The organism is Pseudomonas sp. RIT-PI-a, from assembly GCF_001187875.1.
Lineage (GTDB): Bacteria > Pseudomonadota > Gammaproteobacteria > Pseudomonadales > Pseudomonadaceae > Aquipseudomonas > Aquipseudomonas coleopterorum.
This window is the reverse complement of sequence record NZ_LGIR01000011.1, coordinates 567503-625173: the sequence shown is the minus strand read 5'-3', so window position 1 is coordinate 625173 and position 57671 is coordinate 567503. Positions and strand designations below refer to the sequence as shown.

The window sequence follows — 57671 nt, the reverse complement described above, 5'->3', positions numbered from 1 at the left end:
TTCCTGTACCTGCTGGGCATCCTGATGCACCCGGACAACCAGGGGCTGCCGTTCCCGGTAATCCTCACCGGGCCCAGGAGCGCCGAGGCGTATCTGCAGCAACTGGATCATTTCGTCGTGGCGACGTTGGGCGAGGCGGCGCGGGATCACTACCAGATCATCATCGACAACCCGGCCGACGTGGCACGGGAGATGACCGAGTCGTTGAAGAAGGTCAAATCGTTCCGCCGCGAGCGTAACGACGCGTTCCACTTCAACTGGCTGCTGAAGATCGAGGAAAGCTTCCAGCGCCCCTTCGACCCGACCCACGCCAACATGGCCAACCTGGAACTGCGCCGCGCCCTGCCCCCGCATCAGCTGGCGGCCAACCTGCGCCGGGCGTTTTCCGGCATCGTGGCGGGCAACGTCAAGGACAAGGGCATTCGCCTGATCGAAGAACACGGGCCGTACCAGATCCGTGGCGATGCCGCAGTGATGGAGCCGCTGGACAAGTTGCTGCAGGCGTTCGTCGAGCAGCACCGCATGAAACTGCCGGGTGGCGCAGCCTATGTGCCCTGCTACCGCGTTGTGACCTGATCCTTCCCTCTCCATGATCCGCTCCCACACCCCTGCGTGGGAGCGGTCATCGGCCGCGAAACTCGCACCGCATAACACCTGACACACCGCACCGCCCTCTTCTCGGCACTGACCGCTGCCACCGTGTGCGCGTCGATCTGAGTGCGGTGGCCTCTGCTGTCGTGCGCGCTTTGCCAATAATCCACACAAACTTGTTGCGCATCCAGCGGGATAATTCTATCGTTATTCCACACCAACTATCGCATTGAGATAAATATGTCAGACATTGTGCTAGAAATAAAAGGCCCCGTCGCTGTCATCACCCTCAATCGTCCGGCGGTACTCAATGCCTGGACCACGCCGATGCGTAACGAAATCATCGTAGCCCTGAACGGATACAACACCGACCCTGCCATCAAAGCCGTGATCATGACCGGCGCTGGCGACCGGGCGTTTTCCGCGGGCCAGGACCTTTCCGAAGCCCATGATTTCGACGGCGATCGGGCCGTGGAATGGGTGGGTGAATGGGAGCGCTACTACGCCACGTTGCGCGGACTCTCCAAGCCTTTGATCATCGCGCTCAACGGCACGGCCGCAGGTTCGGCGTTCCAGGTCGCGCTACTGGGCGACATCCGCATCGGCCACCCCGGCGTGCGCATGGGCCAGCCAGAGATCAACTCGGGCATTCCCAGCACCACAGGTCCCTGGATCATGAACAGCATGCTGGGCATGTCGCGCACCATCGAGCTGACACTGACCGGCCGCTTGATGAATGCCGACGAGTGCAAGCAGATCGGCTTGATTCACCATCTGGTGCCGGCCGATCAGGTGATGAGCAAGGCGCTCGAAATCGCCGAAGAACTGGCCGCCAAGCCACCTATCGCCATGCGCCTGGACAAGCAGCGATTCCGCGAAATGAGTGAGCCGGGCTTCAAGGACTGCATCGAAGCCGGCCGACGCCTGCAAAAGGAAGCGTACGACTCCGGCGAGCCGGCACGCATGATGGAAGCCTTCTTCAAGGCGCGGGCCAAGTAAAACCTGGCCTACCTTCTGAAAGCAGATTAACAGTGGGAGCGCGCCAATTGTGGGAGCGGGCTCTGCCCGCGAAGGCGGCGATGCGGAGGCACTGATACACCGTGGAGGCCCGTTCGCGGGCAGAGACCCGCTCCCACAGGGTTCGCTCTCACACTGTGGGAGCGGGCTCTGCCCGCGAAGGCAGCGATGCCGGGGCACTGATACACCGTGGAGTCCCGTTCGCGGGCAGAGACCCGCTCCCACAAAGTTCGCTCTCACACTGTGGGAGCGGGCTCTGCCCGCGAAGGCGGCGATGCGGAGGAACTGATACACCGTGGAGTCCCGTTCGCGGGCAGAGACCCGCTCCCACAGGGTTCGCTCTCACACTGTGGGAGCGGGCTCTGCCCGCGAAGGCGGGGACGCGGAGGCACTGATACACCGTGGAGGCCCGTTCGCGGGCAGAGACCCGCTCCCACAGGGATCGCTCACACTGTGGGAGCGGGCTCTGCCCGCGAAGGCGGCGATGCGGAGGCACTGATACACCGTGGAGTCCCGTTCGCGGGCAGAGACCCGCTCCCACAGGGTCCTCTCCCACAGATCGCACTACGCACGGCGGCGGCCATGTACCTACCCCGGCTTTTTGCAACACCTTGACTGCCGACGTCCTGACTACCCAACGATCCATTCGTTTTTTGTAGGAGACTGTCATGCACACACCTTCCAACCCCGGACGCCGTCAGTTGCTCAAGGCCGGTGCCACCGTCGCTCTGGTCTGCGGTCTGCCCAGCGTAGTCCGCGCCGCCGACAAGCAGATCATCGTTTCCGATCCCGGTGGCCCCTACACCGAGGCCTACCGCAAGGCCTTCTACGACCCTTTCGAAAAAGCCACCGGCATCAAGGTCATCAGCGTCGCCCGCGAATCACAACCCGTGGCGCAGTTTTCGGCCATGGTGAAAACCCACAACTATGTCTGGGACGTCACCACCCTGACCATCTCAGCCGATATCCCCTACCTCGAAGCCCAGGGCTTTCTCGAACCCATCGGTCTGTCGGCCAGTGAATACCCCGACCTGTTGCCCGAAGCGATCACTCCCAACTTCCTGGGCGTCGATGTGTACTCCACCGTGCTGGCCTACCGCACGGACACCTTCAAGAATAACAAGGGCCCGCAGAGCTGGGCGGACTTCTGGAACGTCGAGCAGTTTCCCGGCCGTCGCTGCCTGCGCCGCAGCCCCTTGGACACGTTGGAACAGGCACTGCTGGCCGACGGCGTCGGCCTCGACGAGCTGTACCCGATGGACGTCGACCGCGCCTTCAAGAGCCTGGACAAGATCAAACCGCACATCGACCTGTGGTGGACCTCCGGTGCGCAGGCGATGCAGGCCATCCAGAGCGGCGAAGTCGACATGATCTCGGCCTGGAACGGCCGCGCCCAGGCGGCCATCGACAATGGCGCTCCGGTGCAGATCGTCTGGAACCAGGGGCTGTATTCCATCGAGGGCTGGGCGATTCCCAAGGGCACGCCACACGCTGACATGGCCAAGCAGTTCGTACGCTTCTGCGCCGATGCCAAGCGCCAGTCCGATTTCACCGACACGCTGGCCTACGGCCCCACCAACCGCAAGTCGTTCGAGTTCATCGCCCCCGAGCGCGCAGCGTTGTTGCCCACTGCGCCGCAGAACCTGGAACACATGCGCCTGCCCAGCCCGGCCTGGTGGGCGGAGCACCGCACCGCCGTGACCGAGCGGTTCAACGCCTGGATCTTGTCGTAAGGGAGTCGATGCATGAGCGTGAAACTTGAAACCCGTGGCCTGGGCAAGACCTATGGTCAGTTCGTCGCCCTGCAGCCCACCGCTGTGCAGGTGCGCGAGGGCGAGTTCCTGACCCTGCTCGGGCCTTCGGGCTCGGGCAAGACCACCTTGCTGCAGATGATTTCCGGATTGGTCCCGCCCGACAGCGGTCAGTTGCTGATCGATGGCCAGGACGCCACCCACATCGCCCCCGGCAAGCGTGGCATCGGACTGGTGTTCCAGAGCTACGCGCTGTTCCCGCACATGAGCGTGCGCGACAACGTGGCCTACGGCTTGCGCATGCGCAAGTACCCCAAGGCCGAGGTCAGCCAGGCAGTCGACGATGCCCTGTCCATGGTGCGCATGGAAGACTTCGCGCATCGCTACCCGAACGAATTGTCTGGTGGTCAGCAGCAACGCATCGCCCTGGCGCGCTGCTTCGCCTATCGACCCTCGATCATCCTGCTCGATGAGCCATTGGGCGCGCTGGACAAGAACCTGCGCGAGCACATGCAGCTGGAAATCCGCCGCATGCACAAGGAGCTGGGAGCCACGTTCATCTATGTCACCCACGATCAGGAAGAGGCGCTGACTCTGTCCGACCGCATCTGCCTGATGAACAGGGCGCGGATCGAGCAGTTGGCAACGCCAGCAGAACTGTACGATCGCCCAGCCACACGCTTTGCAGCCGAATTCATCGGCCATTCGAACCTGTTGCAGGGCCAGCGCGACGGTGCTGGCCACCTGCAGGTCGAAGGGCGACGGCTGGACCTGACCGGATGCGCCGGGCACCAGGCGCCCAGCGCAGGGACCGAGGCGTTTCTGCTAATCCGGCCCGAAGCCGCGCGCCTCACCGACCCCGCCGCTGGCCTGCTGCAAGGGATCGTGGATGAATGCGTGTTCCTGGGCAGTGACACCCGCGCCCTAGTACGCCTGCCCTCGGGCAACCGCTTCAGCGTGCGCTGTTCGCGCGACCTCAGCCCCCGCGTCGGAGACCCGGTGGGCATCGCCTGGGACCCGAGCCGGGCCACCCTCCTGCCCGCGCAGGCTGCGTCATGAGCTGGCGCAAGGGCCTGATTCCGGCCATCCCCGCCCTGCTGTTCCTGGCGCTGTTCTTTCTGTTGCCGGTTGCGGAAATGCTCATGGGCAGTTTTCAGAACGCCAGCGGCGAGCTGAGCCTGGGCAACTTCGAACGGATCGCCTCGACCCCGGTGTATGCACGCGTATTGGGCATCACCTTCTGGATCTCGGGACTGACGGCATTACTTTCGGTACTGCTGGCCTACCCCGTGGCTTACCTGCTCACGCGTCTCTCGCCCATGGGCCGCGAGCGCTGGTTGCTGTGGATCATGCTGCCGTTCTGGACCAGCTACCTGGTCAAGACCTACGCATGGATGCTGCTGCTGTCGCGCAAAGGACTACTGACCACCCTAGCCGCCGATGTGCTGGACAATCCATCCGGATTGGTCCCGGCACTTTCCGGGGTGCTGATCGGCATGGTGCATTCGATGCTGCCGCTGGCCGTGATCACCCTGCTGCCGATCATGCGCAGCATCGACCAACGCCTAGCGCCCGCCGCGCAGACCCTCGGCGCCAGCGGATCGATGAGTTTCTTCAGCATTTTCCTGCCGCTGTCGGCGCCGGGCATTGCCGCCGCTGGGCTGTTGGTATTCATCACCAGCCTGGGCTTCTTCATCGTGCCTGCGCTGCTGGGTTCGCCACGGGAAATGATGGTGGCGCAACTGGTGATTTCCTCGGTGCTCGACCTGTTCGACATGAACTTTGCCGGCGCCCTCTCGGTGGTGCTGCTGGCCTGCTCGCTGGTGGTGTTCGTGATCTACGATCGCATCGCCGGGCTGTCGTCGCTGGGCGGCGAGGCGCCCAGGGAGCGCCAGTCCGGGCGCGGCCTGCAGATGCTGATCTGGCTCGGGCATCTGTTTTCGGGCAAGGGCAACGCTCCCCGGCGCAGTGGCGACGGTGTGCTGCTCACGGGCTACAGCGTGTTGTTGGTCATGCTGTTGATCCTGCCAGTGCTGGTGGTCGTCCCGTTGGCCTTCACCAGCAGCCCGTTCATTGCCTTTCCACCCAAGCTGTTCAGCCTGAAGTGGTTCGAAGAATTCTTCACGTCCGCGGTATGGCAGGCGGCGCTGTTGCGTTCGCTGGGCGTCGGTGTGGCCACGGCCTTGTTGGCCCTGGTGCTGGGCTTTGGCGCGACCTTGGCACTGACACGGGTCAGCGCAGGTTGGCGCAAGGGCCTGTTCGCCCTGTTCATCGCACCGCTGATCGTGCCGCGCATCGTCATCGCCCTCGGCCTGCTCTACCTGTTTTCCCGACTGGGACTGGCGGGCAAGGACATCGGCCTGGTACTGGGCCATACCGTGCTGGCCCTGCCCTATGTGGTGGTGACCCTGTCCGCGGCCTTCAAGCAATACGACTGGCGTCTGGACGATGCTGCGCGGATCCTCGGTGCCGGCGCATTCACTCGCCTGCGCACGGTGACCCTGCCGCTGATGTCGGCGAGCCTGGTCTCGGCCTTCCTGCTGGCCTTCATCACTTCGTTCGACGAACTGACCATCGCCATCTTCGTCAGTGGCGGCATCAATACCACCTTGCCCAAGCAGATGTGGGACAGCATCCAACTGGCGCTGACGCCGACCCTGGCTGCGGTTTCCACCACCTTGCTGGTGTTCATCGTGCTGTTTGCCGTGATCGCCCAGTGGGTCTCGCGGCGCTCCAACTCCAAACGTCAAGGGCTCTGAACGATGCATCCATACACTCGATTCTTCCCGCATCGCATCAGTCAGGATCAACTGACCACCGCACCGCTTATCCATGCTGGCCTGATGATCGATGACGACGCTGTACGCGTCACTTTCGAAGGTCGTTCCCTGACTACACGGGAATTGCGCCAGCGGGTCGCCGCGCTGCAACAGGTACTGGCCGATCGTGGTCTGCATGCCGGGCACCGGGTTGCGGTCATGCTGGGCAACAGCGACGACCAGATCGTGTTGATCTATGCGTTAATCCTTAGCGGCCTGGTGTGGATCCCCATCAACACCAAGCTGCGCGGGCCGGGCCTGGACTACCCGTTCGAACATGCGCGTCCGGACCTTGTGGTTGGCGACGTCGAGTTTGCCGAGCGCCTGGCGGGCAGTGCCGCAGGCCACCTTGAATGTGTCGACATCAACACGCTGCACGAGCAGGCGCTGGCCTGCCCGGCCGCAACACTGCGCCTGGAAGACAGCGCGACCGACGCCACGCTCTGTGTGATCTACACCTCTGGCACCACCGGGGCGCCCAAGGGCGTGGTGTTCACTCATCGCATGTTGCGCATCGCCAGTGAAGCGGTATTGCAGGTCGCCGACGTCAAGGCCGGCGATCGTCTGCTGCTGTGGGAACCGCTGTGCCACATCGGCGGTGCACAGATGCTGTTGATGCCCTTTCTGGCCGAGGTCAGCCTGAACGTGGTGCAGCGGTTTTCCGCAAGCAAGTTCTGGGCGCAGTGCGTGCAAGTGCAGGCCACGCAATTGCACTACCTTGGCGGGATCATTGATATCCTCATGCAGCAACCCGAACAGCAGTGGCCTGCCCACCATGCTCTGCGCACCCTGTGGGGCGCGGGTGTCAGCCTGGCCAACTGGGCGGCGATCGAGCAACGTTTCGGCTGCAAGCTGCGCGAATGCTATGGCATGACCGAATGTTCCAGCTTCGCCACCTTGAACCGCACCGGCAAGCCCGGCTCAATCGGCCGCGCCTTGCCATGGCTGAGCCTGGAACTGCTGGACCCCCACGGCAAGCCCGTCGAAGTCGGGCAATTGGGCGAAATCGTACTCGCCAGCGAGGTCGACGGCGTCTTTCTGCCCGGCTACCTCGACAACCCGGAAGCAACGGCCAGCGCCTTGCGCGAAGGCCGCCTGTTCACCGGAGACATGGCTCGCATGGATGCCGAGGGCGACCTGTTCTTCGTCGGTCGTCGTACCGACAGCATGCGCGTGCGGGGCGAGAACGTGTCTGCCTGGGAGGTGGAGCGGGTGTTCAGTGGGCATCCAGCGGTGCAGGCCTGCGCCGCGATCGGGGTCGAGTCGACGGTCGGCGAGCAGGAAATCCTGCTGTACGTGCAACTGCAGACCGATACCCCCCCGGACTGGCCAGCCATGCTCGAATGGGCCGCTCGCCGGTGCGCCTCCTATCAATTGCCACGCTACTACCGGCAAGTGGAGGGGTTCGAGTTGACCCCCAGCGAACGCATCAAGAAACACCTGCTGCCCAAGGACGCCAGCCTGGCATGGGACAGCCGCAGTTGAATGCGGGACCAGGCCCGACTTGCACAGTAACGTTCTAGTGAATAGCGATAGAAAGTACCAGGCATCTGCCGGATAATCGGTTTTTTTCACCACTGTGTTGCGTTCATGGCCCGTACCCCGAAGACCCCACCTGCCGATCCCACGGCCTCCTCGCTCTACGTGCAGTCCGTCGACAAGGCCATGAAAGTGCTCATGGCCTTCGACGGCAGCCAGCGCCAGTTGTCGCTGTCCGACATCTCCGCACTGACCGGCATGGACCTCAGCGCTGCCCAGCGCTTCACCCACACCCTGGCGACCTTGGGCTATCTGAACAAGGACAGCAGCAAGAAGTACGAGCTGTCGCCGCGGCTGCTGGACTTCACCTATCACTACTTGACGTCCAGCGAACTGGTGACCCGCGCCGCACCCTATCTGCAACAGTTGAGCGCGGACACCGAAGAGGCGACCAACCTGACGGTGCTCGACGGCACCGACATCGTCTACGTGCAACGCATCGTCAGCCGGCACGTGTTCAACGCCAGCGTCATCATCGGCACTCGTCTACCGGCCTGGTGCACCGCGCCCGGTCAGGCGTTGCTGGCGACCTACAGTGACGATGAAGTGAACGATATCTTCGACCGCAGCCAGTTCGTCCAGCACACACCGGCCACCATCACCGATCGTGGGCAGATCTGGGCCAGCATCGAGCAGATCCGCCAGCGGCGCTATGCGCACACCGAAGACCAGTTCTTCTATGGCGATGTTTCCACCGCAGCGGCCATCGTCGATGGCAACGGCCGCGGGATCGGCGCGGTGAACCTGGCGGTCTCCCGCTCGCGCTGGGTCCCGGAGCGCGATACCAAGCGCTATGCCGATCTGGTGATCAGCGCGGCATCGTCGATATCGGTCAAGCGCAAGGTGTGATCCAGATGCTCCCGTAGGAGCGGTCATCGGCCGCAAACCACGCGCGCAGCAATAGCGGCCGTCATCGCTCTGCAACATGATTGACTTAATCTGCGAGGCTTCCCGACCCGGTAATTCGCCATGCACCGTCTGTTTTTCATGCTGTGCATCCTGAGCCTGTGCAGCGGCGCCCTCGCCGGCCCGGACACGTTGCGCATCCAGGGCTCCAATACCCTAGGTGCGGCGCTGCTCCCAGCCCTGGTGCGCGGCCTGCTCGAAGCCCGCGGCCTGCAGGATATCCAGACGTTCACCCCGGCTCCGGGCGAGCAACTCATTACCGCCCACGAGCCGAATGGCTCACCGCTGCGCTTTGCCATCGCCGCCCACGGCTCCAGCACCGGCTTCGACGGCCTGCTGAGCGGCCAGGCAGACCTGGCCGCTTCATCCAGACCGATCAGTGACCTGGAGCGTGCCCGACTGGCGCCTCTGGGTGACCTGACCAGTTTCGCCGCCGAACACGTGATCGCCATCGATGGCGTGGCGGTCATCGTTCATCCGGACAATCCCCTTCGACAACTGACAACGCAGCAGCTTGCCCAGGTGTTCAGTGGCGAGATCGACGACTGGCGCGTGCTCGGTGGCCGTGGGCCGATCCATGTACTGGCCCGGGACGATCGCTCGGGTACGTGGGAGACTTTCCGCGACCAGGTGTTGAGCCCTTATGGCAGTCGACTGAGCAGCCACGCGCTGAGGCTGGAATCCAGCGAGCAATTGTCGGATCGGGTCAGTGCCGATCGCCAAGCCATCGGTTTCATCGGCCTGGCCTCGGTGCGCAAGGCCCGAGCCCTGGCGATCGTCGACGGTGCCAGCCAGCCCATGGCGCCTACGGTCAGCTTGATCGCAACCCAGGACTATCCGCTGAGCCGACGGCTCTACCTGTACAGCGCGCCCACACGTCCCTCGCCCTGGGCCGACGCGCTGATCGCCTTCGCCCAGAGCGAAGCGGGCCAGGGCATCGTCGCCAGCCAGGGATTCGTGGCGCAAACGGTAAAGGCCATGAGCGTCCCGACTTCGCCCGACATGCCCCTGCTCTATCGGCAACTGGCCCGTGACGGCCTGCGCCTGTCGGTCAGCTTTCGCTTCGCCGAGGGCAGCGCCACGCTGGATAACAAAGCGTTGGCCGATGTGGTTCGGGTGCAGGACTACCTTGGCCGTCATGGTTTGCTGCAGAAAAAAACCACGCTGGTGGGTTTTGGCGATGCGAAGGACGATCCCGCCCGCGCCGTGTTGCTGTCTCGGCTCAGAGCCATGGCGGTGCGCCGGGAGCTGGTCAAGGCCGGCGTGGTGGTGCGCGACATCCAGGGCCTGGGTGCGCAGCTGCCGGTGGCGACCAATGCGGTCGATGAGGGGCGAATCAAGAATCGTCGGGTGGAAGTGTGGATCAACCCATAGCCGTCAGGGTGTCACCTGTGCGGCACCCGGACACAAAGTGTTACCGGTCCTGCCGATGGGGAACGCGAAGCGGGTAACATGGGAACAAATCTGCGTCACTCTGTCGCACCACGCTTACGCAGAAATCCTAAGCCATTGATTATAAAGATATTTAAAAAGTTGGCACGCACCCTGCTATAACTTACGTACAACAATAACAACAACGCGACAAACCAATAACAACAAGACGAAACGACTCTGACATAACAAGAACAAACGCGACAGAGACGTAGCTAACAGATTTTTTTGGAGAAGATGGGCTTTTCAGGGGCTTGCCCCGCAGCCAGGTAGAGAACAATAAAACTACGTTCAGTAGCTACCCACTGGTTGGATCGATGATGAAAGCAGATCAGCGCTCAAAAAAATACGTTTGCTCTTGATCCCGCATGGGGATCGCACAACATGCGGTACGGGTCACGACCGACAACTACACCAACAGGTCGCCCCTCAATAATAAAAACAGAGCATGCAGAAAAACCTTGAGGGGAGCCTAGGCTCCCCTCAGTGCTTTCTGGGATTTGCTTTCCAAGCGCCGATGCGAGGTCCGCATCGGCGCCAGCAACCGATCAGATCGGCGAAGCACTCACCACACGCAGGGCCAGGCCCTCATACGGGTCTAGAGTGATGGTGAATTCACCGTCTTCGGTCAGATCGCCCTCGACCCGCTCGTTGATGATGTCCACCACCGGACCTGCCGCGATGCCTGGCAGATGCAGGGTCTCCACGATCGGCTCGTTGCTGAAGTTCAACGCTGTGATCTGCGTGCCTTTGCCCGCTGGCAGTTCATGGACCATCAGCAACAGCCCGGGATGCTGCACGTCCGGGATCAGAATCTGCTTGCTGGCCGCAATGTCGTAGGCACGCCGCACCGCCAGAATCTTCTTCAGCTGCGAAGCGAAGCTGTCTGGACGCTGCAGTTGATCGACCAGGTTGCCGTACAGGGTCTTGGGACGCGGCATGTTCCCGGCGGAGAAGTCTGCGGTTGGATCAAGGCCTACCAAGTCGTACGCGCCACGGTGGATCCAGCGCGTGTCACCGTCTTCCATCAGATGCGCGACTTCTTCGGCTGGCAGAGTCAGTGCGCCGACCAGGTCCCAGCCCGACAGCGCGAACACGCCAGGCTGCATGGCGTTGTACATCACCAGCAGCAAGTGAATGTGCTGGATCTGCTTGATGTCCTGCTCGGTAATCGCTTCCAGGTCACGAATGCCCAGCGCCGCCGTGATGATGCTGGCGGTGGTGCAGGAAACCCCGTTGGTCACGAACTTGAGGTTATAGGGCGCGTGCTCACCGGCCAGGCGCTCGTACATCTCTTCGCGAATGTGCTCGCGCAGGATGTTGCCGGGGAAGGTCTGGCCTTGGTACAGGTAGGTATCGTGAGCGTGCAAGGTCCAGAAATGCACCAGCTCCAGGGTCAACTCGTCGTGATTCTGCAAGGCGTGAATCAGCGAAGCCGGGTCGATGCCGAACGCGTGCACTTGCCGCAGCATCAGCCGCAGGAACTCGGTGTTGCCCAGCAGCAGTGCGTGTTGATAGGCCGGACGAGTGATGAAGTCGTAGGACAGGTCTGCGCCGCCGTGGGACATGGAGGCGATATCGTCGATGGTCAGGTTCAGCTCCTGAAAGCTGAAACCCCCGGCCTTGCGAATGGCACCACCGAGCAATTGGTTGCCATTGACCGACAGCGGATGACTTTCGGACCAGGCCGGGCCTTCGGCACGCCGCTCGACCCCCAGGAAACCGTTGGCGTCCAGGCGCAGGATGCGCGCGCCCATCACGTCGATGGAATGCAGGGCATCGCCAATGATCATCTGCTGTGCGGCGAAAGTCGGGTCCAGCCAGTTGAGTGAGGGCTGACCTTCCTTGAAGTAGTGCAGGTACACCCAACGCCGCGGCTTGCCGTCCACGCCGACCACCACCGGTGTGGCGCTCCAGTCGGTTTCCTTGACACCCGGTTCAAAGAAGATCACCCGCTGCAACTGGCCAACGATGTAGTGCTTGTCTTTGAGGATGTCGCAGACTTCCGGGGTCAGGTTGACCGCATCGCGACCGGCCGGCACTTCAGGCAACAGCCCCCAGTCCTCCTCCTTGATCTCGACCATGTGATAGAGACCCGGATAGTCCGCATGGGCCATTTCGGCCAGACGAAAATCCGCGCCTTTACCCGTGTGCGAGGGGATCGCATCGTCGATGACCACGGCATTGTGCGCGGCGGCCATGCGGCTGAGCTGGATCATGTCGGCTTCGGTGCCCAGTTCAGGGTCGATGTCGAAGCTCATGCGGTCGAAGTTGCCGTCCACGCTGGGCGTGCGTTCACGTCCGCGCAGGCCACCGGACAGCTTCAACGGACCGTTGTGAATGCCCTGAATACCGATCTCGGACAGCGCATGCCACAAGGTTTCGTCACCCAGGGCCTGCAACACCGAGCCCTCTTCGCGGGTCACGATGGAAGCTGGGTAGGCAGTGAACCACACCGAAGCAATGGCAGAGGCGTCCCGAGGTCTGGCCTGGGCGTAGGGTCGCTGCCACAGCCGTGCCTGTCCGGCGTACAGCTTGGCGCGCTGTTTGGCCGTGTGCAGCATGGACTGGTCGACCAGCCATTGGATGTAGTCCTTGTCCGGCGTCGTCATCGTTACTTGCCCTCGAAAAGTGTCCTACATTGAGAGTACGACGGAAGGTTATCGTTGCATCCGTCGCGGATTTCCCTGAAGGCGCCCGCTGACCTGATCCGACATTCGGTATAAAGCATTGTGCCATCAGGCCGATATAGGATTGGCAGGGGATTCTCCCTGCGCGGGCGATCAACAGGAGAGACCCATGATTACCTTTCTGCTGGGCTGGTGCGCACTGTCCGTTCTCGCGGCTATCGTCTTTGTCGGACTGATACGCGCGGACAAGCGACGCGAAGTACAGGCCATGGAAAAAGCGCGTACAGAGTACGAGCGCGTTCCGTTCCAAACACGTCTGCTGGGGTGAATCCAGGATTGTGACCGCATCGATGCGGGTGGATAGAGAAGCCGTTGCCGCTCGAGCGAGCGGAGGCGGGATCAAGGGCAAGCCGGCCACCCACTGCCGGCTTGCCCTGAAGGCTCAGACCTTGACGATCCAACCCTCGGGTGCTTCCACGTCGCCGGCCTGAATGCCGGTCAATTCCTTGTACAGGCGCTGGGTGAACGGCCCCACTTCTTGCTGGCTGTAGAACACGTGCAGCTTGTCCTTGTATTCGATACCCCCGATCGGGGTGATCACCGCCGCGGTGCCGCAAGCACCGGCTTCCTTGAACTGGTCGAGCTGATCGATCAGGACATCACCTTCGATGACTTTCAGACCCAGACGCGATTGCGCCAGTTCGATCAGCGACAGACGGGTGATGCCGGGCAGTACCGACGGCGATTTCGGGGTCACGAACTCGTCGTTCTGGGTGATCGCGAAGAAGTTTGCCGAGCCCACCTCCTCGATCTTGGTATGGGTCTGTGGATCCAGGTAGATGCAGTCGGCGAAGTTGGCCTTCTTGGCGTTGGAGCCTGGCATCAGGCTGGCAGCGTAGTTGCCACCGACCTTGGCGGCACCAGTGCCATTGGGCGCAGCGCGGTCGTAGCCGGAGATGACGAAATTATGCGGCTTCATGCCGCCCTTGAAGTAAGGGCCGACCGGAATGCAGAAGATCGAGAAGATGAACTCGGGTGCGGTGCGCACGCCGATGTTGTCACCTACGCCGATCACGAAAGGACGCAGGTACAGGGCGCCGCCGGAACCATAGGGCGGAATGAAGCGCTCGTTGGCCGCGACCACTTTGCGGCAGGCTTCGATGAACACCTCGGTGGGGACTTGCGGCATCAACAGACGACCACAGCTGCGCTGCATGCGCAAAGCGTTCTGGTCGGGGCGGAACAGGTTGATCGAACCATCCTTGCAACGGTAGGCCTTGAGGCCCTCGAAGCACTGCTGCCCATAGTGAAGTGCGGTGGAGCCTTCGCTGATGTGCAACACATTGTCTTCGGTCAGGTTGCCCTGATCCCATTCACCGTCGCGCCAATGCGACAGGTAGCGCAGATCGGTCTTGATGTAGTCGAAACCCAGTTTGTCCCAGTTGATGCTTTCGTGACCCATGACACCCTCTACCCTTTGGCGATCGCCTGAACAGCACAGGCTTTTACGAATGGACACAACAATACTGCATTTGCCTGCCCCGCGCAGCCTGGCTAGCGGAAATCTCGGCTGCGGATATCCAGCCCGTGGAGCATGGCACTGACATCGGCCATGTGCCCGGCAATGACATGGCGCACGCCGTCCTTGTGCTCGAAGCGACCCTTGACCTGCATCATCTGCGACCCCACCAGCACGCGCCGCTGACGCTCGGCCAGGTCACGCCAGACCACCACGTTAATCATGCCGAACTCGTCTTCCAGGGTAACGAAGGTCACCCCGGTGGCGGTCGACGGTCGCTGGCGGCCCGTGACCAACCCCGCCACGGTGACCGGACGACCGTGGGCCAGGCTCTGCAGATCCTGGGAGCTGCGGCAACGCAACCCCTGCAGGCGCTCGCGGAGCATGGCCAGCGGGTGTGGCCCCAGGGTGGTGCCGAGGCTGGCGTAGTCGGCATACAGGTCCTCGCCGACACTGGGTACCGGCAAAGCCACGCTGGCCTCGCGAGCAGTCGGCACATCGGCAAACAGGGGCAACTGCTGCTCGACACTGGCCACGTCCCAGCGCGCCTGGTGGCGGTGACCCACCAGGCCAAGCAAGGCGTTGGCGTCGGCCAGCTGTTCCAGCGCGCGGTTGTCCAGCCCACAGCGACGGGCCAGATCGGTCACGTCCAGAAACGGCCCGGCCAGGCGAGCCTGCTGCACCGCACGCCCGGCCTCTTCGCGCAGCCCCTTGACCATGCGCAACCCCAGGCGCACAGCGGGTTGCCCGGTGGTGCGGGATTCCAGGCTGCAGTCCCAGTCGCTGTGGCAGACGTCCACGGCCAGGATCTGCAGATGATGACGACGTGCATCCTGCAGGATCTGGTCGGGACTGTAGAAGCCCATGGGCCAGCTGTTGATCAAGGCGCAGGCAAAGGCCGCAGGTTCATGGCATTTGAGCCAGCAACTGGCATAGGTCAACAGGGCGAAGCTGGCCGCATGGGATTCGGGAAAGCCGTAGCTGCCAAAGCCTTTGATCTGCTCGAAGATGCGTTCGGCGAACTCGCGGGTGTAACCGTTTTTCAGCATGCCTTCGGTGAGCCGGATCTGGTGGGGTTCCAACCCGCCATGGCGCTTCCAGGCGGCCATGGAGCGCCGCAGTTGGTCGGCCTCGCCGGGGGTGTAGCCCGCCGCGACGATGGCCAGTTCCATTACCTGTTCCTGGAACAGGGGCACGCCCAACGTCCGCTCGAAAACCTTTTTGAGGGCTTCAGATGGGTAGCTGACCTTCTCCTGACCATTGCGCCGGCGCAGGTACGGGTGAACCATGTCGCCGACGATGGGCCCCGGTCGGACGATGGCCACCTCAATGACCAGATCGTAGAACGTGCGCGGTTGCAGGCGCGGGAGCATCGCCATCTGGGCTCGGGATTCGATCTGGAAGACGCCGATGGTGTCGGCCCGGCTGATCATGGCGTAGGTCTGCGGGCACTCCTTGGGCAAGGTCGAAAGGGTCAGATCGCGGCCCCGGTAGCCGCGCACCAGATCGAAACAGCGGCGAATCGCGCTGAGCATGCCCAGTGCCAGAATGTCGACCTTCAACAGGCCCACGGCATCCAGGTCATCCTTGTCCCACTGGATCACCGTACGCTCGGCCATGGCGGCGTTCTCGACCGGCACCAGGGTGTGCAAAGGATGCTCGGAAATCACGAAGCCGCCGGGATGCTGGGACAGGTGACGAGGGAAACCGATCAGTTGCTCGGTCAGTGCCATGACGCGCTTGAGCACCGGGCTGTCGATGTCGAATCCGGCCTCGACCAACCGCTCGACCGGGGGCAGGTGGTCGCTCCAGCGGCCGAAGCAATCGGCCAGTGCGGTGATCTGGTCCGGTGGCAGGCCCAGCGCCCGGGCGACGTCGCGTACCGCGCCGGGGCCACGGTAACTGCTGGCGACGGCGGTCAGCGCGGCGCGGTCGCGACCGTAGCGACGAAAAACGTACTGCAGGACTTCCTCGCGCCGCTCGTGCTCGAAATCGACGTCGATGTCCGGCGGCTCGTTGCGTTCCTTGGAGATGAAGCGCTCGAACAGCATGTGCGTGTCGCGCGGGTCCAGCTCGGTGATGCCCAGGGCGAAACAGACCACCGAGTTGGCCGCCGAACCGCGCCCTTGGCAAAGGATGTGCTGCTCGCGAGCAAACCGCACGATGTCATGCACAGTCAGAAAGTAGCTTTCATAGCCCAGCTCGATGATCAGCTGCAGTTCCTTGTCGAGCAAGGTCTGAACCTCGGCGGTCACCCCCGATGGCCAGCGCCAGCGCGCACCCTCGGCGCTCAGATGGCGCAGCCAGGAGCCTGCGTCATGGCCCTGGGGCACCAACTCGTGGGGATACTGATACCGCAGCTGGCCCAGATCGAAATGGCAGCGCCGGGCTATGTGCAGGGTTTCCTCGAGGAGCGCGGCAGGATAGAGGTCGATCAGTTGCGGCAATCCGCGCAGATGCCGCTCGCCGTTGGCGAACAACACATGCCCGGCCTCGGCCACGGGTACGTGATGGCGGATCGCGGTCATCGTGTCCTGCAAGGCGCGCCGCCCACGGGCGTGCATGTGCACGTCGCCGCAGGCCACCGCTGGCAGGCCGAGCGTCGCTGCCAGATGGAGCAAGCCGCGCAGGCGTCGCTGATCATCCGCGCCGCAGTGCAATTGAACGGCCAGCCACAGGCGGCCGGCAAAACGCCCCTTGAGCCAATGACCGTGGGCCAGTTCATGAGGCTCATCGGCTATCCACAACGCCAGCAGTCCTTCGCGCTCGACCTCGTCGAGGTCCTCGCGCAGCAGACGATACCGGCCTTTGTCGGCACGTCGGCGGGCCAGGGTAATCAAGCGACACAGGGCTTGATAACCGCCCAGATCCTGCGCCAGCAACACCAGCTTGGGCCCGTTTTCGATGCGCATCTCACTGCCGACGATCAGCGTCATCCCGTGAGCCTGGGCTGCTTGCCAGGCACGCACGATACCGGCCAAGGTGCACTCGTCGGTAATCGCCAACGCTTCATAACCCAAGGCCGCCGCCTTGGCGAACAGCTCCTGGGCACTGGAAGCGCCGCGCTGGAAGCTGAAGTTGGAGAGGCAGTGCAACTCGGCGTAGCCCTGGCTCATGCGAACCAGCCTTGCAACAGCAGCGCCGTGTCATCGCCCACCGAGCGATAGGCCCAACCGCGCCGGCCTGTCGAGGTTTCGACCAGGTAGTAATCACGGCGCACATCGCCACCGTCCCACCAACCCGATTCGATGCGCTCAGGCCCGGCCAGCACGCGCAAGCCATGGGCGGGCAAGGGTTCGGCCTGCTCCAGCAACCATCCCGGTCGCTGTGCGGCGAGATCCAGGGTAGCCGGCATCCACGGGCCGTCGTTGCGCCAGGCCCGCTCCGGGCGATGATCGGCATGGGCGCGCAGATCCTGCAGGGCATCGTCGCCCAGGCGTGCGCGCAAGCGTTCGCGCAACTGCTCCCAAGGCTGGGTCTGTTGCGGCCGCTGATCGAACAGCTCCTTGCAGGCGGGCACGAAGCGCGGCAGGTCGAGCGCACTCAACCGTACGACCTGCACGGGCCGTGGCACCTGCAGATGCTCGAAGCGACCGCGGGCCAGCTCGAACAGCAGGGCCGCGTCCCGTTCAGCGGCGAGCAGGCCCACCTCGACCCGCGTGTCTTCGCCGTCCGCATGCTTGAGGTGCAGGGTAAAACGCTGCACCCCCACGTCCCGCCCCGCCAGGTAAACCGCCAGGTCGTTGATCAGGCGTCGCAGGGGAAACAGCAGGGCCTGGTTCGACTCCACATCGAAATTGAGCTCGATGCGTTGGTCGAATACGTCCGGAGGAATGAAGAATTCCAGCGCCAGGGGGCGATGCCCCAGGAGTGTGTCGAGATGGCTGAGCACCTGGGCTGGGAATCGCCTGGCCAGTTGTGCCCTGGGCAAGGACAAGACCTCACCCAGGTGACGCATGCCCATTCGCTTGAGCGCCGTGGCGTCGTCTGCAGCCAGCCCCACCCGTTCCACCGGCAGGCGCTGAAGGGCATCGACCAAGGCATCCGAGTCTTCGACGCCGAAACCGTCATAAGCATTGGCCAGCATCCGCGCCGCGGCCGGATTGGGCGCCAGGGTGATGCGATGGCGGAAACCCAGGGCGTTCAGTTCATCGCGCAAGCGCGCTTCGAATTGCGGCCATGGCCCGAACAGGCCCATGGTCGATTGCACTTCCAGTAGCAACACACGTGGATAGTGCACGCTGACTTGGGAGCTGAACCGATAGGCCCACGCCGCCAGAAAGCCTTGCCAGTGCTCGATCTGCGCCGGATCGTAGGGCGCGGTGGCAAAATCGCGGCTGAGCATGTAGGCGGCGGTGAGCGACTGCCCCGGTTTGAGACCCAGGGCCCGCGCCGCCGGGTTGACCGCCTGCAGCACTCGCCGCTGCACCGGGCCGGTGACCAGGACTAGCGGCTGCTGCGGATCGTCGCGCTGGCGCAGCACGGCATCGAGGGCCAGTTGCGGCAGCAGAATGCAGGCCCACAGCATGGCAATCTCAAGCGTAACTGACGAAGGTGACGGGCATCGCAGGGGGTATCCCGCCGCGACATTTGAGAATCTGCACTTGCCCGGCAGGCCCTTGCAGCGACAGCCGCAGGGCAGCAGGCGACGGGTTGTGCGCCGCCTGCTGCTCGCGCAAGGCAAAGGCCAGGGTTTCGCCGGTTTCGGCGGCTACCTGCAGGCGCCGCAAGGCCTTGTCGTCGGGGTTCTGCGGCCAGCAGAGCACGGCTGCGCAACTGCCGGAACGCAGACACTGCTCGGCAGCCCACAACGCATCCCGGCCTTGCGCTTGCAGCACGCTCAGGTGTTGCAGGCGCACACCGGCCGCCATCCAGGCATGGGGGTAGGGAATGAACGGGGGCGCTATCAAGACGATTCGTTCACCGGCCTGGCTCAAACGCGCCAAGGTCGGCCAGAGCAACTGCAATTCGCCACAGCCGTTGGCGGCCAGCAGGATTTCACTGAGCGCTGCCGGTGGCCAACCCCCGCTGGGCAGCACGGCGTCGAGGGCGGCATGCCCGGTCGGCTGCACGCCGCTGGGGCTGGACTCCTGGCGACCGCGCCAGACGCGACGCTGGTCGATCAGCCCTTCCAGGCTGACCACGGCGCCCATCACTGCCCTGCCCTCAGGGTCAGGCAGCGTGGGAAAAAAACTTCGGTGAGTGGGTGTGATCTGTTCATGGGTGCATTTTTACTACTGTATGCATGAACAGTAAAGCGTCTATTTTCACTTCATGCCATCGGGGGGGCGAACGGTCCCGATCACTCCGGCGTGGGCACCAGCAATTTGCGCAATGGAAATCGCGAAGCGCCGCTCCAGCCCAGGAATTCCTGTTCGACCATGGGCCGGGCGAAATAGAAGCCTTGGGCTTCATCGCAGCCCAAGGCACGGATCACCTGCATGCACTTGAAGGTTTCGACCCCCTCGGCAACCGTTCGGTAGCCCAGTTTGCGGGCCAGTTCCAGCACTGCCTGGACGATCAGTTGATGCCGAGGGCTGTGTTCCAGGCCGCTGATCATCGACTTGTCCAGCTTCACCACGTTGGCCGGGATCTCGTGCAAGTAGGAAAAATTGCTGTAGCCGGTACCGAAATCATCAATCGCCACATCCACCCCCAGGTCACGGATGGCCGACAGCTGGCTGAGTACCTGCGGATTGGTACGCAACCACTCACCTTCAGTGATCTCGACCTCCAGACGTTCCGGGTCGATGCCATGGGTACGACAGGCATTGCTGATGACCTGGGTGATGTCGTGGCCGTCGAAATCCAGCGCCGACAGGTTCACCGAAAGCCGGGTCAGAAGGGTAACCGGCCACTGGGCGAGCTTGGCCAATGCTGCGTCGATCACCCAGCGCGTCACGCTGTGAATCAGGGCGTTCCTTTCCAGCACGGGAATGAATTCGTCAGGCAAGACCAGGCCCAGCCGTGGATGCTCCCACCGCAGCAGGGCTTCGGCGCTGACCTGCTCACCCTCGTGCAGCGCGAAGCGTGGCTGGAACACCAGGCGCAACTGACCTTCACGCATCGCCTGGGTAACGTCGGAAGCCAATTTGAAAGACCGGCGATAAGCGTTGTCCCGTACCGGGTCGTACCACGCCCACGGCTGGCCTGCGAGCAGGGCCAGTTCAGCGGCGTACATGGCCTTGCGCAGGGCATCGCGGACCGCTTCGAAGTTGATCAAGAAGGGCGCGACGCCCGCGCGGACGCTGGGGCGAACCGGCATGCCTTCGATCTGGGTGGTGCAACGCAGGGCGTGCACGAGAATGTCGAGGTAGCCGCTGACGTCACTTTGCTGCGCGTCCAGCACAAAGGCAAAGCGCTTGCGGCCGATGTGATACACCCTCCCCTGGCCTGCCCGCAGACGCACCAGACGGCGTGCAATGCAGCACAGCAGGTTCTCGAACGGGACCATGCCCAAGGCCAAGGTCATGTCGTGGGCCCAGGCGGTGTCCATGGCATCGATCAGCACCAGGTAGCGCGACTCATCCGGGTGCTGGAGCAACAGATGCCCCAGGTCAGTCAGGAACTGCCGGCGATCAGGCAACAAGGTAAGCCGATCGCTCGAGACGAACGCCTGAGCAGCGGCATGGACACTATCCGACATCACACTTTCCCGCGAATGACAGGCTCGAGCTTCCTGCGAGAGACTGGCCAGTTGTTCAGAGGGTATTTACTGAGGGAGTAGCCATCAAAGAGCGGCTCTTTAGGTGGTGGCAAAATAACATCGCACTAAATAATTGCCAAGCCCCATCCGCCCAGTAACACGCGGTTAGCATCGGAATGCCGGACGACGCTGCTACACTGCGGCAAACCCTGGGATGGAATGGACGATTCATGCTTGAAGCCCTGCTGTTCGACCTCGATGGCACTCTGACCGAAACCGACGCCCTGCACCTGCTTGCCGTCCAGCAATTGCTGGCCGAGGAAGGCCGCGACTTCACCCACGAAGAATTCCAGTTGCACGCCAGTGGCCGGGCCAACGCCGACATGTGCCAGTACCTGTTCCCGGATCGCTCGGTGGCCGAGCATGAAGCCTTTGCCGATCGCAAGGAAGCACGCTTTCGCGACCTCGCCCCGCAACTGACGCCCATCGCCGGGCTGCTGCGCCTGCTCGACCATGCCGAGCGCGAAGGCCTGGGCATGGTCGTGGTGACCAACGCTCCGCGCGCCAATGCCGAACACATGCTCGACGCCCTGGGCCTGGCCGAGCGCCTGCCGCAGGTGGTGGTCGCCGAAGAGCTGGAGCGCGCCAAACCCGATCCACTGCCCTACCTGACCGGTTTGCAACGTTTGGGTGCCCGGGCCGAGGCTGGCATCGCTTTCGAGGACTCGGTGCCAGGGGTGACGGCCGCAGTCGCGGCCGGTCTGTTCACCGTCGCGCTGTCGACCAGCCAATCGCCGCAGACGTTGAGATCCGCTGGCGCCAACCTGGTGATCGAATCCTACGAGGATGAAAACCTCTGGATTCATATCGACAAAATGCGCCAAGGCCATTAACCAGCTGCGCCCCCCCTGTAGCAGCGGCGCAAGCCGCGTCGGCGGTCGATGCGGTATTCCTGATACAACCCGGTCTTGTCCATCTACCGCGCCGAACCATTCGCGGGTAGAACCCGCTCCCACAGGATCCCCTGTAGCAGCGGCGCGAGCCGCGTCGGCGGTCTATGCGGTATTCCTGATACAACCCGGCCTTGTCCATCTACCGCGCCGAACCATTCGCGGGTAGAACCCGCTCCCACAGGCATCATGAGTGCGTTCTGCGGTATTTCTGATACAACCCACTCCCACAGGGGTTGCTGCTACGCGGGATCGTGGAGCAGGAAATTGCCGGGGCGCTGGGGGGTGTCGTTGTCGATTTCAGGTACCAGCGCTTCATCCTTCAGATGTACACCCGACAGCTGCCGCTTGTGTGCTTCGCGCATCAGGTAGTGCAACTTGTGCGCGGCCGTGGCGTAGCTCAGGCCTTCGAGACGCACATTGGAAATGCAATTGCGCGCAGCATCGTTCAACCCCACCCGCGGTGCATAGGTGAAATACAGCCCCAGGCTGTCGGGCGAGCTCAGGCCCGGGCGCTCACCAATCAGCAACACCACCATGCGCGCGCGCAACGCCTGAGCCACTTCATCGGCCACCGCCACCCGGCCTTGCTGCACCAGGCAGATCGGCGCCAGGCTCCAGCCCTCGTCAGCGGCAATCCGCTCGATGCGCTCGAGCATGGGTAGCGCATGCCGATGCATAGCCAACGCGGAGAGGCCATCGGCGATCACCACCGCCAGGTCGAAACCGGTCGCATGCTCGTCGGCATAAGTACGCAAGGTGTGCAGCGACGCCTCATCCAGGCGCCGCCCCAGATCCGGACGCTGCAGATAGACATGTCGATCACCCGCCGCGCTGTGCAGGCTCAGGCTCTCGGGACGGGCCTGTACCAGCGCGGCCTGGTCGAACGGCAGGTGAACCGCATCGCGGGCTTGTGCGTGGGCGTACTGAAAGTCCAATTGTGCAGTGCTGGGCAGGCTGGTGCCAGCTCGCCCCAAGGCGATGCGCGCCGGTGTCAGTGCACGCAACGCATGCCAGGGATCACCTTGTGTCAGCGTCTTATCATTCATGAGCTACTTTTCACCTCATCACTATGACCAGAGGAAACGGGCGCTTCAACCCAGCCGCCCCAGTGCTTTGCCGAACAACGGCGGCACGCCGCTGCCCAGACGCAGCTGGCCATCCTTCTGTTGCAGAATGTCCATGCGCGCCAGCCATTCCTCGAATTCGGGCGCCGGGCGCAGGCCCAGCGTCTTGCGCGCGTACAAGGCGTCGTGAAAGGACGTGGTCTGGTAGTTGAGCATGACGTCATCGGAGCCCGGAATGCCCATGATGAAATTGATCCCCGCAACACCCAGCAGGGTCAGCAACATGTCCATGTCATCCTGATCGGCTTCGGCATGATTGGTGTAGCAGATGTCGCAGCCCATCGGCACACCCAGCAGCTTGCCGCAGAAATGATCCTCGAGACCGGCGCGGATGATCTGTTTGCCGTTGTACAGATATTCCGGCCCGATGAACCCCACCACCGTATTGACCAGAAAAGGGTCGAACCGGCGCGCCACGGCATAGGCCCGCGCTTCACAGGTCTGCTGGTCCACGCCATGGTGGGCATTGGCCGACAATGCACTGCCCTGGCCTGTCTCGAAGTACATCAGGTTGTTGCCGACCGTCCCGCGGCGCAAGCTGAGACCCGCTTCGTAGCCTTCCTGCAACACTGCCAGGCTGACGCCGAAACTGCTGTTCGCCGCCTGCGTACCGGCTATGGACTGGAACACCAGGTCCAGAGGTACGCCACGTTCGATTGCCGCGATCGAGGACGTGACATGGGTCAGTACGCACGACTGGGTCGGGATTCCGTAGTGCTCGATAACGCCATCGAGCATCTTCAACAGCTCGCTGATGGCGCTCAAGCTGTCGCTGGCCGGATTGATGCCGATCATGGCATCGCCGTTGCCGTACAGCAGGCCATCCAGCACGCTGGCGGCAATGCCGGCCGGATCGTCGGTGGGGTGGTTGGGTTGCAACCGTGTCGACATGCGCCCACGCAGCCCGACCGTGTTGCGAAAGCGCGTGACCACCCGGATCTTCTGCGCCACCAGGACCAGGTCCTGCACGCGCATGATTTTCGAGACGGCCGCGGCCATCTCCGGCGTGATGCCTGGCGCCAAGGCGCGCAGGCTGGTTTCACTGGCCGCGTCGCCAAGCAGCCAATCGCGGAAGCCGCCCACGGTCAAATGGCTGACCGCAGCGAAAGCCTGCGCGTCATGGGTGTCGACGATCAGCCGAGTGACTTCGTCCTCTTCATAGGGGATCAACGCCTCGTCCAGAAAGCGCTTGAGCGGCACCTCGGCCAGCGCCATCTGCGCGGCCGCCCGCTCGGCATCACTGCTGGCGGCGATCTCGGCCAGGTAATCGCCGGAGCGTGCCGGACTGGCCTTGGCCATCAACTGCCGGAGGCTGTCGAAACGCCAGGTTTGCCCGCCGATGCTGTGCACGAAACTCATGCTGCCCTCCTCACTCGCTGGCCAGTACGGGTTGGCGGTCGCCACGGCTGCGCACGAAGACGCAGAACAGCGAGCCGAGGGCCATCAGGCCGATGAAGATCCCGCAGATCATGGCATTGAACCACACCATCGCCACCAGACACACCAGCGCCAGCAGCAGGGCAATGGCCGGCACCAGCGGATAGCCGGGGGCGCGGAAGGACCGCTCCAGTTGTGGCTCGCTGCGACGCAGTTTGAACAGGCTGAGCATGCTCATGATGTACATGACGATGGCGCCGAACACGGCCATGGTAATCATCGCTGCGGTCAGCGTCAGGCCTTGGAGATTGACCAGGCCATCGCTGAAGATCGCCGCGATGCCCACTACGCCACCGGCGAGGATGGCGCGATGCGGCGTCTGGAAACGTGACAGCTTGGCTAGGCTCGGAGGCAAAAAGCCGGCCCGTGCCAGCGCGAAGAACTGCCGCGAATAGCCCAGGATGATGCCGTGAAAACTGGCGACCAGCCCGAACAGGCCGATCCACACCAGCATGTGCATCCAGTTGGAGTTCTCGCCTACTACCCCTTTCATGGCCTGCGGCAGCGGGTCGTTGATGTTGGCCAGGGCGCGCCAGTCACCCACGCCACCGGCGAAGATCATCACGCTGATGGCCAGGGTCACCAGGGTCAGGATGCCGGCGATGTAGGCCCGGGGAATGGTGCGCTTGGGATCCTTGGCTTCCTCGGCGGCCATGGCCGCGCCTTCGATGGCCAGGAAGAACCAGATGGCGAAGGGAATCGCCGCGAACATGCCGCTCAAGGCGCCCAGGCTGAACGTGTCCGACCCGGCCCACCCGCCCAGGGCGAAATTGCTAAAACTGAACGCTGGCGCCACCACCCCCATGAACACCAGCAGTTCCAACACGGCGAGTATGGTCACCACCAGTTCGAACGTGGCGGCGATGCTCACGCCTACGATGTTCAGGCTCATGAACACACAATAGGCCCCCACTGCCGCCCACTTGGGGTCGAGTCCTGGAAACTGCACATTGAGGTAGGCGCCGATGGCCATGGCGATGGCAGGTGGGGCAAACACGAATTCGATCAGCGTGGCCAGCCCGGCGATCATTCCACCGGTGGGCCCGAACGCACGCAGGCTATAGGCAAAGGGTCCGCCCGCGTTGGGGATGGCGGTGGTCAGTTCGGTGAAGCTGAAAATGAAGCAGGTGTACATCACGGCGACCATCAGCGTCGTGCAGAGGAAACCCAAGGTGCCAGCACTGCCCCAGCCATAGCTCCAGCCGAAATACTCACCGGAGATCACCAGGCCAACAGCGATGCCCCACAGGTGCAGTGTGCCCAGCGTGGGTTTGAGTTGCGAAACGGTCATGGGTGTGCCCTCGAAGGTGGAGATGAGCAAAGGAGCGTTCCTGAAAGTAACCATAGGCGCCCACTGGCGATCTGGCGCTGTGAATATGAAAGCTGCCTTGGCATCGACTTCGCCGATGGCGCGCCAAGTTGAAGCACGCCTTTTCGTACGATGCCCCAATCACGGGCACTCGATGGCAGCACTTTTTCACGGCATGTGGCTGACTACACAGAAACGCCGTTTCCTTGAACCCTGTGCTTGAACGATTCTCGGAAACAGTTCTTTGAAACATCTGCACACATCAAGCCAGCTCATGATAGAGGTGTGTTCAACCCTGCCCCGCATTGCGCGTGGGCGGCGAACCGATAGCCACGATGATGGTCGCAGACAGGGAGCGACGTGCTCGGCCGGTGAGTTGCAGAACCATGTTTCGCTTATTGCGCAGTTGTTTGACCGTAGCGTTCCTGGCCAGCGTGGTGGGCTGTTCGCTGTTGCCCCAGCGTGATCCGGTGTCGATCAGCGTGGTGGGTATCGAGCCTTTGCCGGCGCAGGAACTGGAACTGCGCTTCGCCATCAAGCTGCGACTGCAGAACCCCAACGAAACGCCGATCGAGTACGACGGCGTGGCAGTGAATCTGGACGTCAACGGCCGTCCGCTGGCCAGCGGCGTCAGCAGTCAGCACGGCCGTATAGAGCGGTATTCGGAGGACGTGCTGGTAGTGCCGGTCAGCGTCTCTGCACTGACCGCATTGCGCCAGGCGGTGGGCCTGAACCCGGCGCAGAGCTTGAACGGCTTGCCCTACCGCCTGCACGGCAAGCTTGCCGGGGGGCTGTTCGGGACGGTGCGCTTCAGCGACAGCGGTACCTTGAGTCTGCCGTCCGCAACAGGCTACTGAGTGCGTATGGGGTCGCGGACCGATCAACCCTGGGGCTGTGACGCACTGGGTGAATCAACGTGCCGCCGCCATCAGCTTGTTCACTTCAGCGCGGACCATGTTGGCGTATTCGGGCGGTGACATGCCATCCAACTCGCCCCGCACCCATTCTGCCCAGCGTCCCTTGCGCTTGGCCTTTTCGCCGATGAGACGCGCGGCTTCGGCTTTGGCCTTGCCCAGGTTGGCTTGCCACAGCTCGTAGAGACGGGCTTTTTCATCCTCGATCATGGCGCGCTCGGCCAGCGAGCGATTGGCGAGATTGAAGCTCATTGCAGGTACCTGTCAGCAGAAAAAACAGGCGACATCTTACACGCCTATACATGAAAATCTGTAGGAACAGACGCCGCGCCCAAGCCCTTCATGCAACTTTCCAGGGCGCTGGGACTCCATCTTGCACTGCCTTAATAAACACCAGGAGTTAGTGAAATGGCCCGTAAATCAGGTGCTCAATCGGCCGAGGATCAAATCAAGGATCAAGTCTTCAGCGAGCTGTTGGCGCTGATCGAAGAGTCGGAAAAAATGCTCAGGGACAGCGCCTCTCTGGGAAGCAACGAGGCCGACACCGTGCGCGCGCAGGTCAACTCCAAACTCGAACATGTGTCCTATTCCCTCGCCGGGCTGCGTGAACGCGCCAAGCCAGTGGTCGAAGCCACGCAGACCTACATCGGTGGCCATCCGTGGCAGACCGTGGCCGCATCGGCGACCTGTGGCTTGCTGCTCGGTCTGTTGCTGGGCCGTCGTAACTGATTCACCTCAGCTCCGGGCCGCCGATCGCTGCGGCCCTCTTGTGCCCTGCCTTCACTCCCCCGCCAACGCCCGCAGTTTTTCCACCTCCTGCACCGACATCGAAATACCCTGAGTGTGCGATAACACCCGCTGACGATAGCGTCTGTCACCCGACAACCGTGTCTGCCCTGCCTCGTGCATGCGCTCGACCAGCTCGCGGCTACGCACGGCAAAATCCCGACCGGCGCTCTTGCTGGGGTCGATGACGATGATCAGTTGCCCGGTCCAGGGCGTTTGCGCGCCGGGGTGTCGCTTCCAGTCGAACTCGAAGGAAAAATTCCCGCCAGTGAGCGCTGCCGCGAGCAGCTCGACCATCATCGACAAGGCCGAGCCCTTGTGTCCGCCAAAGGGCAGCAGCGCACCACCCTCGAGGATCGCCGCCGGATCGGTCGTAGCCTGCCCATGCTTGTCGACACCGGTACCCACGGGCACCGAATGGCCCGCCCGCGCGGCGATCTGCACGTCACCGTGGGCCAGCGCACTGGTGGCCATGTCGAAGACCAAGGGATCCTTGCCCGCGCAAGGCGCCGCGAACGCTATGGGATTGGTGCCGAACAACGGCTTGTTCCCCCCATGGGGGACGACGCAGGTCATGCTGTTGACCACGCTCAGAGCCACCAGGCCTTCGGTGGCGAAGGGTTCGACATCCGGCCAGAGCGCGGCGAAATGGTGGGAGTTGCGGATAGCGAGGACAGCGATGCCCGCTTCGCGCGCCTTGGTCACCAAAAGCCCTCGCGCAGCGGCCAACGCCGGCTGGGCAAAGCCTCCAGCGGCATCCACCGCGACGTAACCGCTCGCCACATCCTCGACCACGGGGCGCGCCTTGCCGTCCACCCAGCCGCTGGCCAAGGTAGAGAGGTAACCGGGTATGCGGAATGTGCCGTGACTGTGAGCGCCGTCGCGTTGGGCGGTGGCACAGTTGTGGGCGAGAATGTCGGCGACCTCGACCGAGGTGCCATGACGCAGGAAGATCTGACGCAGCAGCTGCGTCAGATCGGAGAAGGACAACGATTGCGAGGCGTCGCTGGCAGGCATCATGGGCTCCCTGGCGTGAATGGAACAGAGTCCTAGGCTCTGTGTGAAAAGCCTTGATACTCGGTGATGCTGCGTTGAAAACAGCCTCGGAATGCTCATTTGCAACCCGTAAACTCCGCTTCCTCGGCTGTTTTCGCCTTGCCTGACCTTCGTCTCAAGACTTTTCACACAGACCCTAGTACGCCATACCCACCTGCTTCAGGACAAGCCCGCTCGAATCAGTCCTTCTGGTCGCGCAGCACGTTGCCCGATACGCCGTCGATGCGGAACTCGTAAGTCACGCCATCAGCCTTGAGACCTTCGCCTTCCCAGTAGCCATCATTGTCGGCTTCGATCTTGGTGACCTGGGTATAGCCTTTGGACTTGGCGGTTTCGATGGCTTTCTCGATGGTGATCCAACCCGCACCCGGCTTGTCGGCCAGCGCCAGGCCGGCAGTCATCAGGGCGGAAGTTGCAACTACGGCAGTCAAAGTCTTCTTGAACATGGGGCACTCCATAACAGTGATTGGTGTGTGCTGCACTGTCTTGGAGCGTCGCGCTGAAAAATTAGTTCACGGCCGCTTGACCTTGCGCCGCATCACGCCGTTGATCACAACCACGAGCACGGCAATGCCCATGGCGATGTATTGAAAGAGTTTTTCAGTGATCACGCCTTGGGTCTGCAGGTAGGACAGGCCGAGCATTGCCAGTAGTACCAGCAAGGCGATCAGCAAGGAATATTTGATGCGTTGAGCTTGAGTCATCTGGGGATCCTGACGGGGGTATTGGCCGGCTTGAGTATCCGGGTTGTCACTGTTGCGTGGATTGCGCATGAAGGCAGGTCAGTGCGCGAAAAATCGTATTTTACAACGCCGAGGCGCAACAGGGGATGGTCTTGAACGACTGGATCATTGCTGAGGAGGATGCCGACTTTTGGTGAAAATTTCCGACGTACCTGTCGGAACCTGCCCACACCCAGAGACCCCTTGACTCCTAGAGCCCCAAAGGCGCCTGGACAAGAATGGCTGCCGGCCGGATGGGCCATTTGCTGCCACAAGGAAGTCACCATGAACACCCAACAGCTTCAGCAGATCGACGTCGAGCAACTCCCCCACTCATTACAGGTACTGATCGACTGCATCGGCGTCGAGCAAGCTTATCGACTGACGCAACTGTATGGCGGGCGCCCGCGCTACATTCCCAAGCACCCGCAACGCACCAGCCTGACCGAGCAGCTTGAAGCCGAAACGGTGGCCGCGCTGATCGAGCGCTTCGCCGGCATGGCCCTGGAAATCCCCAAGTCCGATCATTTTCTGCGGCAGTGGCGCAACCAGCAGATTCACCACGAAACGCTCAACGGCACCTCACGCAGTGTGCTGGCGCATAAATATGGACTGAGCCAGCGCCAGATCGGCAATATCCGCCGCACGCTTGGCTAGTCGAGCATTCCCCAGGCCCATTCACGGGCCCGGGTTCACCCCTCAGAAATCGCGCTTGTAGAACAGATCCAGTGAGCTGGCCACGCCACTGGCCACTTCCAGATACAGACGTTTGCTGAGCAGATAGCGCAAGGCAATGGTATTGGCCGGCTCGAATACCCCCACGCCATAACGCAAACTGAGTTTCTCCGACAGGTTTCCGCTGGCCACTACGCTGGTAGCATCGCCACTGCCCTGGGTGTCGAGCTGAAAATCCTCGATACCCAGGTCGGTCGCCAATTTGCTGGTCACCCCCGAACTGCCCATCAGCCCCAAACCGAGTGCCGCCTGAGCGAGCATGTTGTTGTCCTCGCCGCTGTTGCCTAGCGGGCGACCCAGCACCAGATACGACAGCGCCTGCTCCTGGCTCATGGTCGGCTCCGAAAACACCTCGCTGGTAGGCTGCTCGGCATTGCCGGTCAGGCGGATGCCGGCAATCACATCGCCGGTGGTACGGATCGCTTCGATGTCGAGGTATGGCTGGCTGATGGGCCCGGCAAACAACAGCCGCGCGCGACGTATGGTGAGGCGCTGGCCATAGGCGTTGTAGCGCCCGTCGTTGAGCGCCAGTTCACCCCGAGTGTCGAGGTTGTCGCCGATGTGCACGTGACCGGCCAGGTTGGCACTCAGGCCAAAGCCGTTGAAGGTGAGTTTTTCCTGGCCCACTTCCACATCGATATCGATCGCCATGGGCAAGGGTGTCTTGCCCTGCTCGGTCTGGTTGCCGACGATCACCACGTCATCGGAGAGTTTGACGGTGGACGGTGGCAGCTGGCGGACGACGATGGCCCCTTTGGGAATGAACACCTTGCCGGCCACGGCGAGCCTTTCGCCATTCATCTGGATACTCAGATCCGGTGCCGCTTCGAGCGTCGCATAGGGTTCGACGTTGATCGGCAGGCGCGTGCCCTTGAGCTGCACGTCCACGTCCAGAGCGTTGGCCCAGGCGACCGTGCCGCCCAACGTTCCCTGGCCCGTCTTGCCGCTTTTCCAACTGCCCTGCAGGCGCACGCTTTCACCTGCGATCAATGCCTGCAGTTGCAAGTCCTCGAGCGTGGTCGGCAGTTCCGGGCCGGCGATCTGACCGCCGCTGAGGGTGACATTGCCGTTCACTTGAGGCGCCACCAGGGAACCGGCGATCTGCCCGCTGCCATCGAGTTGGCCCTTGAGGGTTTCCACCATGGGCACGAATGGCCGGGCGATGGAAAGATCGAGGCCGGACAGGCGGAAGCTGCCGCTGATCGGCTTGTTCTGCGCAATGGGATCGATCTGGGTGATGACCTGCAATTGTCCCAGGCGATCGCCGCGGAAGTTGAGTTCGGTATCGATCCGTTTGGGGTTCAAGCGACTGGTCAGACGCAGTGTCTGATACGGGAAATCGATCCATTGGTCCTTGTTGCGCACGCGCAGGGTGCCGTTGCCCGCGTCGATCATGACCTCACCGGCCGGGCCGCTGGCAGGGACGTCGATTGCAACATCGGCGTTGAGCATGCCCTTCCAGGCGAAATCTTTCGGCAGCCATTGGGCCAGGCTGTCCAACGGAAACTGCTTGAGGTGGTAACGCAGTCGCGGCTGCGGCGCCAGGCGCTGGTCCTCGCCGCACAGGCTGGCAGATCCCGAGCGCCAGCAGTGGGCGCCGAAATTGACCTGGCCACCGGTCAGGTATTCAAGACGTGCCGGTGCCTGCAGACGCCAATCCTGCCCACCGGCCTGGACCGAACCGCTGGACAGCCGTCCGCGCCAACTGCTTTGCGCGGTGAAGCCCTTGTCCAGCGTGCCGTCCAGAGCGATGGCCAAAGCCAGTTGCGGCCCCTTGAGCGCCAATTGCAGCTGCTGCCGTTTGATATCGCCCGAGGCCTTACCGGTCAGGGTGCCCAGGTCGGTGTCACCGGCGCGAATACCGGCGGCGGTCAAATCAAGATTGCCACGCTGGGCCTTGTCGAGGGCGGCGTCCAGCGTCAGGTTCTGCAGACGGTTGCTGTCCAGTGCCAACTGACGCCCCTGCAGCGAGAGCTTGCCCTGGGGCGCCTGCAAGGTACCGGCTGCGTCGAGCTGGCCCTTGAGTTGCCCTTGCAGCCCGGGCCATAACTGGCCCAGACGAGCCAGATCGATGTTGAGTCGCGCCTGAATCTGCTGCTGCAGACTGCCTTGACCCTGGATACGGTTGTCGCCCAGGCGTACGTCGAGGTTGCCCAGCGTCCAGCGCTCGCCGGCGCCCTGTGCCTTGGCCTGGAGCAGCGCAGGCTGCCCGCGCAGGCGTCCCTTGAGGTCCAAGTCGGCATCCAGCTTGAGCTGTTCGTTCTTGAATTCACCGGTGCTGCGCAGCGGACCGGCGAGGCTGCCCGGCATCTGCGCAACCCAGTAGGCAGGATCGATGGCGCTCAGGTCCAGAGCCGTGTCCCAGGCTACGCCATCGGCGAACTTGACGTTCAGGTGCCCTGCTGCCTTGCCCTGCCCCGCGACCAGTTCCAGTTGCGGCAGGAACACTTGCTGCAGATCGCCGCTAAATGGCGTCACCAGGGTAAACGCACCGGCTGGGCCATCGAAGGCACCGTTCAGGTTGCCCAGGTACTTGCCGTCGCGATAGTCGACCTCGCCTTTGAAACGCCGAGCTTTCACGTCCGGCTCGGCAATGACGGGGTACAGGCGGTGCCACGGGAAGTCCTGCCAATCGATAGTGGCCTTCGCCGCCAGACCTTGTTGCCAATCCACGCTGCCAGCCAGCCGCACCTGCTCCTGCGTCGTGGAGGAAATGTCCAGGGTCTGCACCACTGCACCCTTGGCGTCGACCCGCGCGCTCAGCACCAACGTCATCGGCGATTGTTCGGCTGGCAGACTGGCGTGGCCATCGATGGCATAGCCAGCCTGCAGGTCGCCTTTGGCGAGCAGTTCCAGTTGATTGAATGCCAAGGTGTCGGGCAGCCCGGCGCTGGGTTTGAACGCCTCGCTGACAATGCGCAGCTGGGCCGGCAAGTGTTCGGCCAGCGGCTTCAGGGTGCCCGTTATGGCGGCCGGCAGGTAGCCGGAGCTTTGCCCATTCAGGGTCAGCGTGTCGAGCAGATCACCTGTGGCGTTCAGGGTGACTTGCCAAGGCTTGTCGTCAACCTTGGGCAACTGTACCTGGGCATTGAGGTTCAGCGGCCATTGGCCGCCGGGGCGCAGCGTGCCGTCCAGATCCAGCACCAGGTCATCGCGCTGCAGGTGCCCGCGATCGATCTTCAGGCCATCGGCGGTCCAGTGTGCCGCCAGCTCGAGACCACTGAGCTGCTGCACGCCATCCAGTTCCAGGCTGCCGATACGCACATCGCCCAGTTCTATGGCGACGGGCAACTGCAGGTCAGGCAGTGTGATCGGCCCGTCGCTGGCCGGTTCCTGACTGGCAGGCAGTTGCACAAGAATGGCGTCGGTGTGCAGGGTGTCGATGCACAGCGTCATACGCCACAGGCAACTGGGTGACCAGGCCAGCTCGGGCGCCCGCACTTCGACGCGGGTCGCGCCTTGCTGCCAGATCAGCGAGTCTGCCTGCCAGTGGCTACCCAATGTTCCCTTGAAGTTTTCCAGGGTCAGTCCGGGCACACGGGCCAGCGCCCAACGACTGCCGGCCTGGGTCCCCAGCACCAGCGAAAGGGTCACCAGAACGATCAGCAACAGGCCAACGACCGCAGCGAGGGTGATCAGCGCACCGCGCTTCACCGCCGGCCTCACAGTTCCGGCCCCATGGAAAAGTGCAGCCGCACGCCGCCATCGTCATCCATCGCGTGAGCCAGGTCGAGCCGAATGGGGCCCACCGGCGACACCCAGCGCACGCCGACGCCGATGCCCGTCTTGAGGTCGGCGAATTTAAGATCGTTGAACGAATTGCCTTTGTCGATGAAGGTTGCCACGCGCCACTTTTCGGCAATCGAATATTGGTACTCGACACTGCCGGCGACCATGTAGCGTCCGCCGATGCGATCGCCATCGGAGTTCTCCGGCGACAGGGTCTGGTAGTCGTAGCCACGCACGCTCTGGTCGCCACCGGCGAAGAAACGCAACGAAGGCGGAACGGATTTGTAACCGTTGGTGGCATTGCCGCCCAACTGCACCCGGCCAAGCAAGCGGTGATTCTGTGCCACAGTGGTCAAGCCCTTGAGCATTACGTTGCCATGTAACAGGTTGGTGTCCGACAGCACCCCTTCCTTGGCCACCTGAGCATCGAACTGCACGCGGTAACCGTTATGGGGGTCGACCTTGTTGTCGCTCTTGAGGTAGGTGTAGCTGATGCCGGGCATCAGCAAGGTACTCAGGCCGGTATCATCGCCGAGCCGGTATTCTTCGCGTTGCCACTTCAAAGAGATGACCCGCTGCCAACCGCTGGGGAGTTTGCTGTGCCATTCCGGGCCGAACGTGAGCAGTTTGCTCAGGCTGTCGGTGTCGGCCAGCTCTTCGTATTGGTACCCACCGGCCCAACGCAGCTTGTCGGTAAGAGGGGGATCCAGGGGGATGTCGTACCAAAGCCCGACATTCTGCCGAGGCGCCGAAAGTTCCAGTTCCGCACCATAACTGTGGCCTTGGGGATTGACCCAATGGCGGGTCCAGTTGGCTTTGCCGCGAGGGCCAACGTCGGTCGAATACCCCAGACCCAAGCCCATGGTCCGCGGCTTGCGGGTCGTCAGCTGGACATCGACGGGAATGACTCGCTCGCTGGCGGCAGTGGGCGCAGCATCGACCCGCACGCCTTCGAAGTAGCCGCTCGATTGCAACGCCTGGTTGAGTTCGGCGATCAGTTCGGAATCGTAGGCCGTGTCTTCTTTAAACGGCACCATACGTTGCAGGAGTTCTTCGTCGAACGGTGTGTCGCCCTGGAAACTGACCTTGCCCAGCTTGAAGCGCGGGCCGCTGTTGTAGACCAGCTCGACATCCGCCACGCCGGCCCGTGGATCGACCGCTAGACGCTGCTTGCTGAAGGTGCCGCTGAAGAATCCATAGCGCGAGGCCTGGTTCTGGATCAGCTGCTTGGCATTTTCGTACTGACCGTGGTTGAGCACGGCACCGGGCGCCAGCTCGCTGCTGCGCGGGACGCGAAAGGCCTTCAAGTCGGCCGCCGGGCCTTCGACGCGCACCGTGACGTTGCGCAGATGCACAGGCTCACCCGGTTCGATACGTAGCAGCAAACGCGGGGTTTCGCCTGGCTGCACTTCGCTGGTCACGCGTGCCTGATAATAGCCCAATGCCTGGGCCGCCTTTTGCGCCTGCTCCTCGGCTCCACGGCTGAAGCGCAGCAGCGCCTCACCGTCACGGTCACCCAAGCTGCCGATGTAGCCTTCGACGTTGCTCTTGAGTGCCGGGTCGGCAGGGTTGACGCGTACGTCGAGTACGCTTTGGGCCTGGGCCGCCATGCTTGCGACCAGCAGCGCCAGGCTGCCGGCCAATCGTCCTGAATAATTCATAGGCGAATGCTATCACGACCCGTACGTCGATTTGGACCCTGCCAGGCGTTGCCAAGGGCTCTGGATCAGCCCTGTGCGTAACCGACTGTTTCAGGACTGGGGTGGAAGAACACATGCTCGACCACAGGCCCCAGGTTCACTTCCCCAATCTGGGTATAGCCCTGCCGCTCGAAGAACGCCAGGTAGCGCGGGTTTCCGGTGTCCAACACCACGCCTTCTGAGGTTGGATCCTGAGCACACCAGTTGTGCACCGCGGTCAGCAGTTGCTCCCCGAGTTCAGGGCCCTGAAAGTCCGGGTGCAGCCCCATCAGCGGCAGCACATGGACGGCATCCGAGGGGATGCATTCCTGGACGGCGTGATGGTATTCGAGATAGCGGCGCGTGCCTTCCACACCCGTACCGAGCATCATTCGCCACTGCCAGGCCCAGCTTTCGGTGATGCCCAGGCGACGCTGCGGTGGCGCTACCAGCGCAACACCCGCCAGGCGGTCGTCGAAGAACAAGCCCAAGGCCGGCAGGTCCTGGAGAAAATGCTGATTGACCAATTGCCGCACGGTGGAACGCACACGCCGTTCGAAGCCTGGGCGATCGGCTTCGAACAGGTAGGCGAAGGTCGGGTCGACGAGATAGGTCTGGTACAGCAGCGCACGGGTTTCACGGGCATAACCACCATCGAGCTGACGTACTTCTGCAGCGGTGGTCGAAGTCTGGGGCATCAGGTCTGTCCTTGAGGAGTGCAACGAGTAGTCAATGGACGGTCCGCGACCCTAGGGGTTCCGTACCCTGGCCAGGCAAATCGTGCGCCGATGCCTGACACCACGCTGGTGGGCTGCGCCGCAGTCCGTTAGCATCGCCGATTTGCCAGGATCCGCGACCATGAAAATCGTCTCGTTCAACATCAACGGCTTGCGTGCCCGCCCCCATCAGCTGACCGCCTTGATCGACAAGCACCAGCCGGATGTGATCGGTCTGCAGGAAACCAAGGTGTCGGATGAACAGTTCCCCCAGGCCGAGATCGAGGCGCTGGGGTATCACGTGCACTTTCACGGGCAGAAAGGCCATTACGGAGTGGCATTGCTGTCGCGCGCCGCGCCGCTGAGTATCGATAAAGGGTTTGCCAGTGACGAGGAGGACGCACAGCGCCGCTTCATCCGCGGTACCTTTGCCGATGCTCAGGGCCAAATCGTGACGATCATGAATGGTTATTTTCCACAGGGTGAAAGTCGCGACCACCCCACCAAATTCCCTGCCAAGCGCCGTTTCTACAGCGACCTGCAAACCCTGCTGGATACAGGGTTCAGTAACGATCAACCGCTGGTGGTGATGGGGGACGTGAACATCTCTCCCCAGGATTGCGACATCGGTATCGGCGCGGACAACGCCAAGCGCTGGCTGAAGACTGGCAAGTGCAGTTTCCTGCCCGAAGAGCGCGAGTGGATGCAGCGATTGCAGCAGTGGGGCCTGGTGGACAGTTTCCGCCATTTGCATCCGGAAGTGGCGGACCGGTTCGGCTGGGTCGACTACCGCAGCCGTGGCTTCGAGGATGAGCCCAAGCGGGGGTTGCGAATCGACGTGATCCTGGCGTCCCACGGATTGCTGCCCAGGGTTCGGGCAGCGGGTATCGATTACGATTTGCGGGCGATGGAAAAACCTTCAGACCATGCGCCGATCTGGTTGGAGCTGGGGCCTTTGTGACCCTCCTGTAGGGATTAGGGGTGCGGCTGGACGCGGCTTGCGCCGCTGCTACAGGGAATGTGGGGTGCTTGTTGGATTGGCGGTGTGGCCGGACGCGGCTTGCGCCGCTGCTACAGGGATTGTGGGGTGCTTGTTGGATTGGCGGTGTGGCCGGACGCGGCTTGCGCCGCTGCTACGGGGATTGTGGGCGTTTGGTGGGTTGCGATGGTGAAACCTGGGCCGGGGCGCGGAGATGCTCTGTAGCAGCGGCGCGAGCCGCGTCGGCGGTGCATGGGGTTGGCCTGCAGCATCGCCGTACGGCTTTTGAGGTGGACTTATTGCGCCTGGGCTTGCTGATCAAGCTGGGCGCGCAACTCCGGCGCCAGGTTGAGGGCAGCGGCCAATTGGTCAAGCCACGCGCGTTCGCCGGCATCCTGCTGACCCATCAACATCACACTGGCCAGGTACATCTCCGCCGCCATCGCCGGGCCATCAGCAGCACTGGCCAACTCTTGCGCATCCAGCGGCCGTGCCAGTTCCGCGTCCAGCCATTGCTGCAGTTGCGCATCCTCGGCATGATCGGTCAACTCGGCGCGGATCGCGGCTTCCTCCTGTGCATCCACCCGGCCATCGGCCTTGGCGGCGGCAATCAGAGCGCGAAGGATCGCATGACTATGCCCTTCCGCTTCCGGCTCGGACAACTGATCGACGGTGCGCAGTGCCTGCTGTGGGGCGTTGGCCTGCTGTTGCTGCCAAGCCTGATAGGCCTTGAAAGCCATCATCCCCAACGATGCCAGCGCGGCGTATTTGCCGGAACCGGATCGATTACCGCCACGCCCACCCAACAGGCCGCCCAGCAAACCACCCAGACCGCCCAAACCACCGACCCCGCCGCCTGATGCACCCCGGCTGCCGCCGAGCAGACTGCCGAGTACATCCCCCAGACCACCCTGCCCGCTCGAGGCACCAGGTTGATTGGCTGAGGATTGGCCGCCGCGCCCGCGCAGCAGTTGTTCAAGTAGGTCAGTGGTGTTCATGGCAAAGCTCTCTGTGTAGTGATGAGGAGTGCAACACCATAGATCACCCAGCGGCTTGGCGGGTTCAGCACAAACTGTAGGCGTAACCTTCAGAACCAGCGGTCGTTACGCTTGCGGCCACGGGTCATCATCGGCAGGATCAGGCCTGCGAGCAGACCTGCACCGGCTATGCTGCCGCCGTAGACCATGTAGCTCATCATCACGTGCTTGTTTTCGTCACCCAGCTTCGCCTGGGTGCTGCGCAGCTCGGACTGGGCATCGCTGAGCTCGGCATTCAGTGCCTTGCTGCGCGCTTCCAGCTCGTCGATCAGCGCCTTGCGCGCGTCCAGGGTTTCCTGCATGCCCTGTACGCGATTCTTCCAGCTGTCGTCGATGGTTTGCAGCTTGCCGCTCAGATCGGCGACCTGTTGGGTCAACAGGGGAACGTGCTCGGCGGGACCTGGCGTCTGTTGCAGGTCACTGCTGGGGATCCAGACACTGGAACCACCTTCACCGCGCACTTGGCTGTAGTCACCCTGGGTAGACAGCAACTCGACCTTCTGGCCGGACTTCAAACTGCCGACGATGCGATAGCCGTCGGTAGGACCACTGCGAACGAAGGTGCTCAGGTTGTCACTGACCCAGCGGCTGTTGCCAGGAGCCTCTTCGCCATGCGCCGGGCCTACAGTGAAGAGCAGGCCAGTGAATACGCCGGTGGCCACCAGGCGGGTGCGGCTAAATACGGTAGAGAAACGTTGGAATGAGGGCATGGCGATCTTCACATGAATAAGAAAAAAGGCCCCGATGAACGGACCATTCGAGAGCGGGACAGCAATGTCCCAAGAGGCTGGGCCTGCACCGGAGGGCCTGTCGCTACTACCGCTACGGGTGGCTACTACTTGCGAAGGGAAACGATGAAAAGCTCCCAAAGGGCCTATTGCCCGGCATGCCGTCGGTTCAAGCCGCCAGCTGAAAGACCACAAAATCGTGTCAAGGTTCACAAAAAAAAAGTGACTGCCCGCACGCTATGGGTGAGTGGAAGCTAGGCGTCGCCCAGCTTCACACTGAAAAGACAGCCGTGGGGTTCACGGCTGCTCAGGCTGACGCTCCATCCTTGGTTGACGCAAATGCGCTGCACCAGCGACAAGCCCAGCCCCAGGCCTTCGCCCCGCTGCTCGTCACCTCGAACAAAGGGCTGAAACATCGCGTTGCGTTTTTCCTCGGGAATGCCGATGCCGCTGTCTTCGACATGGAAGCCGGTTTGCGTCAGGGTCAGGCGCACGAAGCCGGTGTCGGTGTAGTGCCAGGCATTGCGCAGCAGGTTGCCCATCACCGAGTGAAGGAAGGCCTGGTTATAGACTTCGCTCGAATGGTTATCCACGACATAGATGAATTCCAGGCCCTTGGCTTCGATCTGCCGCCCCCAGATCTCCACCAGTTCATCGGCCGTACGCCTGAGCGTCGCGGTAGGGTTGCCGTGGCTGGCCGCCTCGCGATCCCGTGCGAGCAGCAGGAAGGTCTCGACCAACTGACTCATGCCGTCCGTGGCCCGGGCGATGCGGGTCACCTGCCGTTGCGAGCGCTCATCCAGCTCGCTGCCGAGCAGCAGATCGCAGGAGCTCGCCAGGATCATCAACGGCGTACGCAGCTCGTGACTGACATCGCTGGTGAACATCTGCTCGCGGTTGAGTGCGGCGCGCAATTTGCTCAGGGTTTCATCGAACGAGCGCGCCAGTTCGCCGACCTCGTCGTCGGTGTAGTCCGGCGACAACGGCGGCGCCAGGCCGAGCATCTTGTCTCGATGACGCACCTGCCTCGCCAGACGCACCACCGGCGCCATCACCCGGCGTGCCAGCAGCCCGCCCAGCAGGATCGCCATGGCGATGCTCAACAGAAAGCCGGCGCCCACCACGATGAACAGCACATGGGCGCGCTGCTCCATGCCCTCTTGGTCGCGCAACAGCACGTATTGACGCCCGTCGACCTGGGCAACCATGGCGTAGTAGGTGCGCGGGCCGAGGGTGAGCTCCTGGAACCCGACCGGCAGGGTCTTGAGTTCATCAGGCATGCTCAGGTCGCCGTCGCCGCCATCGATGTAGAACAGCTCGTCTTTCTCGGGGCGATGGCGCCAGTCGTCCGCATTGTCCACCAGCAACAGGCGGTGCATGTTGCCGCTCAGGCTCATGGTCGTCAGCTTGCGCTCCACCAGATGCACGGTGGCCACGATGCCTACCGCGAATACCCCGGCGACGAACGCGCTCATCAAGGCAAACACGATGACGATGCGGCGACTCAGACTCTGTTTGAACTCCATACTGCTCCAGTGGGTGCTTGCACGGGAAGACCCGACCGTGCCCGGGCCGAGCATGATTATAGGAGCGATCGGAACAATCAACCCTTGCCGTGACTTTCTCGGGGTTGCGGGTCGCTATCAAGAATTTCCCTTGCCGACGCACCGTGACCAAGAGGTCATAATTAAAATATGTAGTGCCTATATAAAAGCACTACATATCCATTGACGCGCCCCTCCGGGCCTTGCATGATGAGGCCGTCTCCCTGATCGGGAACAGAGCAGAGCCCGAACAAGCCCTGCTCGATGAGCCATCGAGCCACTCCGATGACCTCCGCGTACCAGGCGGGCCGCTGGAACCTGAACGACATGAGTTTCATGTAGTCAGTGTCACCGGCACTACACATCGAGCTCGAGCCAGTACTGACCTAGACGGACAACACCTGATGCGTACCGGCGGATGCGTGTTGAAGACGACAACCTGACAGATCACACAGAGCTCAAGGAGCGTAATCATGAACCTGAATCACCAACCTACCGTCGACCAACTTGCTCGTATTCTGGCCGCCGGCCGTGACACGCTGGACGACCACATCCTCTGGGTCTGCAAGCGAGGCGACGTGCATATAGATGCCTTGGCCAACGACGCCGACGGCGAAGCATTCGAGCGCAATCACCCCGAACTGCGTGCACGCATGCCTATCTACCGGCGTGGCAAAGGCTACGTTGGCAAGAAAGCTGCGGCTGACCGACAGTTCGTCAACGATGTATTCCAGACACTCAACCGGGAATGGAGCCTGAGCCAGGGCCAAGGCCAGGTCCGACGGATCGCGAGCTATTGCTGAACTCGATCGCGGCTCGCGCCGCTGCTACAGGGAGTGGTGCCATCCTGTAGCAGCGGCGCGAGCCGCGTCGGCGGACACAATCAGGACGCGGATTGCAACCTTCTGTAGCAGCGGCGCGAGCCGCGTCGGCGGACACAATCAGGACGCGGATTGCAGCCTTCTGTAGCAGCGGCGCGAGCCGCGTCGGCAGACACCGCAGTGTGTCTGGATCACCGCACAGATTTGACGTCGAGTGTGGGTTTATCCAAAGTAGCCGCCTCTCCCCGCTATCAGGATGCGTTGCGTGACCCATTTCCGTTTTCCCTGGCGGCGCCTGCTCATCGGCGTCGTGCCCGCGTTGGCACTGTTGTCCGCCTGCGACAACGACAACAAGCCTGTCGAAACCACCCACCCTGTCGCCACCTACGCACCTGCCTCCTGGAGTGACCTGCCCAAGGTCAGCGACAGCGACCTGCAGGCCGGTTTTACGGCATGGCGCTCTGCCTGTCAGCGCCTGGCCAAGGACGCGGTCTGGGGAGCAACCTGCGCCGCCGCGCAAGCAGTCGACTCATCGCCTGCCGCGATTCGTACCTTTCTTGAGGCCCAGCTGCAGGTCTATGGCCTGCGCTCAGCCGAAAAAGGCGAACACGGCCTGATCACCGGCTACTACGAACCCGTCTATTCGGGCAGCCTCAAGGCCGACGCGCAGCATCCGGTCCCCGTCTACGGCGTGCCGACCGACATGATCAGCGTGCAATTGGACAGCCTCTACCCCGAACTCAAAGGCAAACGTCTTCGCGGTCGGCTCGATGGTCAGGTACTGCGCCCTTATGACGACGCCGCCACGATCCAGCGCCAAGGCATCAATGCCCCCGTGGTCGCCTGGATGCGCGACCCCATGGACCTGCAGTTCCTGCAGATCCAGGGCTCGGGCCGCCTGCAACTGGACAGCGGCCGGCAGCTGCGCGTTGGCTACGCCGACCAGAACGGCCATCCGTATCGCCCAGTCGGCCGCTGGCTGGTCGAGCAAGGCCTGCTCAAGAAGGAAGAAGTCAGCATGGGCCGTATCCGCGAGTGGGCTGTGGCCAATCCGCAGCGGGTACCGGAACTGCTCGCCAGCAACCCCAGCTACGTGTTCTTCAGCCTGCGCCCGGACAGCAACGAAGGCCCCCGCGGTTCACTCAACGTGCCGTTGACCGCTGGCTACAGTGTGGCAATCGATCGCAAGGTGATACCGCTGGGCAGTCTGTTGTGGCTGTCCACCACACGCCCCGACGGCAGCCCAGTGGTGCGCCCGGTCGCGGCCCAGGACACCGGTGGCGCCATTGCCGGCGAAGTGCGTGCGGATCTGTTCTGGGGTACGGGAGACGAAGCCGGGGAACTGGCCGGCAACATGAAGCAGGAAGGTCAAGTGTGGCTGCTCTGGCCCAAAGGTGCCGCGCTGCCGACGCCCTGAAGCAGATAGCGCCTGGATAAACAGGGTGCCTGACCGTCAGGCACCCTGCTCTCTTACGCCAGTAATTTCTCGATCTGTTGGTGCAGGGTGTCCAGATCGAATGGCTTGGCCAGGATCGGTGCCTTGCGCGCGATTGGGCTGTTGGTCTCTTCAATTTCTGCCGGATAGCCGCTGATGAAGATCACTTTGAGATCCGGGCGCAACAGCACTGCGGGTTCAGCGATCTTCACGCCGGAGATGCCGCCGGGCAAACGAAAGTCTGTCACCATAAGATCCAGGTGCGGCTTTGTCGCAAGAATCTCCAACGCCTGCTCGCCGTTCTCGGCCTGCAAAACGCGATAGCCCTGACCAGACAAATAGTCCGCCAGCACCATCAATATCAACGGCTCGTCCTCGACGATGAGAACGACATCTTGTGCATCTTCACTCATGGGGAAGCCTATGTACGTGTGTGTTTCGCTGCCATTACGACCATGACCTGCGACAGAGGTTGCGTGTGATTGCGCTTATTCCTACAGCGGGAGGCTGACCCGGAACGTCGCACCGTCGCCCAGCGCACTCTCGACCTCGATACGCCCTCCATGAGCGGCCACGATCTGCTCGGAAATGAACAACCCCAGGCCCAGCCCGGCCACCACGTTGCTACCGGAAACCCGCTCGAACTGCTGAAAGATCCGTAGCTGGTTTTCCTTGCTGATGCCGATGCCATGGTCGCGCACTTCCACGCGCGCCCAGCCGTTGTGTCCATAAACCGTGACTTCGACCGGACCTTTGCCACCGTAGCGCAGCGCATTGGAAATCAGGTTGCTGACCACCTGTTCGATCCGGAACTCGTCCCAGATGCCCAGCACGGGTTCGTCGGCGCGCAAACTGATGGTGCAATCGGCCGCGTCCACTTGGGGCGCGAAACTGTCGACCAGGTTGCGTACCAATTGCGCGAGGTCGAACTGGGCAGGTCGGATGGACAACTTGCCGGTACGGATCCGCGATACATCGAGCATGTCTTCGATCAGACGAATGAGGCTCTGGATCTGGCGCTCGTCGCGCTCGACCATGGCGCGCATCTTGTCGAGGGTGAAGGCGTCGGCGTTATCGCGTGCCAGGTGCAACTTGCGCAGTTGGGTTTCCAGGATCAGGCCGTTGAGCGGCGTGCGCACCTCGTGGGAGACGATCGACATGAAGTCGTCACGCATGCGCACCGCATGTTCCAGCTCGCTTTGGGTCACCTGCAGACGCTTGAGCAGGACCTCCTGCTCCTGGCGCGAGCGCTCTAGCGCATCGAGCTGCTCCTTGAGGGTCTTGCGCTGACGGTACAGGTCGACGAACACGCTGACCTTGCTCTTCACCGCCTGCATGTCGAGCGGCTTGTGCAGAAAGTCGACCGCGCCGCTCTCGTAGCCCTTGAAGGCATAGTTGAGCTCGCGCCCGGCGGCGCTGACGAAGACGATCGGAATGTTCTTGGTCTTCTCGGTGCTGCGCATCAGTTCTGCCAGCTCGAAGCCGTTCATGCCTGGCATCTGCACGTCGAGAATGGCCATGGCGAATTCGTGCTGCAGCAACAATGAAAGGGCTTCATCGGCCGACAACGCCTTGTGCACCTCACGGCCGGGGCTGGCGATCAACGCCTCCAGGGCCAGCAGGTTTTCCGGCAGGTCATCGACGATCAACAGTTTTGCTTGGACGTTGCTTAGCATGTGCTTCGTTCCAGCTCGGCAAGCAGACAGCCAATGCCGTGGAGTGAAAGAATATGGTCAGGCGTCTGCAGGCGGATGGCCGCCTGCGGCATGACCGCAACCCGCGCCTCGGCGGGGTCTTGGACGATGGTCAAGCCACCTTTGCGTTTGATGCTCGCCAGGCCACGCGCACCGTCCTCGTTGGCCCCGGTCAGCAGCACGCCGATCAGGCTGGCGCCATAGGCATCGGCTGCCGAATCGAAGAGAAAGTCGATCGCTGGCCGTGAATAATGAACCCGCTCCTCCTGACTCAATGACAGACTGAAGTCGCGCTCTACCGACAAGTGATAGCTGGGCCCGGCGAAGTAGAACATGCCTGCCTCGATCGGCTCCTTGTCGCGGGCCTGGCGCACCGGCCGATTCAAGCGCCGCTCGAACACTTCCGCCAGCTGGCTGTGACGCTCGTCGGGCAGGTGCAGTACCGTCAGCACCGGCAGCTTGAAGTTCGTTGGCAGCTGGCCGTAGATGCCCAGCAACGCTTCCACGCCGCCGGCCGAAGCCCCCACCACCACCGCTTGAAAACGACTCATGACTTGCGATAGATCCGTTCCGGGCGCGTCAGGGTTTCGAAGCGCGAACTGTAGGCCGAGAAATCCAGGGTTTCCTTGCTGCCCAGCATGAGAAAGCCACGCCGGCTCAACGACTCGTGGAACAGTCCGAAAGCACGGTCCTGCAACCCCTTGTTGAAATAGATGAGCACATTGCGACACGACACCAACTGCGTCTCGGAAAACACGCTGTCGGTGGCCAGGCTATGGTCGGCGAAAGTCACGTTGGCGCGCAGGCTGCTGTCGAAGATCGCGTTGCCGTAGGCCGCCGTATAATAGTCGGAGAAAGAGCGAGTGCCACCGGCGCGCTGGTAGTTCTGCGTATAGGCGCGCACGCTTTCCATGGAATAGATGCCTTGCTTGGCCTTCTCCAGGGAGACTGGGTTGATGTCGGTCGCGTAGATGATGGTGCGTTCGAGCAGACCTTCCTCGCGCAACAGGATGGCCATCGAATAGACCTCCTCCCCGGTGCTGCAGCCGGCGATCCAGACTTTCACCGACGGATAGGTCTTGAGCAGCGGCACCACTTCGCGGCGCAAGGCCAGAAAGTGCTCAGGATCACGAAACATCTCGCTGACCGGGATCGTCAGGTACTGCAGCAGCTCCGTGAACGCCGTGGGCTCGTGCAGCACCCGCGCCTGCAGCGACGAGACGCTGCCGCACTCCATCTGCCGCAGCGCGTGCAGAATGCGGCGCTTCACCGAAGCGCCGGAATAGTCACGGAAATCGTAGCTGTAGGTGAGGTAGATCGCCTCGATCAACAGCCGGATCTCGATATCGATATGGCGTTCGGCAGCCGGTTGCGGCGACTGATCAGCCAGGGAATCACTCACTACATGCGCTCCAGTTGCGGCAACCAGACGCGGATCAGGGAGAACAGGCGGTCCAGGTCGATGGGCTTGGCCAGGTAGTCGTTGGAACCGGCCTGCAGGCAGCGCTCCTGATCGTCCTTCATGGCCTTTGCGGTCACCGCGATGATCGGTAGCTTGCGCCAGCGTGGATCCTTGCGAATTTCACGGGTCGCTTCGTAGCCGTCCATCTCGGGCATCATCACATCCATCAACACCAGATCGATGTCCTCGACCTGATTCAGCTTGTCGATCGCCTCACGGCCGTTACGGCCCACTTCAACGATGGCGCCCTTGTGTTCCAGGGCGCTGGTCAAGGCAAAGATATTGCGCACGTCGTCGTCGACCACGAGGATCTTGCGGCCCTCGAAGACCTTGTCGCGACTGCGGGCGGTTTTCAGCATCTTCTGCCGCTCATGGGACAACTGCGATTCGACTTTGTGCAGAAACAGGGTCACTTCGTCGAGCAGACGTTCGGGCGAGCGCGCGCCCTTGATGATGATCGAGCGCGAGTACTTGAGCAGCTCGGTTTCTTCATCGCGGGTCAGGTTGCGACCGGTGTAGACGATCACCGGCGGGAACGAACGGATCTCTTCGTTGGACATGCGTTTGAGCAGGTCGCCGCCGAGCATGTCGGGCAACTTGAGGTCGATGATCATGCAGTCGTAGACGTTGTCGCGCAGCAGGTCGAGCGCTTCCTGGGCAAAGCCCACGGCGGTGATCTCCACGTCATCGTCGCCGATCAGCAGGGAAATGCTTTCGCGCTGCAGATCGTCGTCTTCCACCAGCAAGATGCGCTTGAGCTTCTGGGTGAGCTTGGCTTCCAGGCGGCCAAAGACCTCCTTGAGTTCGTCGCGCGTGGTCGGCTTGACCGCATAGCCGATCGCGCCCATGTGCATGGCCGCCTCGACCCGATCCTCGACCGAGATCACGTGCACCGGAATGTGCCGGGTGGTGGCCAGCTCCTTGAGGCGTTGCAGTACGGTCAGACCGGAATGGTCGGGCAAGCGCATGTCGAGCAGCACCGCATCGGGCACGAAGGTCGCTGCCAGATCGAAGCCCTCGTCGGCACCGTGTGCTACCAGGCAGTGGTAGTCCAGCTCATGGGCCAGGTCGTAGAGAATGCGGGCGAAATTGGGTTCGTCTTCGACGACCAGAATGCAGCGCTTGGTGAACGGCCCCTTGTCACGGTCGTCGGCGAAGCGAGCCACGGTCAGCGGTGCTTCGATCACCGCCGGGGTGTTGGATACCGGCTGCGGCGCGATGACCATGGGCTGCGGTGCGTGTCGCGGTGCCTCGATGATCTCTTCGTAACGCTGTGGCAGGACCAGGGTGAAGATGCTGCCCTTGCCCAGTTCGCTGGTGACGGTGATGTAGCCACCGAGCATGTTGGCCAGATCGCGGGAAATCGACAGACCCAGGCCGGTGCCTCCGTAACGACGGTTGGTGGTGCCGTCGGCCTGGCGGAACGCTTCGAAAATGGCCTGTTGCTGGTCGACGGCGATGCCGATGCCGGTGTCGCGAATCTGGAAGGCAATGCCGTCATTGGCGTGGCCGGAAACCAGCAGCTCAACCATGCCGTGTTCGGTGAACTTGAGCGCATTGGCCAACAGGTTCTTGAGAATCTGCTCCACGCGCTGGCGATCGGTATAGAGCATCGCCGGGGCATCGGGAAGAATCTGTACCGACAGTTCGAGATGCTTCTGCCCGGCCAGCGGCTCGAAGGTCATGCGCAGACTGTCCACCAGCCGCGGCACGCTGCTGTTTTCCGGGCGCAGGTCAAGCTTGCCAGCCTCGACCTTGGAAATATCCAGAATGTCGTTGATCAGGTTCAGCAGGTCGTTGCCCGCCGAATAGATCGACTCGGCGAACTTGACCTGATCGGCCGTGAGGTTTTCCTGGGGGTTTTCCGCCAGCAATTTGGCCAGGATCAACGAGCTGTTGAGCGGCGTGCGCAGCTCGTGGGACATGTTGGCGAGGAACTCGGACTTGTAGCGGCTCGAACGCTGCAGCTCGTCGGCGCGCTCTTCGAGCTGCACCTGGGCCTGGTTCAACTCCAGATTCTTGCGATCCAGCGCGTCGCGCTGCTCGCCCAGGGCTTCGGTCCGTTCGGCCAGTTGTTCGTTGGTCTGCTCCAGCTCGGCTTGCTGGGTTTCCAGGTACGCCTGAGACTCCTTGAGCACCCGCGACTGCTCTTCGAGCTCTTCGTTGGCGGTCTTGAGCTCTTCCTGCTGCACTTGCAGTTCTTCATTGAGCTGCTGGGTTTCGGCGAGCACCTCCTGCAGACGCTGACGATAGCGCGCCGCTTCGATGGCGGTGCCGATGTTGTCGGCCAGCAACTCGACGATTTCCAGGTCACGGTCGGTCAAGGGGCGCAGGAAGCCCAACTCGACCACGGCATTGATGTGGTCGTTGTCGCTGGTCGGTATCACCAGCACGCTGCGCGCCGCGCCCTCGCCCAGGCCGGAGCTCAGGCGCAGGTAATCGGCCGGCACGTCGTCCAGACGAATGACCCGGTTGCGCTGCACGGCCTGGCCCGCGATGCCCTCGCCGTTGAGCAGCACCTGATCCATGACTTCACGCTCGCGGGAAAACCCGTACGACGCGATGCGGCGCAGGTTGCCGTGCTCTTCGCGGATGTACACCGCGGCCACAACCGTACCCAGATACTGGGCAAAGAACTGCAGCATGTTGCGGCCCAGCATCTGCAATGTTTGCTGGCCCAGCAACTGCTCGGCCAGTTGCGTCTGACCAGTGCGCAGCCAGGCCTGGTCCTGCAGGCGCTTGGCACCCTTCTGCAGGGCGGCCAGGTTGCCACCGTAGGAGGTCGACAGTTCGGTCATGTCGCGTCGGCCGAAGTACGCCAGCAAGGCGCTGACCACGAAAACGAACAGCACATAGAGGCTGACCGAGGTCCAGATGGTGCGCGAGACGTTCTCGCTGCGTTCCACCCGCAACTGCTGCTCCATGGCGATGAAGCCTTCATATTCCTTGCGGATCGCGTCGGTCAGGCGCTTGCCGCGACCGGTCTGGACAACGCTGGAATAGTCTCCGGTGGAGCGTTTGAGCGCGATCAACTGCTCGCCGTAGTCGAGCCAGTCCTTTTGCAGCGCCATGATCCGCGTCAGCCGATCGACCTGGCGCGGGTTGTCGCTGACCAGCGCCTGCAACGCCGGCAGTTCGGCGGCCAGACGCGGTTTGGCCAGCTCATAGGGATCCAGGTAGCCTTCGGCGCCCGACAAAAGGTAACCGCGCATGCCGGTTTCCATGTCGATGGACAGCTTGGTCGCTTCATTGGCGTTGTTGATCACGCGGTCGGTGTGCTCGACCCAGTCGATCACGGACAGCAGGTAGACGATGATGCCGATGAACACGGCGGCGCTGAGCACGCCGACGCCCAGCGGCAAGCCGACGTTGCGACTGAGCAGCCGACGGAAGCTTTGTTCGTCGATCGAAGAGGGTTTGTTCATGTCCTTGGACCCGGATCCTGTAATCGAGGCGGGGGATTTTGCCGCAATTCGATCAAAGAGTTAGGTTTTTTCCGTACGTCTTGTAAGAATTTTCATATCTAAACGTGGGAACCGTCTCGTTTAATGGCTCCGTAGGCATGGTCTGGCTCCGACCCATGCTTTATGATGGCGCCCTGCCTCCCAAGTGCTTTCCGCCTCGAGGCGCATCGATATCAGCGAAATGACGGCTCGGCGCCGTCTGCGCCCTTTGCCGACCAGGATCCGAACGATGTCCGATACCGCCAAAACCATTCTTGTCGTCGAAGACGACGCGATCGTCCGCATGCTGATCGTGGACGTGCTGGAGGAATTCGAGTTCGAGGTACTGGAAGCCGAGGACGGACCGGGCGCCCTGAAATTTCTCGAAGATGCTGCCAAGACCATCGACCTGATGATGACCGACATGGGTCTTCCTGGCATGGATGGCAAGGAATTGGCCCAAAAGGCGCGCGTTCTGCGCCCGGTACTGCCAGTGCTGTTTGCCAGCGGCTACGCCGAAGCCCTCGACGTGCCTGCGGGCATGAGCAGTATCGGCAAACCGTTTTCCATCGACCAGCTGCGCGACAAGGTCAAGAGCATGCTGGTGGCGTAAAGCCCTGCCTGTGGCTACATCCCTGCGCGTAATCATGGCCTAATACGCGCCCGGTTTTTTTCCCAGAGTCTTTTCATGTCTCCTCAGCGCGTCCTGGTCATCGGCTATGTATGGCCCGAGCCCACCTCATCGGCAGCCGGTGGGCACATGATGCAGCTGCTGCACTGCTTCGTGGCCCAGGGATGGCAAGTCACCTTCGCCAGCCCCGCCAGGGTCGGCGAGCACAAGGCCGATCTGGCAGCGCTGGGCATCGGCGAACAGGCCATCGAGCTCAACAACGAAAGCTTTGACCATTTCATCGGCGACTTGCAGCCAGACGTGGTGATGTTCGACCGCTTCATGATGGAGGAACAGTTCGGTTGGCGCGTGGAGTTGCACTGTCCGCAGGCACTGCGGGTGCTCGAAACCTGTGACCTGCAAAGTCTGCGCGACGCCCGCCAGGCGCTGCTGAAGGAACGTTTGCGCGGCAATGACGATGAAAACGATTTCACCGCATTGTTCGACGTATCGCCCGACCGTCTCTACCAGCACATGAGCGAGGCCGACATTACCCAGCGCGAAGTCGCCGCGATCTTCCGCTGCGACCTGAGCCTGATGATTTCGCCATTCGAATCGCAGTTGCTGATCGAGCGCTTCGGTGTCCCGCCCAGTCTGCTTCATGACTGCCCTTTGATGGTGGAGCCGCTGGCCACACCTCCCCTCGATTTCCAGCAACGCGCGAACTTCGTCTGCATTGGCAACTTTCGTCACGCACCCAATTGGGACGCCGTGCTGTGGCTGAAGCATCAAGTGTGGCCGCGCATTCGCAAGCGACTGCCCAAAGCCGAGTTACACCTGTACGGCGCCTACACCCCTCCCAAGGCCACAGCCCTGCATAACCCCGCACACGGGTTTCTGATCAAGGGCTGGGCGCCCGACGCGCTGGAGGTGGTGGGTCAGGCGCGGGTCGCACTGGCGCCTTTGCGCTTTGGCGCCGGTATCAAGGGCAAGTTGCTCGATGCCATGATCTGCGGGACGCCCAGTGTGACCACACCTTGCGGGGTCGAGGGCATGCGCACAGGTGACCACTGGCCAGGCGGCGTCGCTGGCAGTGCAGAAGCGCTCGCGGAAGCCGCCGTGCTGTTGTATGACGACGAATCACAGTGGAACACAGCTCGGAAAAGGTCCAAGGAGCTCTTGCTCGCAGAGTATGCAATGGAGCACCACTCCCGAACATTGATGCTGAGACTGGAGCACGTTAAGGGAAACCTTGCGCAGCATCGCCAAGACAATTTCATCGGCGCAATGCTTCGTCATCATCTGCACAAAAGCACGAAGTATTTCTCGCAATGGATCCAATCCAAGAACCAATCGATCTAAGCACCCTCTGGACGTACGTAGTCGGACAACTAAACTCAAGAGCGCTACGCAGCATCCAATGTTCCTTCAGGACGAACGACAATGGCGCCGATCACTAACTCCAAGGTGTATGACTCCGATCTGATGCTCAAGCTGCGCACCCGACACGAAAAGCTAGGGCCGGCGCTGCAAAAAGTCTCCGGGTTTCTGTTGGCCAACCCCTACCGAAGCGCGACGCTCAATATAGAAGAACTGGCTGTCGTGACCGGCACTTCCACAGCCGCCGTCAACCGCATGGCCAATGCGATAGGATTGAACGGTTTCACGGGATTGCGATTCGCCCTGATGGAAAATCTGCTGGCCGTCGTGTCTGCGGCCGACATCATCCACGAGAGACTCAAGCACTCATCCGACAAAAGTTTCTATCTGAATCATCAGATCAGTCTGAGCAAGCACCACCTGGACAACGTCGCCCGGATGAACGACAACCAGACCTTCGAAGACATGGCTCGGCAGTTGGTGCGCTCACAGAATGTATTCGTGGTCGGTTTGGGCAACAGTTTTCACATCGCCCAGATGGCGGCAGCAGGACTTAACCCTTTCTGCGTCGGCGCGCACTGCGTGACGCTGGATGGAGGCATGGAAGGTTCAGCCTACAGGCTGAGCAACATCACCAGCAACGATGCACTTCTGGCCATCGCCCTGCCCGCCTACACCCGAGAAACCATCGACATGGCCAGGTTCGCTCAATCCCGCGGCGCCTGCGTGATGAGCATCACCGACTGCCCGGCGTCGCCCTTGGTGAAGCTGTCCAACAAGAGCCTGTTCATCCCTACCGCTCATCCGGTGCTGCCTCATTCCAAAGTAGGGTTGATGGCCGCCGTCGAGGCCTTGTTGGCACAGGTCCAGCTCTTGAAGCCGCTGAGCCGTGAAAATCGACCTTCGCCTGCTGGCTGGAAACCGAGCCGCCCCAGCGTGCGACCTTCGTGGCCCAGCCTGTTGCGTCCCGGTGCGCCACGCAAGCGCGACGATCCGCAGTGAGTTCGGTCATCTCAGCCTTGGACGTGTAGCCCCGAACGCCGCTATGCTTGAGTGCGCATTCCCGATCGGCACAATCACAATAGCAGCCACGGCATGACCCGACCTATACGAATAACAGACCCTTCCTATGAGTTGATGGACGACCACGAAGGTCGCTCCATCATCTATCGCCAGCACGGCTTCCCGTGTCCGCTGGTGCGCTGGCATTTTCACAAGGAATACGAACTGCACCTGCTGGTCGCGACGTCGGGCAAGGTGTTCGTGGGTGATTACATCGGCAATTTCAATCCAGGCAGCCTGTTTCTGACCGGGCCCAATCTGCCGCACAACTGGATCAGCCAGATGCAGAGTGGTCAGTCGGTGAACAAGCGCGACATGCTGGTCAATTTCACCGACGAGCTGTTCGACCAAGGCCATCAGGTCTTCAGCGAACTGCGCAGCCTCGCCCCGCTGCTCGACCGTGCGCGCTATGGCATCGAATTTCGCTGCGCGAAGACCATCGCCCAAGCCAGCGTGTCGATGCAGCGTATTGCCGACAGCCAGGGCATCAGTCGCCTCGGCCATTTCCTGATTCTCATGGAGTCGCTGGCCGCCTGCGAGGATTACCACCTGCTCTCGGGGACCGCCGCAGCCCAGGACGCCGACGAACATGCCGTAGAACGGACCAACCGCGCCGTCGACTACATCTTCGCTCACTACGCCCGTGAGTTGTCCCTGGAAGAAGTCGCGGCTTACCTGGGGATGAAACCCACCTACTTCTCCAGGGTGTTCAAGCAAGCCACCGGCCGCTGCTTCGTCGAATTCGTCAACCGTCTGCGCATCAGCAAGTCCTGCGAGCTGCTGGCCGACGGCGATCGCCCGGTGACAGACGTCTGCTTCGAATCGGGCTTCAACAATATCTCCAATTTCAACCGCCGCTTTCAACAGCTCAAAGGCATGACGCCGTCGCACTATCGTCGTCTGGCCATGCAACGGCTGAGCTCCTGAAACCTGTACGAAACCTCACAGCGCCTGCCGGGATCCCTCTGGCACGCCGCGCCTATGGCGCGGCCAGTGCAAATTAGTATCAGTGCAGGTGCACCCAGGGATTTGTCAGATCGGCTGCGGGGGTCTGTAATCACAGCCAGTGCTTCACCTCTACGAAGGCACAAGAATAATAACCAAGGCCGCCTCCCGGCGTGCCGAAGAGGAATGCGAGATGACGATCGACCGCAAACATCTGCTCGTTGCCGGCGCCCTGTGCGGTGCACTGTCCCTCAGCGGCTACAGCTACGCTGACACCACCCTGACCATCGCCACCGTCAACAACAGCGACATGATTCGCATGCAGCGCCTGGCCAAGACCTTCGAGACCGAGCATCCCGACATCAAGCTCAATTGGGTGGTGTTGGAAGAAAACGTGCTGCGCCAGCGCCTGACCACCGATATCGCGACCCAGGGCGGCCAGTTCGACGTGCTGACCATCGGTATGTACGAAGCCTCGCTGTGGGGCGCCAAGGGCTGGCTGTCGCCGATGAAGGACCTGCCCGCCAGCTACGACATCGACGATGTCTTCCCTTCGGTACGCGACGGCCTGTCGGTAAAGGGCCAGCTCTATGCCCTGCCGTTCTACGCCGAAAGCTCGATGACCTACTACCGCACCGACCTGTTCAAGGCGGCCGGGCTGGAAATGCCGGAGAAACCCACTTGGACACAGATCGCCGACTTCGCCGGCAAACTCACTGACAAGAGCAAGGACCAATACGGCCTGTGCCTGCGCGGCAAGGCCGGCTGGGGCGAGAACATGGCCTTGATCACCACCGTGGCCAACAGCTTCGGCGGCAGCTGGTTCAACAACGAGTGGAAGCCGCAGTTCGACAGCGAGGCGTGGAAGAAGGCTCTTAACTTCTACGTCGACAACATGAAAAAATCCGGCCCGCCGGGCGCATCGAGCAACGGCTTCAACGAGAACCTGGCCTTGTTCAACAGCGGCAAGTGCGCCATCTGGGTCGACGCCAGCGTGGCCGGCTCCTTCACCATGGACAAGACCCAAAGCAAGGTCGCCGACAGCGTCGGCTTCACTTTCGCCCCCCACGAGACCACCGACAAGGGCTCCGCCTGGCTGTACTCCTGGGCCCTGGCCATTCCGACCAGCTCGAAGAACCAGCAGGCCGCGCAGCAATTCTCGGCCTGGGCGACCTCCAAGGAGTACGCTGCGCTGGTGGCCAAGACCGACGGCGTGGCCAACGTGCCGCCGGGTACGCGCAAATCCACCTACACCGATGAGTACCTGAAGGCAGCGCCGTTCGCCCATATCACCCTCGAATCGCTAAAGGTCGCCGATCCCAAGCAGACCGATACCAAACCGTATGTGGGTATCCAACTGGTGACGATCCCCGAGTTCCAGGCCATCGGCACCGAGGTCGGCAAGGCATTTTCCGCCGCGCTGACCGGCCAGAGCACGGCCGACCAGGCCTTGGTCGTCGCGCAGACAGCCACCGAGCGGGCCATGAAGCGCGCCGGCTACCCCAAGCAGTAACACGTCTGCCCTGCTGCCCGCCAATTGCGGCGGGCAGCGCTGCTCACCAGGTGCGCACTCATGAATACTACGACTGCCAAGCCCCAGCCCGACACGGCTGAGGTGACGGGCAAGCGCCGCTTGTCCAACCCCGGCTGGTTTCTGGTCACCCCTTCGGTCGCCTTGCTGCTGCTGTGGATGATCGTGCCGCTGGGCATGACCGTGTACTTCTCGCTGATCCGCTACAACCTGCTGTACCCCGGCGAAAACGAATTCGTGGGGCTCGAAAATTTCAGCTTCTTTCTCACCGACGCAGGCTTCATGCCGGGCGCCACCAACACCTTGCTGCTGGTGGGCAGCGTGCTGCTGATCAGCGTGGTGTTCGGCGTATTGATTGCCGCGCTGCTGGAAGCCAGCGAATTTCTCGGCCGCGGGATCGTGCGGGTGATGCTGATCTCGCCGTTCTTCATCATGCCCACGGTGGGCGCACTGATCTTCAAGAACCTGATCTTCCACCCGGTCTCGGGCATTCTCGCGGCCGTGTGGAAGTTCTTCGGCGCCGAACCGGTCGACTGGCTCGCTCATTACCCACTGTTCTCGATCATCGTCATCGTCAGTTGGCAATGGCTGCCGTTCGCCATCCTCTTGCTGATGACCGCCATGCAGTCCCTGGACCAGGAGCAGAAGGAAGCCGCGCGGCTGGACGGTGCCGGTGCCCTGGCGATCTTCTGGCACCTGACGCTGCCGCACCTGGCGCGACCCATCGCGGTGGTGGTCATGATCGAAACGATCTTCCTGCTCTCGGTGTTCGCTGAAATCTTCACCACGACCAACGGCGGACCGGGCTTCGCGTCCACCAACCTCGCCTACCTGATCTACAACCAGGCGCTGGTGCAGTTCGACGTGGGCATGGCCTCGGCCGGTGGCTTGATCGCCGTGGTCATCGCCAACATCGCCGCGATCATCCTGGTGCGGATGATCGGCAAAAACCTCACCGACAAGAACTGAAGGCCTGCGCCATGACACTTCAACAATCGCGTCGCCTGCAAAGTCTGGTCCTGGGCTGCCTGGCCTGGGCTATAGCCATCGTGGTGTTCTTTCCGATCTTCTGGATGGTGCTGACCAGCTTTAAGACCGAGATCGACGCTTTCGCCACGCCACCGCAGTTCATTTTCACGCCCACGCTGGAAAACTACCTGCACATCCAGGAGCGCAGCGACTACCTGCACTTCGCCTGGAACTCGGTGCTGATTTCGTTCAGCGCCACTGCCCTGTGCATGTTGATCGCCGTCCCGGCTGCCTACTCGATGGCGTTCTACGAGACCAAGCGCACCAAGCAGACCCTGCTGTGGATGCTCTCCACCAAGATGCTGCCACCGGTGGGCGTGCTGATGCCCATCTACCTGCTGGCCAAGGGCGCCGGCCTGCTCGATTCGCGCATCGCCTTGATCGTCATCTACACCCTGATCAATCTGCCGATCGTGGTCTGGATGGTGTACACCTACTTCAAGGACATTCCGCGGGAAATCCTCGAAGCGGCGCGACTGGACGGTGCCACCCTGGGTCAGGAAATGCTCCGAGTGCTGTTGCCGATCAGCAAAGGCGGCCTGGCGTCGACCGTGCTGCTGTCACTGATTCTGTGCTGGAACGAAGCGTTCTGGTCGCTGAACCTGACCAGTTCCGGAGCCGCTCCCCTGACCGCACTGATCGCCTCGTATTCCAGCCCTGAAGGGTTGTTCTGGGCCAAGTTGTCGGCCGTCTCGACCCTCGCCTGCGCACCGATCCTGATCTTCGGCTGGATCAGCCAGAAGCAGCTGGTGCGCGGTCTCTCCTTCGGGGCAGTCAAGTGACTGGTGGCAATTTCATAGACGCCTTCGCGGCCACTGACCGCTCCTACGGGTACCACACGACCCTTGTAGGAGCGGCCAGTGGCCGCGAAGAGGCCAGCATCGCCAACAACGTACTCATATCAGGAACCATCCCATGGCCACTCTGAAAATAAAAAACCTGAAAAAGGGCTTCGAAGGTCTGCAGATCATCAAGGGCATCGACCTGGAAGTGCACGACCGCGAATTCGTGGTGTTCGTCGGCCCGTCGGGCTGCGGCAAGTCGACCTTGCTGCGCCTGATCGCCGGGCTCGAAGAAGTGAGCAGCGGCACCATCGAGCTGGACGGCCGCGACATCACCGAAGTGACGCCGGCCAAACGCGACCTGGCCATGGTGTTCCAAACCTACGCCTTGTATCCGCACATGACCGTGCGCAAGAACCTGTCGTTCGCCCTGGACCTGGCCGGCAAACCCAAGGCCGAGGTCGAAAGCAAGGTGGCGGAAGCGGCGCGCATCCTCGAACTCGGCGCCCTGCTCGACCGCAAGCCCAAGCAGCTGTCCGGTGGTCAGCGCCAGCGCGTGGCGATCGGCCGGGCCATCGTGCGCCATCCGAAGATCTTCCTGTTCGACGAGCCGCTGTCCAACCTCGACGCCGCCCTGCGCGTGCAGACCCGACTGGAACTGTCGCGCCTGCACAAAGAGCTGCAGGCCACCATGATCTACGTGACCCATGACCAGGTCGAGGCGATGACCCTGGCCGACAAGGTGGTGGTACTCAACGGCGGCCGTGTCGAACAGGTCGGTTCGCCCCTGGAGCTTTATCACCATCCGGCGAACCTGTTCGTCGCCGGTTTCCTGGGGACGCCGAAGATGGGCTTCCTCAAGGGCAAGCTCAGCCGCGTCGACGGCCAAGGCTGCGAAGTCGCCCTGGACGCCGGCACCCATATCTACCTGCCTCGCGTCAGCCAAACGTTGAACGTGGGCGACTCGGTCACCCTGGGCATTCGCCCCGAGCATCTCGACCTTGCGCAACCCGGGCAATGCCAGCTGGCGGTGACCGCCGACGTCAGCGAGCGCCTGGGCAGCGATACCTTCTGCCATGTCGTCACCGACTCGCAAGAACCGCTGACCCTACGCATTCGCGGTGACCTGCGCAGCCAGTACGGCGAACGCCTGAGCCTGCTGCTGGATCCCCAGTATTGC

General features: G+C 62.2%; 48 protein-coding genes (2 of these 48 running past the window's edge). 24 read left to right on the top strand and 24 right to left on the bottom strand.

Going from position 1 to position 57671, the window contains the following annotated elements:
* The 8 genes from ppnN to AC788_RS05015 form a co-directional block, all read left to right on the top strand.
* Positions 1 to 576, top strand: the 3' portion of a protein-coding gene (gene ppnN, locus AC788_RS05050) for a nucleotide 5'-monophosphate nucleosidase PpnN (RefSeq protein ID WP_049859505.1). It extends 798 nt beyond the left edge of the window; 576 of the gene's 1374 nt are visible here — the last part of the coding sequence; its start codon lies off the left edge, out of view; its stop codon occupies positions 574 to 576.
* Positions 577 to 831: 255 nt separating this feature from the next.
* Positions 832 to 1590: an enoyl-CoA hydratase/isomerase family protein gene (locus tag AC788_RS05045; RefSeq protein ID WP_049859504.1), complete on the top strand. Its 759-nt coding sequence runs from the start codon at positions 832 to 834 to the stop codon at positions 1588 to 1590.
* 686 nt (positions 1591 to 2276) lie between these two features.
* Complete coding sequence (locus AC788_RS05040; protein WP_049859503.1) at positions 2277 to 3341, top strand: ABC transporter substrate-binding protein; 1065 nt, start codon at positions 2277 to 2279, stop codon at positions 3339 to 3341.
* Between the two features lie 12 nt (positions 3342 to 3353).
* Positions 3354 to 4418, top strand: a complete 1065-nt coding sequence (locus tag AC788_RS05035) for an ABC transporter ATP-binding protein (protein WP_049859502.1) — start codon at positions 3354 to 3356, stop codon at positions 4416 to 4418.
* The gene (locus AC788_RS05030) at positions 4415 to 6118 is read left to right on the top strand and encodes an ABC transporter permease subunit (protein WP_049859501.1); all 1704 of its coding nucleotides are present in this window, start codon (positions 4415 to 4417) and stop codon (positions 6116 to 6118) included. Before AC788_RS05035 ends, AC788_RS05030 begins: the two co-directional genes overlap by 4 nt.
* A gap of 3 nt (positions 6119 to 6121) precedes the next feature.
* Complete coding sequence (locus AC788_RS05025; RefSeq protein WP_049859500.1) at positions 6122 to 7663, top strand: AMP-binding protein; 1542 nt, start codon at positions 6122 to 6124, stop codon at positions 7661 to 7663.
* 105 nt (positions 7664 to 7768) lie between these two features.
* On the top strand, positions 7769 to 8566 hold the full coding sequence (locus tag AC788_RS05020; protein WP_201777929.1) for an IclR family transcriptional regulator: 798 nt from the start codon (positions 7769 to 7771) through the stop codon (positions 8564 to 8566).
* A gap of 120 nt (positions 8567 to 8686) precedes the next feature.
* Positions 8687 to 9997 (top strand): substrate-binding domain-containing protein, encoded by a 1311-nt coding sequence (locus tag AC788_RS05015; RefSeq protein WP_049859499.1) that lies wholly within the window; start codon positions 8687 to 8689, stop codon positions 9995 to 9997.
* A 605-nt stretch (positions 9998 to 10602) separates the two neighbouring features.
* On the opposite strand, the gene treS is transcribed toward AC788_RS05015, so the two are convergent.
* Complete coding sequence (treS, locus tag AC788_RS05010; protein ID WP_049859498.1) at positions 10603 to 12666, bottom strand: maltose alpha-D-glucosyltransferase; 2064 nt, start codon at positions 12664 to 12666, stop codon at positions 10603 to 10605.
* 187 nt (positions 12667 to 12853) lie between these two features.
* On the opposite strand from treS, the gene AC788_RS21725 reads away from it, so the two are divergent.
* On the top strand, positions 12854 to 13012 hold the full coding sequence (locus AC788_RS21725) for a hypothetical protein (RefSeq protein WP_156463121.1): 159 nt from the start codon (positions 12854 to 12856) through the stop codon (positions 13010 to 13012).
* Between the two features lie 114 nt (positions 13013 to 13126).
* Here AC788_RS21725 and AC788_RS05005 read toward each other — a convergent pair whose 3' ends face one another.
* From AC788_RS05005 to AC788_RS04985, 5 genes are all read right to left on the bottom strand, one after another.
* Positions 13127 to 14146, bottom strand: coding sequence for a branched-chain amino acid aminotransferase (locus AC788_RS05005; protein ID WP_049859497.1), 1020 nt, complete (start codon positions 14144 to 14146; stop codon positions 13127 to 13129).
* Between the two features lie 92 nt (positions 14147 to 14238).
* On the bottom strand, positions 14239 to 17319 hold the full coding sequence (locus tag AC788_RS05000; protein WP_049859496.1) for an error-prone DNA polymerase: 3081 nt from the start codon (positions 17317 to 17319) through the stop codon (positions 14239 to 14241).
* The gene (locus AC788_RS04995; RefSeq protein WP_049859495.1) at positions 17316 to 18731 is read right to left on the bottom strand and encodes a Y-family DNA polymerase; all 1416 of its coding nucleotides are present in this window, start codon (positions 18729 to 18731) and stop codon (positions 17316 to 17318) included. Before AC788_RS04995 ends, AC788_RS05000 begins: the two co-directional genes overlap by 4 nt.
* 7 nt (positions 18732 to 18738) lie before the next feature.
* A complete protein-coding gene (imuA, locus tag AC788_RS04990) occupies positions 18739 to 19356 on the bottom strand; it encodes a translesion DNA synthesis-associated protein ImuA (RefSeq protein ID WP_049859494.1) in 618 nt (205 codons plus the stop codon).
* Positions 19357 to 19505: 149 nt separating this feature from the next.
* Complete coding sequence (locus tag AC788_RS04985; protein WP_049859493.1) at positions 19506 to 20849, bottom strand: putative bifunctional diguanylate cyclase/phosphodiesterase; 1344 nt, start codon at positions 20847 to 20849, stop codon at positions 19506 to 19508.
* 230 nt (positions 20850 to 21079) lie between these two features.
* Here AC788_RS04985 and AC788_RS04980 point away from each other — a divergent pair, with 230 nt between their 5' ends.
* Positions 21080 to 21742 carry an HAD family hydrolase gene (locus AC788_RS04980; RefSeq protein WP_049859492.1) on the top strand — a complete coding sequence of 221 codons (663 nt, stop codon included), beginning with the start codon at positions 21080 to 21082 and terminating at the stop codon, positions 21740 to 21742.
* Positions 21743 to 22041: 299 nt separating this feature from the next.
* On the opposite strand, the gene eutC is transcribed toward AC788_RS04980, so the two are convergent.
* From eutC to eat, 3 genes are read right to left on the bottom strand one after another with little or no spacing between them, the layout of a single operon-like run.
* Positions 22042 to 22848: an ethanolamine ammonia-lyase subunit EutC gene (gene eutC / locus AC788_RS04975; protein WP_049859491.1), complete on the bottom strand. Its 807-nt coding sequence runs from the start codon at positions 22846 to 22848 to the stop codon at positions 22042 to 22044.
* 45 nt (positions 22849 to 22893) lie between these two features.
* A complete protein-coding gene (locus AC788_RS04970) occupies positions 22894 to 24285 on the bottom strand; it encodes an ethanolamine ammonia-lyase subunit EutB (protein ID WP_049859489.1) in 1392 nt (463 codons plus the stop codon).
* A 10-nt stretch (positions 24286 to 24295) separates the two neighbouring features.
* Positions 24296 to 25654 carry an ethanolamine permease gene (gene eat, locus AC788_RS04965; protein ID WP_049859818.1) on the bottom strand — a complete coding sequence of 453 codons (1359 nt, stop codon included), beginning with the start codon at positions 25652 to 25654 and terminating at the stop codon, positions 24296 to 24298.
* Positions 25655 to 26058: 404 nt separating this feature from the next.
* Between eat and AC788_RS04960 the strand changes: the two genes are divergently transcribed.
* Positions 26059 to 26529 (top strand): LEA type 2 family protein, encoded by a 471-nt coding sequence (locus tag AC788_RS04960; RefSeq protein ID WP_049859488.1) that lies wholly within the window; start codon positions 26059 to 26061, stop codon positions 26527 to 26529.
* A 54-nt stretch (positions 26530 to 26583) separates the two neighbouring features.
* On the opposite strand, the gene AC788_RS04955 is transcribed toward AC788_RS04960, so the two are convergent.
* Positions 26584 to 26838, bottom strand: coding sequence for a hypothetical protein (locus tag AC788_RS04955; protein WP_049859487.1), 255 nt, complete (start codon positions 26836 to 26838; stop codon positions 26584 to 26586).
* 156 nt (positions 26839 to 26994) lie between these two features.
* On the opposite strand from AC788_RS04955, the gene AC788_RS04950 reads away from it, so the two are divergent.
* Positions 26995 to 27315 carry a DUF883 family protein gene (locus tag AC788_RS04950; protein ID WP_049859486.1) on the top strand — a complete coding sequence of 107 codons (321 nt, stop codon included), beginning with the start codon at positions 26995 to 26997 and terminating at the stop codon, positions 27313 to 27315.
* Between the two features lie 51 nt (positions 27316 to 27366).
* Here the strand turns inward: AC788_RS04950 and AC788_RS04945 are convergent, their stop codons facing one another.
* From AC788_RS04945 to AC788_RS04935, 3 genes are all read right to left on the bottom strand, one after another.
* Positions 27367 to 28389, bottom strand: a complete 1023-nt coding sequence (locus AC788_RS04945; RefSeq protein ID WP_236690462.1) for an Ldh family oxidoreductase — start codon at positions 28387 to 28389, stop codon at positions 27367 to 27369.
* Between the two features lie 218 nt (positions 28390 to 28607).
* Entirely contained in the window at positions 28608 to 28874 is a 267-nt protein-coding gene (locus AC788_RS04940; RefSeq protein WP_049859484.1) for a PepSY domain-containing protein, read from the bottom strand.
* A 66-nt stretch (positions 28875 to 28940) separates the two neighbouring features.
* Positions 28941 to 29132 (bottom strand): hypothetical protein, encoded by a 192-nt coding sequence (locus AC788_RS04935; RefSeq protein ID WP_049859483.1) that lies wholly within the window; start codon positions 29130 to 29132, stop codon positions 28941 to 28943.
* Positions 29133 to 29435: 303 nt separating this feature from the next.
* On the opposite strand from AC788_RS04935, the gene AC788_RS04930 reads away from it, so the two are divergent.
* Entirely contained in the window at positions 29436 to 29807 is a 372-nt protein-coding gene (locus AC788_RS04930) for a Mor transcription activator family protein (protein WP_049859482.1), read from the top strand.
* Between the two features lie 42 nt (positions 29808 to 29849).
* On the opposite strand, the gene AC788_RS04925 is transcribed toward AC788_RS04930, so the two are convergent.
* The 3 genes from AC788_RS04925 to AC788_RS04915 form a co-directional block, all read right to left on the bottom strand.
* Complete coding sequence (locus tag AC788_RS04925; RefSeq protein ID WP_049859481.1) at positions 29850 to 33539, bottom strand: translocation/assembly module TamB domain-containing protein; 3690 nt, start codon at positions 33537 to 33539, stop codon at positions 29850 to 29852.
* 8 nt (positions 33540 to 33547) lie between these two features.
* Positions 33548 to 35275: an autotransporter assembly complex protein TamA gene (locus AC788_RS04920; protein WP_049859480.1), complete on the bottom strand. Its 1728-nt coding sequence runs from the start codon at positions 35273 to 35275 to the stop codon at positions 33548 to 33550.
* Between the two features lie 65 nt (positions 35276 to 35340).
* Positions 35341 to 35991 (bottom strand): N-acetyltransferase, encoded by a 651-nt coding sequence (locus AC788_RS04915; protein WP_049859479.1) that lies wholly within the window; start codon positions 35989 to 35991, stop codon positions 35341 to 35343.
* Between the two features lie 160 nt (positions 35992 to 36151).
* Here AC788_RS04915 and xthA point away from each other — a divergent pair, with 160 nt between their 5' ends.
* The gene (gene xthA, locus AC788_RS04910; RefSeq protein ID WP_049859478.1) at positions 36152 to 36970 is read left to right on the top strand and encodes an exodeoxyribonuclease III; all 819 of its coding nucleotides are present in this window, start codon (positions 36152 to 36154) and stop codon (positions 36968 to 36970) included.
* 314 nt (positions 36971 to 37284) lie between these two features.
* On the opposite strand, the gene AC788_RS04905 is transcribed toward xthA, so the two are convergent.
* The 3 genes from AC788_RS04905 to AC788_RS04895 form a co-directional block, all read right to left on the bottom strand.
* Positions 37285 to 37986, bottom strand: coding sequence for a DUF533 domain-containing protein (locus AC788_RS04905; protein WP_049859477.1), 702 nt, complete (start codon positions 37984 to 37986; stop codon positions 37285 to 37287).
* Between the two features lie 89 nt (positions 37987 to 38075).
* A complete protein-coding gene (locus tag AC788_RS04900; RefSeq protein ID WP_082223591.1) occupies positions 38076 to 38735 on the bottom strand; it encodes a TIGR04211 family SH3 domain-containing protein in 660 nt (219 codons plus the stop codon).
* A 272-nt stretch (positions 38736 to 39007) separates the two neighbouring features.
* Positions 39008 to 40279: a sensor histidine kinase gene (locus AC788_RS04895; protein WP_049859475.1), complete on the bottom strand. Its 1272-nt coding sequence runs from the start codon at positions 40277 to 40279 to the stop codon at positions 39008 to 39010.
* Between the two features lie 491 nt (positions 40280 to 40770).
* Here AC788_RS04895 and AC788_RS04885 point away from each other — a divergent pair, with 491 nt between their 5' ends.
* Both AC788_RS04885 and mltA read left to right on the top strand, forming a co-directional pair.
* Complete coding sequence (locus AC788_RS04885) at positions 40771 to 41100, top strand: hypothetical protein (protein ID WP_049859473.1); 330 nt, start codon at positions 40771 to 40773, stop codon at positions 41098 to 41100.
* A 283-nt stretch (positions 41101 to 41383) separates the two neighbouring features.
* Positions 41384 to 42535 carry a murein transglycosylase A gene (mltA, locus tag AC788_RS04880; RefSeq protein ID WP_442965520.1) on the top strand — a complete coding sequence of 384 codons (1152 nt, stop codon included), beginning with the start codon at positions 41384 to 41386 and terminating at the stop codon, positions 42533 to 42535.
* Positions 42536 to 42588: 53 nt separating this feature from the next.
* Here mltA and AC788_RS04875 read toward each other — a convergent pair whose 3' ends face one another.
* From AC788_RS04875 to AC788_RS04855, 5 genes are all read right to left on the bottom strand, one after another.
* The gene (locus AC788_RS04875; RefSeq protein ID WP_049859471.1) at positions 42589 to 42966 is read right to left on the bottom strand and encodes a response regulator; all 378 of its coding nucleotides are present in this window, start codon (positions 42964 to 42966) and stop codon (positions 42589 to 42591) included.
* Positions 42967 to 43047: 81 nt separating this feature from the next.
* On the bottom strand, positions 43048 to 44229 hold the full coding sequence (locus AC788_RS04870) for a hybrid sensor histidine kinase/response regulator (protein ID WP_049859470.1): 1182 nt from the start codon (positions 44227 to 44229) through the stop codon (positions 43048 to 43050).
* The gene (locus AC788_RS04865) at positions 44223 to 44798 is read right to left on the bottom strand and encodes a chemotaxis protein CheB (RefSeq protein ID WP_049859469.1); all 576 of its coding nucleotides are present in this window, start codon (positions 44796 to 44798) and stop codon (positions 44223 to 44225) included. Before AC788_RS04865 ends, AC788_RS04870 begins: the two co-directional genes overlap by 7 nt.
* Complete coding sequence (locus AC788_RS04860) at positions 44795 to 45649, bottom strand: CheR family methyltransferase (RefSeq protein ID WP_236690461.1); 855 nt, start codon at positions 45647 to 45649, stop codon at positions 44795 to 44797. Before AC788_RS04860 ends, AC788_RS04865 begins: the two co-directional genes overlap by 4 nt.
* Positions 45649 to 49134, bottom strand: a complete 3486-nt coding sequence (locus AC788_RS04855; protein ID WP_049859468.1) for a response regulator — start codon at positions 49132 to 49134, stop codon at positions 45649 to 45651. Before AC788_RS04855 ends, AC788_RS04860 begins: the two co-directional genes overlap by 1 nt.
* A 268-nt stretch (positions 49135 to 49402) precedes the next feature.
* Between AC788_RS04855 and AC788_RS04850 the strand changes: the two genes are divergently transcribed.
* The 8 genes from AC788_RS04850 to AC788_RS04815 form a co-directional block, all read left to right on the top strand.
* On the top strand, positions 49403 to 49765 hold the full coding sequence (locus AC788_RS04850) for a response regulator (RefSeq protein WP_049859467.1): 363 nt from the start codon (positions 49403 to 49405) through the stop codon (positions 49763 to 49765).
* Between the two features lie 75 nt (positions 49766 to 49840).
* A complete protein-coding gene (locus AC788_RS04845; RefSeq protein WP_049859466.1) occupies positions 49841 to 51124 on the top strand; it encodes a glycosyltransferase in 1284 nt (427 codons plus the stop codon).
* Between the two features lie 81 nt (positions 51125 to 51205).
* Positions 51206 to 52144 carry a MurR/RpiR family transcriptional regulator gene (locus tag AC788_RS04840; protein WP_049859465.1) on the top strand — a complete coding sequence of 313 codons (939 nt, stop codon included), beginning with the start codon at positions 51206 to 51208 and terminating at the stop codon, positions 52142 to 52144.
* A 93-nt stretch (positions 52145 to 52237) separates the two neighbouring features.
* Positions 52238 to 53131: an AraC family transcriptional regulator gene (locus AC788_RS04835; protein WP_049859464.1), complete on the top strand. Its 894-nt coding sequence runs from the start codon at positions 52238 to 52240 to the stop codon at positions 53129 to 53131.
* Positions 53132 to 53342: 211 nt separating this feature from the next.
* The gene (locus AC788_RS04830; protein ID WP_049859463.1) at positions 53343 to 54662 is read left to right on the top strand and encodes an ABC transporter substrate-binding protein; all 1320 of its coding nucleotides are present in this window, start codon (positions 53343 to 53345) and stop codon (positions 54660 to 54662) included.
* 60 nt (positions 54663 to 54722) lie between these two features.
* Positions 54723 to 55649, top strand: a complete 927-nt coding sequence (locus tag AC788_RS04825; RefSeq protein WP_043189238.1) for a carbohydrate ABC transporter permease — start codon at positions 54723 to 54725, stop codon at positions 55647 to 55649.
* Positions 55650 to 55660: 11 nt separating this feature from the next.
* The gene (locus tag AC788_RS04820) at positions 55661 to 56491 is read left to right on the top strand and encodes a carbohydrate ABC transporter permease (RefSeq protein WP_049859462.1); all 831 of its coding nucleotides are present in this window, start codon (positions 55661 to 55663) and stop codon (positions 56489 to 56491) included.
* A 133-nt stretch (positions 56492 to 56624) separates the two neighbouring features.
* Positions 56625 to 57671 carry the 5' portion of an ABC transporter ATP-binding protein gene (locus AC788_RS04815; protein WP_049859461.1) on the top strand. 57 nt of this gene lie beyond the right edge of the window, so the window shows 1047 of its 1104 coding nt (coding positions 1-1047); its start codon is at positions 56625 to 56627; its stop codon lies off the right edge, out of view.

What these genes read in the sequence shown, in the direction of transcription:
- AC788_RS04985 (WP_049859493.1), bottom strand. Translation starts at nt 20,849, where the DNA reads ATGTCGGATAGTGTCCATGCCGCTGCTCAGGCGTTCGTCTCGAGCGAT.
- AC788_RS04970 (WP_049859489.1), bottom strand. Translation starts at nt 24,285, where the DNA reads ATGAGTTTCGTGCACAGCATCGGCGGGCAAACCTGGCGTTTCGACAGC.
- AC788_RS04830 (WP_049859463.1), top strand. Translation starts at nt 53,343, where the DNA reads ATGACGATCGACCGCAAACATCTGCTCGTTGCCGGCGCCCTGTGCGGT.
- AC788_RS04935 (WP_049859483.1), bottom strand. Translation starts at nt 29,132, where the DNA reads ATGACTCAAGCTCAACGCATCAAATATTCCTTGCTGATCGCCTTGCTG.
- AC788_RS04955 (WP_049859487.1), bottom strand. Translation starts at nt 26,838, where the DNA reads ATGAGCTTCAATCTCGCCAATCGCTCGCTGGCCGAGCGCGCCATGATC.
- AC788_RS04870 (WP_049859470.1), bottom strand. Translation starts at nt 44,229, where the DNA reads ATGCTAAGCAACGTCCAAGCAAAACTGTTGATCGTCGATGACCTGCCG.
- AC788_RS04820 (WP_049859462.1), top strand. Translation starts at nt 55,661, where the DNA reads ATGACACTTCAACAATCGCGTCGCCTGCAAAGTCTGGTCCTGGGCTGC.
- AC788_RS05015 (WP_049859499.1), top strand. Translation starts at nt 8,687, where the DNA reads ATGCACCGTCTGTTTTTCATGCTGTGCATCCTGAGCCTGTGCAGCGGC.
- AC788_RS04900 (WP_082223591.1), bottom strand. Translation starts at nt 38,735, where the DNA reads ATGCCCTCATTCCAACGTTTCTCTACCGTATTTAGCCGCACCCGCCTG.
- AC788_RS05005 (WP_049859497.1), bottom strand. Translation starts at nt 14,146, where the DNA reads ATGGGTCACGAAAGCATCAACTGGGACAAACTGGGTTTCGACTACATC.
- AC788_RS04960 (WP_049859488.1), top strand. Translation starts at nt 26,059, where the DNA reads ATGTTTCGCTTATTGCGCAGTTGTTTGACCGTAGCGTTCCTGGCCAGC.
- AC788_RS04840 (WP_049859465.1), top strand. Translation starts at nt 51,206, where the DNA reads ATGGCGCCGATCACTAACTCCAAGGTGTATGACTCCGATCTGATGCTC.
- AC788_RS04915 (WP_049859479.1), bottom strand. Translation starts at nt 35,991, where the DNA reads ATGCCCCAGACTTCGACCACCGCTGCAGAAGTACGTCAGCTCGATGGT.
- AC788_RS05040 (WP_049859503.1), top strand. Translation starts at nt 2,277, where the DNA reads ATGCACACACCTTCCAACCCCGGACGCCGTCAGTTGCTCAAGGCCGGT.
- AC788_RS05035 (WP_049859502.1), top strand. Translation starts at nt 3,354, where the DNA reads ATGAGCGTGAAACTTGAAACCCGTGGCCTGGGCAAGACCTATGGTCAG.
- AC788_RS04920 (WP_049859480.1), bottom strand. Translation starts at nt 35,275, where the DNA reads ATGAATTATTCAGGACGATTGGCCGGCAGCCTGGCGCTGCTGGTCGCA.
- AC788_RS04885 (WP_049859473.1), top strand. Translation starts at nt 40,771, where the DNA reads ATGAACCTGAATCACCAACCTACCGTCGACCAACTTGCTCGTATTCTG.
- AC788_RS04950 (WP_049859486.1), top strand. Translation starts at nt 26,995, where the DNA reads ATGGCCCGTAAATCAGGTGCTCAATCGGCCGAGGATCAAATCAAGGAT.
- xthA (WP_049859478.1), top strand. Translation starts at nt 36,152, where the DNA reads ATGAAAATCGTCTCGTTCAACATCAACGGCTTGCGTGCCCGCCCCCAT.
- AC788_RS04855 (WP_049859468.1), bottom strand. Translation starts at nt 49,134, where the DNA reads ATGAACAAACCCTCTTCGATCGACGAACAAAGCTTCCGTCGGCTGCTC.
- AC788_RS04850 (WP_049859467.1), top strand. Translation starts at nt 49,403, where the DNA reads ATGTCCGATACCGCCAAAACCATTCTTGTCGTCGAAGACGACGCGATC.
- AC788_RS04905 (WP_049859477.1), bottom strand. Translation starts at nt 37,986, where the DNA reads ATGAACACCACTGACCTACTTGAACAACTGCTGCGCGGGCGCGGCGGC.
- AC788_RS04940 (WP_049859484.1), bottom strand. Translation starts at nt 28,874, where the DNA reads ATGTTCAAGAAGACTTTGACTGCCGTAGTTGCAACTTCCGCCCTGATG.
- AC788_RS04865 (WP_049859469.1), bottom strand. Translation starts at nt 44,798, where the DNA reads ATGAGTCGTTTTCAAGCGGTGGTGGTGGGGGCTTCGGCCGGCGGCGTG.
- AC788_RS05045 (WP_049859504.1), top strand. Translation starts at nt 832, where the DNA reads ATGTCAGACATTGTGCTAGAAATAAAAGGCCCCGTCGCTGTCATCACC.
- AC788_RS04945 (WP_236690462.1), bottom strand. Translation starts at nt 28,389, where the DNA reads ATGCCTGCCAGCGACGCCTCGCAATCGTTGTCCTTCTCCGATCTGACG.
- eat (WP_049859818.1), bottom strand. Translation starts at nt 25,654, where the DNA reads ATGACCGTTTCGCAACTCAAACCCACGCTGGGCACACTGCACCTGTGG.
- AC788_RS04895 (WP_049859475.1), bottom strand. Translation starts at nt 40,279, where the DNA reads ATGGAGTTCAAACAGAGTCTGAGTCGCCGCATCGTCATCGTGTTTGCC.
- AC788_RS04995 (WP_049859495.1), bottom strand. Translation starts at nt 18,731, where the DNA reads ATGCTGTGGGCCTGCATTCTGCTGCCGCAACTGGCCCTCGATGCCGTG.
- imuA (WP_049859494.1), bottom strand. Translation starts at nt 19,356, where the DNA reads ATGGGCGCCGTGGTCAGCCTGGAAGGGCTGATCGACCAGCGTCGCGTC.
- AC788_RS05020 (WP_201777929.1), top strand. Translation starts at nt 7,769, where the DNA reads ATGGCCCGTACCCCGAAGACCCCACCTGCCGATCCCACGGCCTCCTCG.
- eutC (WP_049859491.1), bottom strand. Translation starts at nt 22,848, where the DNA reads ATGAATGATAAGACGCTGACACAAGGTGATCCCTGGCATGCGTTGCGT.
- AC788_RS04875 (WP_049859471.1), bottom strand. Translation starts at nt 42,966, where the DNA reads ATGAGTGAAGATGCACAAGATGTCGTTCTCATCGTCGAGGACGAGCCG.
- AC788_RS05030 (WP_049859501.1), top strand. Translation starts at nt 4,415, where the DNA reads ATGAGCTGGCGCAAGGGCCTGATTCCGGCCATCCCCGCCCTGCTGTTC.
- AC788_RS04825 (WP_043189238.1), top strand. Translation starts at nt 54,723, where the DNA reads ATGAATACTACGACTGCCAAGCCCCAGCCCGACACGGCTGAGGTGACG.
- AC788_RS04980 (WP_049859492.1), top strand. Translation starts at nt 21,080, where the DNA reads ATGCTTGAAGCCCTGCTGTTCGACCTCGATGGCACTCTGACCGAAACC.
- AC788_RS05000 (WP_049859496.1), bottom strand. Translation starts at nt 17,319, where the DNA reads ATGAGCCAGGGCTACGCCGAGTTGCACTGCCTCTCCAACTTCAGCTTC.
- AC788_RS21725 (WP_156463121.1), top strand. Translation starts at nt 12,854, where the DNA reads ATGATTACCTTTCTGCTGGGCTGGTGCGCACTGTCCGTTCTCGCGGCT.
- treS (WP_049859498.1), bottom strand. Translation starts at nt 12,666, where the DNA reads ATGACGACGCCGGACAAGGACTACATCCAATGGCTGGTCGACCAGTCC.
- AC788_RS04930 (WP_049859482.1), top strand. Translation starts at nt 29,436, where the DNA reads ATGAACACCCAACAGCTTCAGCAGATCGACGTCGAGCAACTCCCCCAC.
- AC788_RS04845 (WP_049859466.1), top strand. Translation starts at nt 49,841, where the DNA reads ATGTCTCCTCAGCGCGTCCTGGTCATCGGCTATGTATGGCCCGAGCCC.
- AC788_RS04835 (WP_049859464.1), top strand. Translation starts at nt 52,238, where the DNA reads ATGACCCGACCTATACGAATAACAGACCCTTCCTATGAGTTGATGGAC.
- AC788_RS05025 (WP_049859500.1), top strand. Translation starts at nt 6,122, where the DNA reads ATGCATCCATACACTCGATTCTTCCCGCATCGCATCAGTCAGGATCAA.